Source organism: Euzebya rosea, from assembly GCF_003073135.1.
Classification (GTDB): domain Bacteria; phylum Actinomycetota; class Nitriliruptoria; order Euzebyales; family Euzebyaceae; genus Euzebya; species Euzebya rosea.
The window spans coordinates 56,094-113,197 of sequence record NZ_PGDQ01000017.1; the positions used below are offsets into that span (position 1 = coordinate 56,094).

The window sequence follows — 57,104 nt, forward strand, 5'->3', positions numbered from 1 at the left end:
ATCGCCCGCGTCTTCGCCCCTGCCCCCAGGGGACTGGGCTGCATCGGCACGATCGCCCTGGGCCTCGTCGGATCCGTCGTCGGCGGCACCCTCGCCAACCTTGCCTTCGACGGCAACCTCGAGCTGCAGGGCTCCGGGCTGGTCGGATCGGTGATCGGGGCGATCGTCCTCCTGACACTCGCCCGGCTGTTCAGCGGATCCGATCGGTGACCGCAGGCGGTACCGTCGGACCTTCCGCCCCACCCTCGAGGAGCATCCCCATGACCTGGTCCACCGCTGACATGCCCGACCAGACCGGCAGGGTCGCCGTCGTCACCGGCGCCAACGGCGGGCTCGGCCTGGCGTCGGCCACGGCGCTGGCGGGCAGGGGTGCCCACGTCGTGATGGCCGCCCGCAACCAGGAGAAGGCCCGGGCCGCCCGTGACGAGATCCTCGCCGCACACCCCCGTGCCTCCCTGGAGATCGTCGAGCTCGACCTCGGCTCGCTGGCGTCGGTGGAGCGGGCCGCGACCGAGATCGCCGCTGCCCACGACCGGATCGACATCCTGATGCTCAACGCCGGGGTCATGGCGATGCCCGAGGGCACGACCGTCGACGGGTTCGAGCGCCAGCTCGGCATCAACGTCCTCGGGCACTGGGCGCTGACGTCCCACCTGCTGCCGATCGTGGTCGGCACCCCCGGTGCCCGGGTGATCACGCTGTCCTCCATGGCCCAGCACCAGGGCAGCCCGCTGGACGTGGACAACCCGCACATGCGGGGCAACTACGACGCGTGGAAGCAGTACGGCAACACCAAGCTCGCGGCCCGACACTTCGCCCAGGGGCTGCAGGCCCGGTTCGAGGCCGAGGGCGTCGATGCGCTGGCGCTGGCCGCCCATCCCGGGCTGACCAACTCCGACCTGCAGGCGACCACCCACGAGCAGGGCGGCGGCGGGTTCCTGGGGGGCTTCTTCCACCGGCTGACCGAGGCGGTGGGCATGTCGATCGAGCGGGGCGCGCTCAGCCAGCTCCGCGCGGCCACCGACCCGGCGGCGTCCGGCGGCGACTACTACGGGCCGTTGCTCGTGGCGACCGGGCCGCCGGTCCGCAAGCCGCTGGTCCGGCCCGGCGCGGACGCCGCGATCGCGGCCCTCTGGACCGTGTGCGAACGCGAGACGGGCCTGTCGATCGACGTGGCGGCCGCCAGGACCACCTGACCGGCGGTATCGCAATCGGTCACCTGCGAGTCGGTTCACCGTCGTCACGGTTTGCTGCACGGAACGGTGCGGGAAGTCCTCGAGGACACCCCGACCGAGGAGAGCACCGTGAAGGCAGTTGTCTGGCATGGTCCGCGTGACGTCCGCGTGGACACCGTCCCCGACCCCACGATCCAGGATCCCACCGACGCCATCGTGCGCATGACCACCACCGGGCTGTGCGGCTCGGACCTGCACCTGTACGAGGTGCTGGGTCCCTACATGCGCGAGGGCGACATCATCGGCCACGAACCGATGGGCATCGTCGAGGCCGTCGGTCCGGAGGTGACCGACCTGTCTGTCGGCGACCGCGTCGTCATCCCCTTCCAGATCGCCTGCGGTCACTGCGACCAGTGCGGCCGCGGGCTGCAGACCCAGTGCGAGACGACACAGGTGACCGAGGAGGGCAGCGGTGCGGCGCTGTTCGGCTACACCAAGCTCTACGGCGCCGTCCCCGGCGCACAGGCCGAGCTGCTGCGGGTGCCGCACGCGGACTACGGTCCGATCACGGTCCCGGAGGGTCCGGCCGACGACCGCTTCGTGTACCTCTCCGACGTGCTGCCGACCGCCTGGCAGGCCGTTGAGTACGCCGACGTCCCCGACGGCGGGAGCGTGGCGGTGCTGGGCCTCGGACCGATCGGGGCCATGGCCTGCCGGATCCTCCAGCAGCGGGGTGTGGAGCAGGTCATCGGCATCGACCTGGTCGACGACCGCCTTGCCCGTGAGGCAGCCCGTGGCACCACCACGCTGGACCTGCGCGAGCACGACGACATCGCTGAGGCCGTCCGCGAGCTGACGAAGGGGCGTGGCGCGGACTCCGTCATCGACGCGGTCGGCATGGAGGCCCACGGATCGCCCGCGACCAAGCTGGCCCACCGGCTGACCCAGTTCCTGCCGAAGGCGATCGCCGAACCGTTCATGGACCACGCGGGCATCGACCGCCTGGGTGCCATGCTCCCGGCCATCGACATGGTCCGCCGCGGCGGCACCGTCTCGTTGATCGGCGTCTACGGCGGCATGGTCGACCCGCTGCCGATGATGACCATGTTCGACAAGCAGATCACCATGCGGATGGGCCAGGCCAACGTCAAGCGCTGGGTCGACGACATCATGCCGTTGCTCGACGACACCGACGTGCTGGGCGTTGACGACTTCGCCACCCACCGCCTTCCGCTGGACGAGGCACCCAAGGCCTACGCGATGTTCCAGCAGAAGACCAACGGCGCGATCAAGGTCGTCTTCCAGCCGTAGGCCCACCCACCGGAGGCCGGGGTTGCCCTGGCCTCCGTGGCCCGAACGGCCCGAGCGGAGCGGGAAACACCTGGAGCTCGCTACACGCGGACAGGGGTTGCCCTGGCCTCCGTGGCCCGAACGGCCCGAGCGGAGCGAGAAACACCTGGAGCTCGCTCCACGCGGACAGGTCGGGCGCGAAGCGCCATCGACCCACCGCGAGCGTCAGCGAGTGGTCGGGGTTGTCCTGGCCTCCGTGGCCCGAACGGCCCGAGCGGAGCAAGAGACACCTGGAGCTCGCTCCACGCGGACGTCCGCGACGAAGGAGCAGGACCACCGCGAGCGTCAGCGAGTGGTCCGCGTGGAGCTGAGGGGAATCGAACCCCTGACCTCTTCGATGCGACCGAAGCGCTCTACCAATTGAGCTACAGCCCCGTTGGGGGACGCTGGATGATAGCGGGAGTCCGATGGGTGTGCGAACCGGCCGGTCAGCCGTCCAGGAGGTCCTTGCGGTGGGCGTCGAGCGCCTCGCGCAGCCGTTCCTGGAGGTGGGCGGTGGTGAAGTCGCCGCGGGTCCGTTCGAGGATGGAACGCGCCACGTCGGTGGAACGGCGCAGGCCGCTGGTGATGCCGTCGGGGAAGTCGATCGTGACCAGCATCGAGTAGATGTCGTCCATCGTGGCCAGCAGGTCCTCGCAGCGTTCCATGCGGCCGTGGCGCAGCTGGTCGAGCAGGTACCGGCGCAGCTCGCCGACGGTCTCGGCGACCCCGTTGAGCCACGCGGTCACGTCCACGCCCAGGTCATCGGGGCCCGGCAGGTCACCGCCGCTGAGGACCGCCAGGGTGCAGGACGCCTCGGCGTACTCCTTCTCCGCGTCGTGCACGAAGCCCGCCCAGCGGATCATCGGCAGGCCGTCGGTGGCGTCGATGGCCACCCGCAGGTGCGCGGCCGCCTCGCCGACTCCCTCGCGGGCCACGTCGTTCTCGCCACGGTGGGCCGCACGGATGGCGTTGGCGCTGGCACGGATCGACGCGCGCGACGCCGTCAGCGCAGCCTCGCGGGCCTCGTGCCGTGCTTCGAGCCGGCCATGGGCCAGCGCTCCCACCTCGGGGAGGTGGTCGGCGTAGCCCATCCTCAGGCGGCGCGGCGGTCGACCCAGACGGGCGCGCCCGAACGGTGCCGCGTGGTGGAGAACCCACCCTTGGGGCGCGGCGTCCCGATGCCCTGGCCGACCTGCGCACGCACGTGGTGGCGGCGACGGGTGGCCTGCCACTCCTGCAGCTGGTGGAACCCGATCACGCCGGCGACGAACAGGCCGGCGAAGACCAGCACCACGGTCTGCAGGGACACACCGATGATCAGGGCCATCGTCGACAGCACGACCGCCGCCACGACGGCGACACGAACCGCGTCCTGACGGCGACGCTGGAGGGCAGCACGACGGCGTGCCTGACGAGCGATCGTCTCGGCGTCGTCGAGCACCATGAGCTGGCGACCGGTTGTGGACTTGGTGATGAGGGCCATGTGGGGGGTTACTCGATCACTGGATGGGAAGGAGGTGACCGGGCAGACCAACAGGCTGCCGGACTGTCAAGGCGGACACCATCGTCCGTTCGTCCGAAGGCGAACAACGATCTTCGGAACGGATGGTAGTCAATGGTCGCCCGCTGCAAGCTGATCCACCGCATGGCCCAGCACACCGACGACGACCTCGACGGACTCACGTGCCCCCTTGGGGGACCCGGGCACGTTGACGACGAGGGTGCGGTCGCGGATGCCGGCGATGCCGCGGGACAGCATGGCCATGGGGGTGATCGCCAGCGACGTGGCGCGGATGGCCTCGGCCAGGCCGGGGACCTCCCGGTCGATGACGTCGCGGGTGGCCTCGGGCGTGGTGTCCTTGGGATGCATCCCGGTGCCACCGTTGGTGATGACCACGTCGGCGTCGCGGCAGGCGTCGATGATGGCCCGGGACACCCCCTCGCGGCCGTCGGGGACGACGGTCGTGCCGAGGACGGTGATACCGGCCTCCACCAGCACTGCCTCGACTGCGGGTCCGGCGGTGTCGTCGTACACCCCGGCGCTGGCGCGGGTGGACACCGTCACGATGCGCGCCCGGACGACCCGGGCCTCCGGTGCGGACGTGCTCACGAGTCCTCACCCCGGTGCCAGTCGCCGCGGACGCCGCCGGTCTTGGACTCCAGCTGGACGTGCTCGACGACCGCGCCGCGCTCGACGGCCTTGGTCATGTCGTAGAGGGTCAAGGCCGTGGTCGAGGCTGCCACGAGGGCCTCCATCTCCACCCCGGTGCGGTCAGCGGCCGTGGCGGTGGCCGTGATGCTGCAGCGCCCCGCCTCGACGTCGACGTCCACCTCGACCTCGACCCCCGACAGCGACACGACGTGGCACAGCGGGATCAGGTCAGGGGTGCGCTTGGCCGCCATGATCCCGGCGATCCGGGCGGTGGCGATGGCGTCGCCCTTGGGCAGCCGTCCCTCGACCAGCATGCGGGCCGTCTCCGGGCGCAGCCGAAGGGCGGCGGAGGCCACTGCCACCCGGCGGGTCGTGTCCTTGTCGCCGACGTCGACCATGCGGGCGTGGCCGGCCTCGTCGAGGTGGGTCAAGCGTGGTTCGCTCATGCCATCTCCTTCAGCAGGTGGACGACGACCTGCTCACCGGCATCCAGCGACGTGCGGTCGGCGGGGACCTCGGCGAGCCCGTCGGCCAGGACCATCGACCGGAGGATGCCGCTGCCCTGCGCACCGGTGGTGCTCGCGGTCCATCCGTCGGCGGCACGTTCGAGCGTGACCCGCAGGAACGACACCTTGTGCTCGGGACTGCGAACCCCCTCGGCAAGCCGGGCAGTCAGGCGGGGACGGTTGAGGTCCTGCCGTCCCTGCAGCCGACGGATCGCCGGCCGGACGTGGACCTCGAAGCTGACGGCGGTCGACACGGGGTTGCCGGGCAGCCCGAACACGGGGACGCCGTCGATGGTCCCGAAGGCCTGCGGCATGCCGGGCTGCATCCCGACCTTGCTGAACGACACGTCACCCATGTCGGCGAGGACCTGCTTGGACAGGTCGTAGCGGCCTGCGCTGACCCCGCCGCTCGTGACCAGCAGGTCGGCCTGCGCAAGCGCACCTCGGAACGCCCGCTTCAGGCTGGCACGGTCGTCGACGGCGATGGGCTGGCGGAACGCGATGGCGCCCGCCTCGACCACCTGCGCGGCCAGCAGGTAGGAGTTGGACTCGTGGATCTGGCCGGGACGAAGCGGCTTGCCCGGTTCGATCAGTTCGTCGCCGGTCGCCAGCACCGCCACGCGGGGCCGCGGATGCACCAGCACCCGGCCCACGCCCATGGCGGCCAGCATGCCGATCTCCGCCGCACCGAGGGGCCGGCCGGCGGTCAGGACGGTCTCGCCGGCGCGCACGCTCTCGCCGGCATCGCGCACGTTCTCGCCGGCGGTCGGCGCGACGTGCAGCACGACCTCGTGCCCGTGCTCGTCGACGAGCTCGACCGGCACGATCGCATCGACACCCGCAGGCAGCGGCGCACCGGTCATGATGCGGACGGCCTGTCCGGGGCCCGGCGACGGTCGCTCGGCAGCACCGGCGGCGATCTCGCCCACGACCCGCAGCGGCTCACCGGCGGTGACGGTGGCCGCGGCCACCGCGTATCCGTCCATGGCGGAGTTGGCGAACGGCGGGATGTCGCCGGGGGCGGTGACATCCTCGGCCAGGACCGAGCCGTGGGCCTCCGAGAGCGCCGTCTGTATCGGCGTCAGCGGCGACAGGCCCGAGAGGACCCGTCGACGGTAGTCCCCCAGCGGCTCCAGCTCGGCGGGATCGACGTGGTGTCGGTGCCCCACTACTGGTCGAGACCGGCGAGGAACTCGCGCAGGAACCCGATGAACTCCGGCCCCAGGTCCTCGCGCTTGGCGGCCAGCTCGACGGTGGCGCGGAGGTAGTCGGGCTTGGCGCCGACGTCGTAGCGGATACCGTCGAACTTGATGGCCCTGATGGGCTCGTCCTGCGCCTGGGCACGCATGGCGTCGGTCAGCTGGATCTCGCCACCCCGACCGGGCTTCGTCGCCCCGATGTGGTCGAAGATGTCGGGGGTCAGGACGTACCGACCGATGATGCACAGGTTGGAGGGGGCGTTGGCCTTGCCCGGCTTCTCCACCAGGTCGGTGACCCGGTAGACGCCCTCGTTGTCGGGATCGGGTTCGGCGGCCACGACGCCGTACTTGGACAGCTCCTCGTCGCCGAACTCCATGACGGCGATGACCGACCGGCCCGTTTCGTCGCAGACATCGACCATCTGTGACAGCAGCCGCTCCTCCTCACCCAGCAGGTCGTCGCCCAGCAGCACCGCGAAGGGTTCGTCGCCGACGTGGTACCGGGCACAGCCGACCGCATGCCCCAGCCCCAGCGGCTTGCCCTGGCGCACGTAGTGGACCAGCGCCAGCTGCGTGACGGCCTGGACGGCGGCCAGCAGGTCCTCCTTGCCGGTGGCGGCGAGCTGTCGTTCCAGCTCGACCGCCTGGTCGAAGTGATCCTCGAGGGCACGCTTGCCACGTCCGGTGACCATGAGGATGTCGTCCAGTCCGGCACGGACGGCCTCCTCGACGACGTACTGGATCGCCGGCTTGTCCACCAGCGGGAGCATCTCCTTCGGCTGGGCCTTCGTGGCCGGCAGGAACCTCGTACCGAGGCCCGCGGCGGGAATGACGGCCTTGCGTGCACGCACTGTGGGTGACCTTCGCTTTCCGAGAGCTGGAGGACAACGGACCGGGGTTGCCGCTGGCATGCTACGACGGATGTCGGTGGACGCGGGGCAACACAAGATCGAGCAGCGGCTGGCCGCGAAGGAACGTCGTGCAGCCGTCCCCGCCGACCAGCGGGCGCGGGCAGCGACGACGATCGGCGCCCGGATCGACCAGCTGATCACCTCACGGCCCGGGCCGCTCGTCGCCTACGCCGCCACCGGCGACGAAGTGTCCGTCGACGCCGTCATGGAGGGCTGGCTCGCCGCCGCCCGTCCGCTCGCGCTGCCCCGGGTCGTCGGGCCCGGACGCCTCGACCTGCACCTGGTGGCCGATTTGGGCGCCGACCTGGTCGTCGGGGCCTACGGCATCCGGGAACCGCGCGAGGACCTGCCGACCCTCGATCCCGGGGCTGCCGCCACCGTGCTCGTGCCGGGGGTCTGCTTCGACCGCAGGGGGGGCCGGATCGGCTGGGGCGGCGGCTTCTACGACCGCCTGCTGCCGAGGACGGTCGCAGCGTGGCGCCTCGGGATCTGCCTCGAGGTGCAGCTGGTCGAGCGTGTGGCCGCCGACCCCCACGACGCCCCTGTCGATGCGGTCGTCACCGAGGCCGCCGTGTACCGTTGAGCGGCCGTCGACCCCTTCGAGACCTTCACCACCATGCCAACCTACGACTACGTGTGCCTGACCAACGACCACCGGTTCGAGGTCAAGCAGTCCTTCTCCGACGATGCGCTGACCGAGTGCATCGAGTGCGGCGAGCCCGTCCGCAAGGTGTTCAGCGCCGCCGGGATCGTGTTCAAGGGTTCCGGGTACTACGTGACCGACACGCGCGGCAGCGGCTCGACGTCGAGCACCACGGGCACCGCCAGCAGCGGATCGTCCGACTCGTCGTCCAAGGGCGACAGCAGCTCCTCCAAGGACAGCTCCTCGTCCAGCAGCACGGCGTCCAGCTCCTCCAGCTCCAGCTCCAGCTCGGACTGACGTCGTGGACGTCCCACGCCACGACGAGGTCACCATCGACGTCGCCGTGTTCGGTGGCTCGGGCCTGTACTCGCTGCTCGACGACGCCCGCGAGGTCGTGGTCGAGACGCCGTACGGCCCACCGTCGGCACCGGTGACGGTGGCCGAGGTCGAGGGCTGCGCCGTCGGGTTCATGCCGCGCCACGGCGTGGGCCACACGATCCCGCCGCACCGCATCGACTACCGCGCCAACCTGTGGGCGATGAAGCACCTCGGGGCGACCGACGTGATCCTGCCGTGTGCGGTCGGCAGCCTGCGAAAGGACATCGTCCCCGGGTCGTTCGTGCTGGCCGACCAGTTGGTCGACCGCACCCGTGGACGAATCGACACCTTCCACGACGGGCCCGAGGTCACCCACGTGTCCTTCGCCGAGCCCTACGACGCCGAGATGCGCGGGGTGGCGCTCGACGCCGCGCGGTCGTTGGGCATCGAGGTCCACGGTGACGGCACCCTGGTGGTCATCCAGGGCCCCCGGTTCTCCTCCAGGGCCGAGTCCCGCTGGTTCTCCGCCCAGGGCTGGGACATCGTCGGCATGACCCAGTACCCCGAGGCCCCGCTGGCCCGTGAGCTGGAGATGGCCGCGCTCAACATCTCCCTCGTGACCGACTTCGACGCCGGCCTCGAGGACGATCCCGACGTCCCGGCCGTCACCTCGGCCTCGGTGCTGGAGGTCTTCCGCGCCAACACCGAGAACCTCCGTCGGCTGCTGTTCGCGATCATCCCCGCGCTGCCGCGCTCGCCGGATCGTCCCGCCCTGCACGCGTTGCGCGACGCGCACCTCTGATCGTCCGGAGAAATCTCGTCGAGGGGGTTGACCCTCACGTGACGTGAGGCGCCACGGTGGTGTCACACGGGTCGACCGACCCGTCGTCCACCACGGAGAGGAGCGGTGATGCGGACGGTGAAGGAGCTGGCAGAGCTCGCCGGTGTCACGGTGCGCACACTGCACCACTACGACGAGATCCGCCTGCTGGTGCCACGTGCCAGGACCGAGGCGGGTTACCGGCTCTACGACCACGACGACCTGCTGCGCCTGCAGCAGATCATGTTCTGGCGCGAGCTGGGATTCACGCTGACCGACATCGCCGCCGCGCTCGACGACCCCGACTACGACCGGGTCGAGGCGCTGCGCGAACAACGGGCCGAGCTGGTCCGACGACACGACGACCTGGGGCAGATCCTCAAGGCCGTCGACCAGACCCTCGCCGAGCTCGAGGGTGGACACCGGACCGACGAGGAGGAGATGTTCGTGGCCTTCGACCACAGCCAGTACGAGGACGAAGTCGAGGAACGATGGGGCGACACCGATGCCTACCGGCAGTCACGCGAGCGCACCACGCACATGGGCAAGGCCGACTTCGACCGGATCGCCGCCGAGAACGAGGCCTTCGTCGGCCGTCTCGCCGAGGCGTTCACGGCAGGGGCCGCCCCCGACAGCGATCGCGCGATGGACCTCGCTGAACAGGCACGTCTCGCGATCGGGCAGTTCTACGACTGCTCCCACGAGATGCACGTCAACCTCGGCGACATGTACGTCGCCGACCCGCGCTTCACGGCGACCTACGACACGCACGCCGAGGGGCTGGCCGCGTGGTTCCGCGACGCGATCAGGGCCAACGCCGAGCGGGCGAGCACCGACCGGTAGGGCCAGTTGTCCACACCCGGGCGCGATTTCGTGCCCGGGTGTGTCGCGGTTCGGGAGAGGGTGGTGGCGTGCCGCTGCGATCCGGCTTCCTCTACGGCCCCCCACCGCCCCTCCCCCGCCGCCTCGATCGGTTGGCCGAGGGATGGGCCCGCCTGCCCCCGCGCGCACGGCTGATGGGATGGGTCCTGCTGGGGATCGCCCTGACCGGCCAGTGCAGCGCCTACCGCGACGGGTTGGCGGCGCGCTGGGGTGGTGCCGGCGTGGAGGTGTGGCAGGCCGTCCGGACGGTGCCCGCAGGCGAGGACGTGGCCGGCGCCCTGCGACAGGTCCGCCTGCCCCCCGTCGCCGTGCCGCCGGCCCCGGTCACCGACGTGCGTCCGGGCCTGTCGCTGACCCTTCCCCTGCTCGAGGGGGCGGTGCTCACGCACGCGCACATCTCCTCGGTCGGCCCCGCCGCGGCCCTGGCCCCGGGCGAGCGACTGCTGCCCATCCCCGTCCAGGCGACGTGGGGCATCGAGGCCGGGGCGGTCGTGGACGTGTGGGCCGTCGACCGGTCGCGGGGGCCTCCCGAGCTGCTGGCCGAGGGGCTGCGGGTCCTGGCCGTCGACGGCGACGGCAGCCGAGCGACTGCCCTCGTCGCGATGCCGGCCCGGGACGTCGGGGCGGCGACCGCGGTGATGGGCAGCGGTCAGCTGCTCCTCACGCTCGTCCCCCCTGGCGGGCCCGACACGATCGCTGACTGACCGACGTCCCGGTCGTCGTCGGGTCCGTCGCGACGACCGGGACCGGTCGGGGGTTCACGCCTCGCAGGACGCGGCGGTCTCGACGTCCGTGCACGTGTCCGTGCCGGCACCCCCGTCGGCGGTGTCCTTGCCCCTCCCCCCGTCCAGCGCGTCGTCGCCGTCGCCGCCGTCCAGGTCGTCCTTGCCGTTGCCCCCGTCGAGGCTGTCCTCGCCGTCCCCGCCGTCGAGATCGTCCTTGCCGTTGCCCCCGTCGAGGGTGTCGTCGCCGTCCCCGCCGCAGATGACGTCCTCGCCGTTGCCACCGTCGATCTCGTCGTTACCGCCCCACCCGTGGATGACGTCGTCACCGTTCGTGCCGACCAGCACGTCGTCGCCCGGCGTGCCGAGGATGGTGATCGGCAGGCCCTGGCACGTCGTCGGAGTCGGATCGGGCTCGGGTTCGGGCTCGGGGAAGGTCTGCCCCGCGTTCAGGCTGCCCGGCGAGGCGTCCGTGGGGCCTGTCCACGTGAAGTCCTCGTAGGTCGATCCGACACCCGTCAGCTGGAGCGACTCGTGGCTCTGGGTGTCGTTGGACTCCTGGATGCCGATGTCGACGCTCTGCAGTCCTGCGGCGGGCCCGGTGTCGGCGAAGAACGACCCCTCGTAGGAGAGGAACTGCACGACCTCCCCGCCCGGTCCGATGAGGGCAAGCCCGTCGGGACCGCCGTTGTCGATGAACGTCGCGGGGAAGGCCAGTGCGCCGTACCCCGACCCCTCGTCGTCGATGGTGCCGCCGAGGACGATCGTGTCGTAGACATCCCGTTGCCCCCGCTTGCCGTCGTACAGGGCGACGGTCCATCCCGTGAGGTCGGTGCCGGCTGGTCCGGCCACCTCCACGAACTCGTTGACGTCCACGCCGGCGTTGTCGTAGTGCAGCTCGTTGACGAACACCGCGGTGGCCGCGTGTACCCCCATGGGCGCCATGGCCAGCAGGACGCCGGCCGTCAGCATCAGGATCAGCCGAAGTCGCAGTGGGTGGTTGGATTCGGACATCAGGGCCTCCCCAGTCGGTGCGTGAACATGCGCCCGCCCTCGGTCCCCCGTCGGAGCCGTTCGGCGGTGTCGCCATCGACCATGACAGGCGACCCGACAGGCTGACCACGGGGTCCGGACAGAAACGCAGGACGCTTTTGCGATCCGTTGACGGCGGGACGTGGGCATCCGGACACGGCGGGGCCACCAACGTCGCCCCGTACCATGCAGCCGATGATTCCTGCGTGGCTCGAGGCCGTGATCCTCGGCATCGTCCAGGGGCTGACCGAGTTCATCCCCGTCTCCAGCTCCGGCCATCTGGTGCTGGTGCCCTACCTCATGGGCTGGGAGAAGCACAGCCTGGCGTTCGACGTGATGCTGCACGTCGGCACGCTCGGCGCGGTGCTGGTCTACTTCCGCGGTGAGCTGTCGGCCATCGTGCGTGGACTGCTCCGGCTGGACCGGAGCCCCATGGGCGAGGTGTACCGGCGTGTGGGCCTGCTGCTGGTCCCCGCGAGCGTCCCCGTGGCCGTCGTCGGCCTGGCCCTCGCCGGCCCGATCGAGGATGCGTTCGGATCCCCGTTGGTGGCCTCGCTCCTGCTGCTGGTCACCGCCACGCTGCTGCTGACCGCCGAGGCCATCCGCAGCCGTCGTGTCCGGGCCAGCGGGCTGGTCGTCGACGAGCTCGCCCCGGTACCGGCCGGCCCCGGCGCCACGGAGTCCACCCAGCGTGCATGGACCGGCAGCTGGCGCGAGGGGAAGGGCCAGGTGCTGGACCTCACCGAGGCGCCGGTCGGCCTGCCGTTGGGCGAGGACGCCAGCGACCCGACTGGTACCGACCTGTCCGGCATCACGTTGCGGCACGCGATGACCGCCGGGTTCGCCCAGTGCCTGGCAGTGCTGCCGGGGATCAGCCGCGCCGGCTCGACCATCACCGGCGGCGTCTTCGCTGGGCTGACCCGCGAGGCGGCGACCCGCTTCTCGTTCCTGCTGGCCATCCCGGCGCTGGTCGGGGCCACGATCCTGAGCCTGCCCGACCTGGCCGACGGCGGAGAAGCCCTGGCCGAGCTCGCGGGCGGCATGCTCGCCGCGTTCGTGTCGGGGTACCTGGCCATCCGGTTCCTCGTGCGCCTGGTCTCCCGCGAGCGACTGACCGGGTTCGCCTACTACTGCCTTGCCGCATCGGCCGTCGGGGTCATCGGCTGGCTGATGCTCGGCCCACCCAGCACCGTCTGACCCCCGACCGCGTCGGTTCGCCCGAGCTGCCGCAGCCGCCGACACGCACGCACATCGGTCAGGAACGTGCGCCGCAGCGCCGGGTCGGCGATCGCCCGTCCCATGTCCTTCATGAAGCCACTCCGACGCGGTTTCGAGTCCGAGGTTCCCCAACCGTCGGGGCAAAACTGGCTCAGCTCCCGCGCTCGAACAGGTAGGCGAACGGCGACCTGGTGTAGGCGACACCACGTCCCGTCTCGTGGAGCAGCTCGGGGGTGATGTCCACATCGCGCTTGGGTACCAGGTAGCTGTCCAGGGTGTCGGTGCGGACCGAGTAGGCACCGGAGCGCGAGGCAACCACACCTCCAAGGCGTAGCCGCGGGTCGAGGGAGGCCATCGCGGCGTCACCGTGGCTGGAGTTGACGAGCAGCACCCCGCCGGGTCTCAGGTACCGCGTGCAGTGCTCGGAGACGAAGCCGGCGTACAGCGAGACGAGCAGGTCGACGGAGCCGTCGGCCACATCGAGGTCGTCGGTGTAGTCGGCGTGGAGGAAGCGCACCGTGTGGCTGCCGGGGACAACCCCGTTCTCGACGAGCAGCTCCTCGACACCGGCCGCGTCGGCGAAGAACTGGTTCGCCCGCCGGTCGACGTCGACGTAGGTCACCGACGGCCACACGAACGACGGGGCGATGTCGACGTAGGACCCCGGGTACAGCACGGTGCGCGCGTCCACCGCATCGGCGACTGCGCCGAACAGCCCACGCCGATCACCGACGAGCCGATCCTGGATCTGCCACAGCCGGCGGGTTCGCTCGAGCACGGGCCGACCCTACGCCCCGCGTGGCCGATGTGGCTTCACAACGCCAGGTCCGCGGCTCGGATCAGCGGTCTGCGGTCCGTGCACCCGCCACGCGGTAGGCGGTCGGGGTCAGGCCGGTCCAGCGCTTGAACGCCCGGGTGAACGCGCTCTGGTCGGCGAAGCCCGTCAGGAAGGCCACGTCGGCGAGGGGGTGGTCGGTCGTGACCAACAGCGCCTCGGCGGCCTCGCGCCGAACCTGCGTGGCGATCGCCTGGAACGACGCGCCCTCATCGGCCAGCCGGCGGTGGAGGGTCCGTTCGCTCATCCCCAGCCGTCGCGCCACCCACGTCTTGCTCGGTTGCCCGTCGGGCAGCGCATCGGCCACCGCTCCCCGCACCTGGGACACCAGTGAACGGTCGGCCGCCCGGGCCCGCAGTTCGTCCAGCCGGGCCAGCAGGTAGGCCGAGAGTCCGGCATCCGCCAGCCGCGGCTGCTGGGCGATCACCGCGGCGGAGAGGTGGATCGCGTCGTGGGCTGCGTCGAAAGCCACGTCACACCCGAAGAAGGCCTGATGCGGCGCGACGGTCGGGGGCCTCGGGTGCCGGAAGGACACCGCGTCGGGTCGCACGTGCGCACCTGCGGCCTGTCGGAGCATCGAGACCACCGCGGCCAGCGCGCACTCGTTGGCCAGGGCTGCCCCACGCCGGTGGTGGGGACGCCCGTTGAGCTCGAAGCGCTGGCCGCCCGGCTCGTCGACGAGGGCGTACTCCAGCGTGTCGGACAGCACCAGGATGTAGCGCATCAGCCGCTGAAGGGTGGCGCCGAGTGTCTGCGCCGTCTTCATCGCCAGCCCCAGCGCGCCGAAGTCGTCGGCCTGCAGGGCCTCGGCGTAGCGGAAGGGCAGCGCGTGGTCCTCGGCACCTGCCACGCGCTCGATCAGCCCGTAGTAGGCCTCGGCGTCGACTGACTCGCCGGCCCACGACGACACGGGCGCATCGGCGTGGATCCCCACGCTGGCCAACAGGTCCTCTGGTCGCTCCGGGCCACGCCCGACCTGGACGATCCGGCGGATCACGGGGGTGCCGACCGAGCCCACCGGGGGGTTCTACCACGCCCACCATCCGGGTGTCCGGGACGGTCAAGCGGGTGGCCGGAACGGTCAAGACCGCCGTCCGGGGTGCTCCGTAGCGTCAACGACGTCCCCGCACACCCATTCCGAGAGGAGCCAGAGATGGCTGCCACCACCATCCCCACCCCCCGTCCGACGTCGCTGTCCCGCCTTGTCGGGGTCGCCTACTTCGGGATCGTCTTCACCGGCATCTTCGCCGAGTTCGTCGTCCGTGGACAGCTGGTCGTCGCCGGGGATCCGACGGCAACCGCCGCGAACATCGCAGGCTCACCCGGCCTGTTCGTCACCGGCATCGGCGCCGACGTGGTCATGATCGCCCTCGATGTGATCGTCGGCCTGGGCCTGTACCGACTGCTGAAGCCCCACGACCGCCGGCTCGCCCGAATTGCCACCGGAGCCCGCCTGATCCAGGCCGGGATCCTCGCCGCCAACATGCTGACCCTCGCACCCGCGCTCGGCCTGGCCCGGGACGCCGTGAGCACCGGCTCGTCCGCCGCCGCGGCCCAAGCGCTGCAGGCGGTGGAGGCACACGCCCTCGGATACGACATCGGGCTGATCGCCTTCGGGGTCTCGTGCCTGGCACTGGCCAAGCTGCTGGCCGACCACCACCTCGTCCCGCCGTGGCTCGCGATCGGCATGGCCGCCACGGGTGCGGTCTACCTGCTCGGGTCCTTCGCCGCCCTGTTCGCCCCCTCGTTCAACACGGCCATCGATCCCCTCTACCTCATCGCCATGGTCGTCGAGCCCGCCTTCGCCGCCCGCCTGTTCCGCCGTGGAATCCGACAGTCCCCGGCCGCGGTGCGACCCGTCGCGGTCGCCGGTTGACCCCGCACCACCGATACATCCGCACACCGAGAAGAGGAGACGATCACCATGCGCGCGATCACCCAGCACACCTACGGCACCGCCGACGTCCTCACACTCGAGGACGTCCCGACCCCCGACATCGGGGCCACTGACGTCCTCGTCAGGGTCCATGCCGCCGGCGTGGACAGAGGTATGTGGCACCTGATGACGGGACTGCCCTACCCGACCCGACTGGCGTTCGGGCTTCGCAAGCCGCGCCACCCCATCCCCGGCATGGACGTCGCAGGCATCGTCGAGGCCGTCGGTCGCGACGTGACCCGCTTCACCGAGGGCGACGCGGTCTTCGGCGTCGGGCAGGGCACGTGGGCCGACCTCGTCGCGATCGACCAGGACCGCGTCGCCGCTGTCCCGCGGGGCGTCGACATGCTGGCCGCCGGCGCCCTCGCCGTGTCCGGCTCGACCGCCCTGCAGGCCGTCGAGGACCACGGCCACGTCCAGGCCGGCGACCGCGTGCTGGTGCTCGGCGCCAGCGGCGGCGTCGGCAGCTACGCGGTGCAGGTCGCCCGTGCCCACGACGCCCACGTCACCGGCACCGCCAGCACCGGCAAGCTGGACCTCGTCCGCGACCTCGGTGCCGATCAGGTCATCGACCACCGCGTCGCCGACCCGTTGGCCGAGGCAGACCGCTACGACGTCATCATCGACACCGGCGGCAACCGCCGACTGCGCGACCTGCGACACGCCCTGCGCCCCACCGGCACCCTCGTCATCGTCGGAGGAGAAGGCGGCGGGCGCCTGATCGGTGGCCTGGACCGCCAGCTCCGGGCCGTGCTGACCTCGGCGTTCACCCGCCAGCGCCTGGTGACCTTCGTCGCCACAGAGGATGCCGACCACCTCGAACGGCTCGCCGACCTCGTCGAGGCCGGGCACGTGACACCACGAGTCGGACGGGTGTTTCCGCTGGAGGAGGCGGCGGAGGCCATGCGCCTCCTGGAGGCCGGGCAGGCCCGCGGCAAGCTGGTCCTGGCCGTCGCAGGCGCGCAGTCCGGGACCGGCTGCCCCATGACGTCCCAGTCGACCGGGAGCGTCCCGGCCTGTAGGGGTGGTTCTACTCGTCTTCGGCTGTGACCAACCTCGCGGTGTACGTCACCTCGTCGTCAATGGCGTTGGGAACCTCGGTTCCGTTGCCCAGATCCAAGGGTGGCGTTGGGTCGACGTACAGGTTGGCGGGCAGGCCGTGGCGGTTGTACCCGCCGGTGACCAACGCCCCTCTGGCGAGGTCCTGCTCGATGCGGTCGTGCATCTGCGTGACGGTCGGGACGAGATCCTGCCCTGCGTCGACGGGTTGGCCATCGATCGAGGAGATGGTGCCGCCGGTGACGATGACGTCGAACGGTCCTGTCGCCTCGGGGGGGCAGAAGCAGTCGCGCTGGAACACGAACGCGTAGTCCTGAAGGCCCAGAGCAGCCCAGGTCTCACGAGCGGCGAACAGCCGGGCGAGAGCGGTGACCGGTCGGTCCTCGGTCGGCTCCGGCCCCGATTCCGCGTCCTCGGCTGTGACGTCATCGCCCTCCGGCGACGAGGCAACGTCGGTCGAAGGAGGCGCCAGGTCGCTGGGTGACGACGCGATCGGTGTCCGCTCGTGTGGCTGCTCCGGCGCGCCGGTACACGCAGCCACCAGGGCAACGGTGGCGATGGTGACGACGCCGAGCGAGAGCCTCATGCGTCTGTCAGACGTATCGCGAGCGCGCAACGTTCCACTGGACCACTGGTCCCAGTGCTCCTGTCGGGCTACCTCGCGATCAGGTTCCTCGTCCGCTTGATGGGGTCGCGGAGGGAGTCACCTCGTAGGTCAGCCACTCGCGGTGCACGGTGAGACCCACGCGCTGGTACAGCCCGAGGGCGCCGCGGTTCTCGGCATTGACCGAGAGGCCGAGGCTGGTCGCGCCGTCGTCGCGCAGACGGCGCAGCGCCGTCAGCAGCAGCGCCCGTCCGATCCCGCGAGCCCGGTGCGCTCGCGCGACGGCGAGCTGGGACACCCAACCGGTGCCGTCGTCCCATATTCGACACATCGCCACGCCAACGAGCTCGTGACCCTCGACGGCGAGGACCTGCTGACCGGGGACGAGAAAGGCACCCGCGAACAGGCTGGACCACTCCTCGAACGGTCGGTGGTTGTGACCGGGGACCGTCGACCATCCGGCACGGACGTAGATCAGCTCGTGGACGTCTGCCGCCACTGAAGGGGTCCATGGGACCGTGGTGACGCCCTCGGCCCACGCGGGTTCCTCGAGCGCCATCGCCTGGTCCTGGTCCATCTCGAGGTCGAAGGAGGAATGGACGTGGTGCCAGCCACGCCCGTCCAGGGCCGCCACGGACCGGCGGTCGGCTGCATCGGCGTCGGCGGTGCGAATGGGGCCGTCCTCGAGCCAGCCGAGCAGGACGTCGTGGACCGTCTCGTCCTCTGCATCGGGGTCCACCAGCCAGACCGTGTTGGTTCCCCACCGCCACGCCGCGCCGAGGATGCCCCCGCCGTCGTCCTCCACGACGAGTGAGGAGGACGCCAAGTCGTCGACGTGGTCGAGCTGCTCGGCCGTCTCCACCTCACTGATGATCTCTCCACCCCCGATGGACTCCTCGTGGCGGACCTGCAGCCGCGTGAGGAGCGGGATGTCCGCGACAGTGACCGCTCGTGTGTGCATCTCTTTCATCATCGCCGCAAATGGACGGCGCCGCTGCACCGGGTGGCACGACCAGGCGCAGCCGGTGCGGCTGATTCGCGGACATCAGCAGCCACCGGGGTGATCGACTTCGTCCACGGATAGCGATGACCGCGCAAGAGGCTTTGACCTCGGCGCCCCCGGCATGATTCGAACATGCGACGCACGGTTTAGGAAGCAGGCCGGATTTTCGCCGAAACCGCAGGTCAGCGGCCTCTTTGACCCAGAGGCCGCGATCCTGCCCAATTTTCCGCCCAATTTGACCTGACACAGCGGGCACGGTCGCTTCGACAAACCGAGGTGATGAGCGTGCCACATCCGCACCAGGACGTGAAGGTTTTCGGCCTGCAGAAGCGCAAGGGAGAGGTGGGGCGCAACCGGCCGTGGATCGTCAGGTGGATGATCGACGGCCGGCATCGGTCCCGGTCGTTCCGCACGCGGTCGGAGGCCGACCGGTACCGAGGGTTGTTGCAGCGGGCCGTCCACGACGGCGAGCAGTTCGCGCCGTCGACGGGTGAGCCCGACGGGTGGGTGCTGCCGCTCGCCGGCATGGGTGTGCACGAGTGGGCACGTCGATGGCTGGCGGAGGAGTGGCCGGAGTGGGCACCGAGGACGCGGTCGTCGATGGTGGAGTCGCTCGCCCGATTCGTCACGCTCGCGGTGCGACCCGGTGCCCGGACACCGGCCGACCTCCGCCGGTACCTGCTCACGTCGTTGCGCGCGGATTCCCAGGAACGTGACAGCCGACTCGAGGGCTGGCTCGGCACCAACGCCCTCACCCTGGCCCAGCTCGACAAGGCCGTGTTGCTCGATGTGGAACGGCGAATGCGGCTGCGGCTCGACGGCAGCGGCCCGTTGTCATCCAACACCGCCACCAGGTTCAGGGTCGCAGCACACGCCTGTGTCCTGGCCGCGGTTGAGGTGGGAGCCATAGAGCAGGACCCGTGGCCCGTCCGCAGCCGGGCGCGGGCGCGGCGGAAGGCCAACCGCGGGCTCACGACCGCGCAGCGGATCCGCTCGCTCCCCTCCCCCGAGACGATGACCCGGGCGATCGAGGCGATCATCACCGACCACCCGGCGAGCGGCTGCTACCACGCCATGACGGCAACGGCCTACTACGCAGGCTTGCGTCCGTCGGAGGTCGTGATGCTCCGGGTCGGGGTACTCCAGCTGCCCAGCAAGGGTTGGGGGTCCCTCGACGTGGTCGAGGCCGACATCGGCAACGGTCAACCCGGCGAGCCCAAGACCGGCCCACGGCTGGTGCCCATCCCACCCCAGCTCGTCGAGATCCTCGCGGCATGGGTCGAACAGCTCCCCGACCGCGACCCGCGGCGTCTGCTGTTCCGCACCAGCGAGGGCAACCGGCCCAACCAGGGTAACTGGCGCCGCGCCTGGCACCGCGCGCTGGCAGCCGTCGGCGAGCAGCCGATCCGGATCTACGACTGTCGACACGCCGCAGCCACCACCTGGCTCGGCGCGGGCGTGCCCTTGGGCGAGTGCGCCCGCCGCCTCGGCCACAGCGTCGACACCCTCGTCTCCAACTACGTCGGCGCCCTCGCAGGCGACGAGCAAATGGCCAACGAACGCATCAGCAGCGTGCTATGAGATCCCGTGATGCTGGATCGGGCGGACTAGCTACGCCGATGGTTAGCGCGTCGTAGCTCCCTTCAAACCTATGTGGGGCCGAGCTGGCACGATTCCGCCGGACAAGCTTCGCCGAATGCGTACGCACGCCCAAGTTCTTGTTCGCCGCTCAAATGTTCCCTTTGGCCCTGTCTTAATCGTGGCAGTGTTATAACCCATAACCTCGGACGCCACGAAGTTGAGAGGGTGATTACGGTCGATGCTAATGAGGCAGCACGAATAACTGCTCAAGCAACCCTTGGACTAGTCCTGGTGACGGCCGCTCTCGCAGCCCTGACGTGGTGGCTCGCACGCATAACCGCGAGAAGCGCGCGAGCTACTGAAGTGTCTGCGAGGGCCACTGAGGCCGCTGCGGCCGCGGCCATTCAACAAGCGGCATTGAGCCGCGAGAGCTTGGAGGCAACGCGTCAAGCGGCTGAGGCAACCGTTTCTCAGGCGGGCATTGCCCGAGACACACTAGAGGCGTCCATAGCCCCGCTGCTGACTCCGGTCGAGATGAGAGAGGACAGCACCGGCATGGCGTTCAAGGCCGACGGCAACCCGGTGCTGCCGGTCCTCATGCGTCCCAACGGTGGACAGTTCCGAGTGGAGATGCGACTCCGCAACGTTGGTCGCGGGCCCGCTCTTATCACCGCGTGGCATGCCGTTGGCGATACGCATGCGTTCTACGGATCCTTGACTGAAACGCTCGTCGGCGAGGGGGCTGAGACGCACGCAATACTCTTACTCGACCTAGCCCCAGGGCGGCCCGAAACATATGTCCGCGGACGTGAGCGCGTGATCGCCGGCGATTTTAGGGTCCAAGTCAGCTATTGGAACTCGTCGCAGAGTCGCATCTACTCCACTCACGTCCACATTGGACCTCGCTCCATGCAGCATGGCGAGGCGCCACACGGATGGACTGTGCGCATCGAGCATAACCCGGGCGAGTCCATGCCTGTCACGCGCGATTCGATGGCGACAGGGCACATTCCCTATCCAACTCAACCGTCGGTTTGGTAGGTTGGGCCTGCGCTAGCCTTTGATCCAGGCGACCAAGAAGTTGCCAGGCATCATTCTCCCCACTCCCCATTCAGTCACTCGAGTGCTTGAGAACCCAGGACCGGCCGATGACACACTGCACAGCAGTACTGATCAATGGACCTCGGGGTCGTCGGTCCAAGGCGTGACCTTGTCGTTCGAGCCATAAAGACGGTCGAGGAGCACCTCATTCTGGTCGTCATCCCATGCGTGATCGGGAAGGGACGTGGCCCTAGCTAGGTGCTGCGCCCAGTCGCTGACCTTCTGAATCAGTTCTCGGTCACCGGAGCCGCCGGCCGCGTCCAGCAGCGGCCCTGCCAGTGCGTCGGCCAGTTCTTGGAGCGCCTCGGCCACCCGCTCCCGATGGCGCTGCTGCCGCCCGGTGAGTGGATCAGCCATGTCGTCATCGCCCTCCTGTTGCGGTTGGTGTTCGGGGAGCCTACTCCTGTGAGCGTCAGCCGACGGGGAGGCACGAAGCGAAGACGAAGGCCGGCGACCGTCTTGTCATCGATGATGGCGCTCGTATTACGGAACGTCTGGGCTGGCAGGAGGGAAGCCGACTGGTCTTCGGCGGCGAGTGGCAGCCCTCTAGAAGCCGACCAGGGCCTCGCGCTAGACGACGTCGGTGTCACGTGAAGGACGGACCTCGCATAGTCATCCACGGGCCACCAAGGACTTCAGTACGCACGTAGAGGCCGCAGGTCCCGCTTCACGACGTCAGGTACCCATACCCACCCACGGCCGTTTTGCGAGCCGCCAACGACTGGAACGAAGTCAAGGCGCTCCCGAAAAGCCAAGGACACTCGTCGAGAACATTGAACACCCCCTCTTAGCACGGCTTGCCAGTAAAGGACCGAAGGCAACCTGACAGCGCCGCCCGACCCCTCGGCCTGAGCGGGGAGGAGGTCTCATAGAGAGTAGGCCCCGGATCACCCAAGGAAGACGCCCCGTTGTCACCCCCAGCGTCTATGGTCCGGGATCCACAGCGTGGGCCAGCTAACAGGGGGTGCCTGAAATGTCCGTAGGAAAGAAGACCAAGCTTCGCGGCGGATTCAATCTTGGTGGGGAGACTGCCGAGGCGGACCCCCTGCTGAAGGATGCGTTCTTCAGTTCGGGTCAGTACGAAGCCCTATCGAGGCTAGACGACCCGCACTCGTTCATCATCGGACGGACAGGGACGGGGAAGTCGGCTTGCTTGCAACAATTGGAGATCGACAAAGCAGAACACGTCATCCGCATAAATCCCGAAGACCTTTCACTTCCATACATAACCGACTTACAGGTAGTGAAGTTCCTTCAGGCTCTCGACGTCCACCTGGACCCTCTTTGGATAGCGCTTTGGAAGCACGTATTGCTAGTGGAAATCATACGACACCGTTACAAAGTAACGAGTCCTGTGAACAAGGCAACTGTGCTTGATCAACTGCGCCGCCTCGTCTCGCGCGACACAGCGAAGGCTGCGGCCCTTGACTATCTGAATGACTTCGAGGGGAAATTCTGGTGCGAGACTGACGAGCGCGTACGAGAAATAACAGATAATTTTACGAAGAAGATAACGGTTGCCGGATCGGCGTCCGGCAAGCTCCCTGGATTGGTTGCTAGCGACTTCAATGCCGCCTACGCCCGTGAACAGTCTGGGGACGTCAAGGCGCAGCTAGCCGAGCGGTTCCAACGAATAGTAAATGAAACGCAGTTGGCTCGGCTCAATATGATGATCAAGGTCCTCGACGAAGACATTCTACCATCCAAGCAGGACTACGTCTATGTAGTCATTGACGACCTCGATAGCCAGTGGGTTGATGACGAGATAGCTAACGACCTCATTCGGTGTCTGTTCAGGACGGTCCTACAACTCAAGCGTGTTTCCAACTTGAAGGTCCTTGTAGCCCTTAGAACGAACATCTTGGAGGACCTGGACTTTGGACAGAAGTCCGGCCAAGAAGAGAAGATTCGCGCCCAAATGCTGGAAATGAGGTGGAGTCGGGCCGAACTCAAAGACATGTTGGCACAGCGCGTACCCGTCGCTGCGACACGGCATGAGTTGGATATCGAGTCCATATCCAAGCTGTTGCCGCACACCAACCGGACACGGGGCAGTGCGCTTGACTACATCATCGACCGCACCTTGCTACGTCCGCGAGACGCGATAGCATACCTCAACGAATGTCTCGCCATTGCCGCCGGGAAGAGCCGACTCGCTTGGAAAGATATCACCAATGCCGAGAGTGCTTACAGCAAGAATCGGCTTTTGGCATTGCGGGACGAGTGGAAGGGCAACTATCCCGGCATTGAGGATGTGGTTATGCAGTTTAGAGGCGCACCGCCCCGCATGACGCGCGACGACCTGAACTCGGTGCTTGAGAAGATCGCACTCCTGCCGGCCGACCCCAGCTTCAGCGGTGTAGTATGGGTAACTGAACTCTCGTCATCTGTGTGGCTGTATGATGTTTCTTGGGAAGAAATGTACCACCCGATCCTCCGCCTCCTCTATCGCTTGGGCTTTCTCGGGTGCTCAGGCAAGTCGTCGTCCAAACCTACGTTCTACTCAGATGATGAAATGGCCCTTGATTCGGAAACCGGGCTAGCCAAGTGTGAATACTTTTATGTTCATCGAACTTATCAGGCGGCCCTAGAAATGTAACTGTTCGGTGTCCTAGCGAGAAGCCACCGCGAATATCCTTCCTCCACCAGATGCTGCGAGATGAGCGCCAAGTGATCCCGATCTATCGCAGTATCGCTGCCCTTCTCGATCGAGCGTGAAATGAGGTCGGGGCGCTTGGGCTCTGAATCGCGATAGTCGCAGCCGTCTAAGACTGCGAACCTCCAAGCCGGCCGAGTGGTGACGATACGGCCTGGGTGCGGTTGCGCTCGACTTGGGGGGCTTCGCACTCCGGGACGCCACACTGGTGAACGACAAGGTGTGCCTGCCGGTGAGACCGTCGCCGTCCGCCCGGCTGCCGTGTTCCCTGACGGCGACCTGGAGCCGCGGGGGCTACAGTCACGGTGTTATTGGACACATCGTACGTGTTGAGAAAGACGAATTGGGCTGAAGCAGCACCGGACACGCCTATGCTTGACGGCAAGACGCAAAGGCGCCCATTCGCATGAGATTAAGGCCAGTGCTATGTCTGTGGGGCCGGTGCCTCATGCCTGTACGACCATTTGCAGCACATTGTTCCGGACGAGGGCGGAGGGGTGATCCACGAACTGACTCGCGACCGCAACTGCCTCTGCGCGATCAACGGTAGGGCCACCCAGCCCAACAGCCACTCCCAGGGGCACCCGGGCGCCCGGATCTAGCAACGCCTGTTGCAGGCCAGCCTGCACAAGCGGGTCAGCTCGGGTCGGTTCACGAACCGCTAACTTTGCCAGTGCGGCCGCGCCGGCCGCGCGGACGTCCGCAAATGGGTCACCAAGCATCATGATAAGCGCCGAGACATGAGGCGTATCTGGCTGCAGCATGATCAGCCTCGCCGCATCCATACGGTCATGCCTTGAACCGTTCATTAGCTTCCCAAGGATATTTGCGAACTCCACTTGATCAACGCTTCCGAGCGCAGCCCCTAGGTACCGGTCGGCGCCCGCCAACGGCCGCCCGTACATCACGTCGATCGTCGATGTCTGCCCGATAGCCGGGAGGATCCTTGTCAGCTCCTGACGAACCGCCTGTGGAAGTTCGTCTACTAGATTACCCAGCGCGAGACAGCCACTGCGCTTATGCTCTCCCGCCACCTGGGGGTGTTCGAGCAGGCCCATGAGCGCCTCCCATTGTGCAGCTTCTGGAAAGGCAGCAGCAACAACCACGAAAGTCCGAACGGGGTCGTGCACGAACACTGAGTACGAACCCTTCTCGGCGTCGTTCACCATCCGCTGCAGCGTCGTCGCCTCGCGTTCTATTACGGCCACCGCTGCGTCTCGGTTCAACCGGTTGACGTCACTGATGGCGGCAAGAGCGTACGAGTCGCCCTTGCGTGCCCGTTCAAGGAGTACACGCAGGACGTCCGGGTCATCAATCAAGAACCCGAGCATCTGGGCGGATAGAAGCTCACTCGTCTGCCGGTCGGCTGCGGCCCGCACCTCGGAACGCTCGCTAGCGTCTAAATTGTGGGGATCCAGTCGGGTCAACACTCGAGCCCACCCTTGTGCCTCCGAGTCTTCACTGATCTGCGGTAGCTCGGCGATGAAGCGCAGTACGTCGCGTTGAGCGTCGTGCCCGCCTGCGAGCACGACCCCCGCGAGTGAGTCCAGCAGTGCGGGCACCACGCGGAACGTAGGATTCGTCCGCTGAGCGAACGGTTCAGGATCCGATAGCACCTCAAGGCAAAAATGGGAGGCGTCGAGAGCATCTTCTCGGAGCAGAAGATCACCGCCGTGCTCCCACAGCCGAATATTTGCGAGCGCCGTCGTGTGCGTCCAAGAATTGCGGCGGATAGCCGCTACAGCGTCTCGCAGAGGTAGCAGCGGCCCAATCGACCACAACCTTTGAGCTGCAAGTATGGTGTTTGGTGCATCCCCGCTGCGTCGTAGCTCATCGACGCCTGACTGCAACAGCCTATGGTCTTGTCGGCCGTGCGCCACCATAATCGTGTTACGTGCAAGCACACTGCCTGTAGCGCGCCATGCTGCTTGCTCACCAGCTAGATGGGCCCCGAGGAGAGCCGCATAGAGACGATTGTTGACGACGTCTTCGACCTCAAACCTTCGCGTCTGCTCGTCCGCCCATCTGCGAAAGACTCGCGTCTCCGCCTCCGAGAGAGCGGACGAGGTGGCCTGAGTGCGCCACCAAGACACCGCTGTGTCCGTCGATTCGATCATCTGCTGCAGCTTCCGATCGGCCCAAGGCGCGGTTTGAAAGAGCAGCCACCCGGAGGCTCCCCTGAGGGCTGACGCTGTCAGGTCATCTTCGTCCCCGACTAGCATAACTTGAGCGGCCACTGCATCATTGCGTGCGTCGGCGACAGCCCCGGTGTCCGCCCGGATACGTGCTCGCTGCATCAACAGCCATGCCTGGTCCGTCGGATTGGCATTGTCGGCTTCGATCTGTTCCGTTAGGACTTTAATAGCGTGGTCGTACTCCTCGCCATCATGTAGTTCACACGCCTGAAGTACCCGTGCAGCTACTTGGGCGGCGGCGTTTGGGGCGCTGTCGATCAACCCTCCGACAGCGGACTCATTGCCCAATACGTATCGTGCCAAGGCTGCGGCGAAGCGCCACCTCCAGTCTTTGTGGTCGTTTGCCTCATTGAGTTTGGGCACGGATGCGTGTTGCTCACCGAATCCTTCGAAGCGAGACACGGAACCGCGCGCAAGAATGGCCAATCCCTCTTCCGGTTCAATCTCCCTGGACGTCCCAGTGTTCGGGTGCGGTGCCACCAACCGGGGTGCGATCATCGCGTGGCGCAGACGGCGAGATGGTGCAATGTTTCTGACGCCGGCCGACCAGGCCGTGCCCTCAAGTGGTATTGGAACCCTTTGGTTGGCCGCGACTTCCATCAGCGCTTCAAGATGCTCCACGTCAACTGTTTGGTCGGCGGGGACGAGGATCTTGACGCCCTTGCCCGTCGAGGAGACGGCATCCGCGGTGACGTGGACCCAGTACGAGATTCGACTGCCCAAGTCATTCAGTACGACCAGGTGGGGCAGACCGTGTTTCACCCAGTCGTCGAAGTGACTCGCATCTGCTTCGTAATACTCCCACCCGACGACAGCACCAGATTCGTCCGTCACGGGCCTATCGAAAGCGGTCGGTCCGGCCTTGACTTGTGCGCCAACGAGGAGTCCGCGTTCGAATCTTCTTGCGTCCCGCGCCAGGATGAAGAGATCAGTGCCCAAGTCGTGGAGCGTGTTGGGAACGGGGCCCCAACCAATCCGCTCGAAATTGCCCATCACGTCGCTAAGACCGGCAGTGCCGGTGGCTTCTTGCTTAGGCGCCCTCATCTCAACCAGTCTCCCCATGCTTTCTCGGCTCGATCCAGTGCCGGCCCAGTCCCTCGTCGTGGCACACCAAGCCCGTCCGGTCGCCAGTTGTATCAGCGGACCAGAGCCCGAGGTGGGGTTCAGTACTCCCCCAAACCGGACGGCGGCTATATGCGGTCGCGTTTCGGCCGAACTGCTCTTCGTGCGGCTGCACCGGGGACTTACGAGCGGATAGGCACGTCCTTCACCTTCGGGTCATCGACCGAACGAGGGGCCACTATTCGGTGTCCGCAATGCCGGGCGCAGGTGCTGGGCGCCAGCAGGCTGCATCGGCGTGGACAGCCGGAGGGCGCTTCGAACGGCTTTGATGTCCAGGATGCCGCGACGTTGCCTTTCAAGGGGTCGATCATCGGTGATGTCGTGGACGTTGCGGAAGGCGGCGATGGTCCGTACGCCGCGCCTCCATGTGGCGAGGGCGTTCGGGTCGGTCCGTGGTGGCGGCGCGATCTGGTGGGTCCAGGCCTGTCCCTCGCGGCGGGCGGTGGCCGCGAGACGGTCGGCGGTCGCCTCGAGCATGGCTGCGCGGTCGTTGAGGATCTCGGCAAGGGCGGCGTCGTTGCTGCGGGCGCGGGGGAGGACGCCGGCAACGAGGTCGGCGTGTCCTCGGCTGTGCCGAACATCCGGGTCGAGGGCCGCGATGGCCTCGTACTCCGCGGCGAGTTGCCGGAAGCTGGTCGCCTGGTCCTGTCCGCCGCGCATGGTGGCGTGTGCCGACCGGTCCTGGTCAGTGTGCGCCAGGATGTCGCGGAGGACCCCCAGCGCGTCTCTACGATCATCCGTGTGAGCCTCGCCGGCTGGGCTGTCGGTGGTGACGTGGGCGGTGTTGGCGCGACGGCCACGGGTCATGGCGACGTAGAGCTGCTCTAGGCTCGTGGTCGGGGTGATGATGGTGTGGGCGGTGTCGACGGTCCGTCCCTGTGCCTGGTGAATCGTCGTCGCGTAGCCGAGCTGGACGTGCGACGCGACGTAGCTGGCGGGCAACACCACCGTGGGGCCGCCGGCTGGTGGGGTTGCGGTGAGGCTGCCGTCAGGATGGACCGCGCCGACGGTCCATCGGTCGCCGTTGCGGACCCAGCGCGTCCCGGCGGTCAGCCTCCGGTCGTTCTTCCGGCTGATGATGCGATCGCCGATCGAGCAGGCGGTCCCGTCCCCCAGCTCGACCTCCGGACCGCCCGCCGCTGTGATCCGCTCGACCTGACGCGCCGCGCGGGCAACGCGGTTGAGCTCGGCGACGAGCTCGCGGGTCGGGGCGATCAGCAGCGACTCGTTGCCGTCCTGGAGGTCTCGCCACCAGGCAGCGTGGGCGGCCTTGACCATCTCCTCTGTTGCGCCGCTGCGAATGCGGTCGTGGGCGAGGTAGCCGTCGAGGGCGGTGGGGTTGCCGTCGCGGAGTCGCAGGGTTGCATCCGCCTCCCACCTCTCGGTGAACCGGCGCACGTCCGCCAGCGACGGATGATCGGGCCGGCTGGTGGTGAGGAGGTGGAAGGCACCCCCGGCGTCGACCGCGGCCAGCTGGGCGGCATCACCGACCAGCAGCACCTTCGCGTCGGCCTCCCTTGCTTGGCCCGCGATCCGGTCGAGGGTGTGGGTGCCGGCGAGTGACGCTTCGTCCACGATCACCAGCTGCCCGGCCCGCAAGGTGTTGCGGTCGTGGAGCCACTTGGCGGTGTTCTCCGCCGCGACGCCCAGCCCCTCGGCGAGCACGTCTGCGGCCGCAGCCGAGGGGGCGAGGGCGATCACGCTCCCCACCCCGTGCTGGGCTTCCCAGATACGTCGGAGGGCGGCGAGGGCCGTGGTCTTGCCCGTCCCTGCCGGCCCGACGAGCAGATCGACCCGACGGCCCGAGGTCGCGACATCGACGACCGCCGCGGCCTGATCAACCCCGAGGGTCCGCCCGGCCCCGTCCCCCAGCACAGCGCCGGCCTCGGCGACGGCCGCGGCAACGGTCGGTCCGTCGGTTGTGGCCGCGTGCTCGAGCAGCCGACCCTCGGCATCGAGGAGCGCCTGTGAGGTGTAGCGGGTCGCGTTGCGTGGCCGGAGCTGGCTGGTCCCGTCGGCACGTCGCATCTGCTCGGGCACCGGGGCGATCTCCGGCGCATCCAGCGACACTGACATGGCCTCCGCTGCCGCGACGACCGCTGCCACCACGTCTTCGCGCGCCCGTGCGGTGGGGAACCGTTGGGTGCGGAGCCGGCGGGAGGCTTCGGCGTGGAGGTTCCAGTGTGTCCAGGTCGCTCGACGCTCACCGACGGACTCGACCACCCGGGCAGCCAGCTGCTCCACACCGACCGGCCCGACGACATGCTCCACCGGCCGCTGGCGGCTCGAGCGGTCGAGCAGCCGCCAGGTCCACTCCCCCGGATCCTCCTGGAGCAGGGTGCGGGCCCGATGCCTCCATCCCTCGGTCAGGTCCGACAGGGACGAGAGGACCTTGTCGGGTCGTGTTGCGAGGGTTGCGGCCTGCCGCAACAGGATCATCACCCGTGCCGAGGGCCGCCGTCCGTGGGCCGCCAGGTAGTCGCCGACCAGCCGGTCCTTCTCGACCTCGATCGCCGAGGTCCGTGAGGAGAAGGCCGCAAGCAACTCCTCGGGGACCCCGATGATCTCCATGGCAGGGGTCCGGTCGTCGCCGCGGTCCCGGAGCTCCCAGCCGACCCCCAGCGTCGTGGTGAGGTGGTCGGCCAGGACCGCGTTGTAGTGCTCCGACAGCGCCACCGTCGCAGCGTGGATCGGCCGGGAGTCCAACGCCCGCCACCGCCCATCACCGGTGGTACGGACCTTGTTGGAGATGACGACGTGCGTGTGCAGCTGCGGATCGCCGGCACGCGAGTCGTAGTGGTCGAACGCCGCGGCGATGATCCCGCTGACCTCGACCTGGCGGACGCCGTCGGTACCGATGCGGGTTGCGGCGACCTCCCGTTCCACCAGGTCGAGCACGTCGACGATGGCGCGGTGGTGGGCCTCCCAGATCCGCCGTTGCACCGACACCGGCGACACGCCCCACAGGACGCTGACCGACTTGGGGACGGAGAACGTCAGGTCGAATCCCGCCACCGCCCGGCGCCCGGAGCCCTCGCGGTACTGCGGATACGCCCGGCCCAGGGCCGCCCCTGTGCGGGGGTGACGGCCCTCCCCGAACAGCAGCCGAAGCTCGTCATCGCCAACCCGCGTCCCCACGCGTGGGCCGCCCTCGAGTGCGCGCAGTCCCGTGCCGAGCCACCGGCCGGGCGGTGTCCCCGCTGCGGTGTAGTAGGACATGCCCGCACCCAGGTCACCCCTGGCGACGGAGTCCAGGAGGTACCGGTAGCCCGACCCCGCCGACATCTTCCGCATCGACATCGTCACCCTCGACCACCCCACCCGATCGGGTCCGGCACCGGGAATGCCAGACGTGTGATCGGTCTGACGAGCACCGGGGGTGGTCTGTGTCAGGAACTTTCAGGAGGGGCCGCGAGGAAGGTCGATGACACAGGACGAGCGGTCGGTTCGTCGGACGAGTGCACGCACTGAGTCCTCCGAAGGGAACGCTGTGAACTCGTCAACCCTCCTCGATGTCGATCAGGCCGCACACCGCCTGGGCGTGACCGTCCGATGGATCCGTCGCGCCGTCGCACAGCGTCGGATCCCGTTCGTGAAGGTCGGCCACTACGTCCGGTTCGTGCCCGAGGAGCTGGACGCCTTCATCGAGCGCAACCGGGTGGAGCAGGCCCACTTCGGGGCGGCGCCGTCCCCTCGCTGAGGGGCCCCGGAGGGGTCCTGGAGGGGGTTTCTGCCCAATCTCTGCCCAATTTTGGCGGCAAATCGCGGTAATCAGCGGCCAATGGCGGTGATCGACTTCCTCCACGGAAGGCGTATAATGCCTGCTCAAGAGGCTTTTGACCTCGGCGCCCCCGGCATGATTCGAACATGCGACGCACGGTTTAGGAAACCGACGCTCTATCCCCTGAGCTACGGGGGCTGGTCCGGAAGATGCTACGACGCCGACGGCCCGTGGCCACAGTCGGCCTCGGACGCCCGACCCCGTAGCGTGGAGCGCATGCGTCGCCCTGCCCCCTTCGTCGCCCTGCTCGTCCTGCTCGCCATCGCCGCCACGGGGTGTGCGGAGCCCGCCGAGGAGCTGGCCCCGACGCCGCTGGCACAGCCGGTGGAGGTGACTGACGCCCCGACCGAGACGGCCTCGGCGGCCCCGCCCTCGACCCCGGCTGTCGCCACCCCGGACATCGAGGAATCGGCGGCCACCGAGGAACCCGACGACGACGGGCTTGCACGGCCGCTCGCCCCTCCCTCCCCCGCGGCAAGCAGCGACCGGCCGGACCTGCCCGACCCCGACGCCATCCCCGCCGGCACCCAGGAGGCGATCGTGACGTGGATCATCGACGGGGACACCATCGACGTGGAGGTCACCGAACCCGGCGACGTGCCGTTCGGTGACCAGCGGATCCGCCTGCTGGAGATCGACACGCCGGAGCGCGACGAGGAGTGCTACGAGACGGCCACGGACCTGCTGGCCGAGCTGATCCCGGTCGGCTCGAGGGTGTACCTGGAGCGCGACACCGAGGACGTCGACCCCAACGGCCGGTACCTCCGCTACGTCTGGAGCGAGGCGGAGGGGCTGGTGAACCTCGACATGGTCGCCGAGGGCATGGCCGCTGCCTTCGTCTTTCCCCTCAACCGCCTGCACGAGGTCGAAGTGGAGACCGCCGAGGCCAACGCACAGGACCTGGGCCTCGGGATCTGGGGCAGCTACTGCGACGGTCGCCCCTGACCCGGTTCCGGCCATCTCGGTTTCAGCACGCCCTGAAAAGGGTTGCACGGGCGACTAAAAGGCGCGACGATCAGCCGAGACACCCCAAGCGAGCCGAACGATCCAGGAGGGCCACCCGTGGCACGAGTCACTCTGCAAGGCGTCAACAAGGTCTACCCAGACGGCTATCCGGCCATCAAGGACCTGGACCTCGACATCGAGGACGGCGAGTTCGTCATCCTCGTCGGGCCGTCCGGCTGCGGTAAGTCCACCGCCCTCCGCATGGTCGCCGGCCTGGAGTCGATCACCTCCGGTGAGCTGAAGATCGGCGACCGCGTCGTCAACGACCTGTCGCCGAAGGAACGCGACATCGCGATGGTCTTCCAGAGCTACGCGCTGTACCCGCACATGACGGTGGCCGAGAACATGGGCTTCGCGCTGAAGCTCAGCAAGGTCCCCGGCGACGAGATCGACAAGCGGGTCAAGGAAGCCGCCGACGTGCTCGGCCTCACCGAGTACCTGCACCGCAAGCCCAAGGCGCTCTCGGGTGGTCAGCGGCAGCGCGTGGCCATGGGCCGTGCGATCGTCCGGTCCCCCAAGGCCTTCCTGATGGACGAGCCGCTGTCCAACCTCGACGCGAAGCTTCGTGTGCAGATGCGTGCGGAGATCTCCGCCCTGCAGAACCGCCTGGGCGTCACCACCCTCTACGTCACCCACGACCAGGTCGAGGCCATGACGATGGGTGACCGGGTTGCCGTGCTCAAGCGCGGTGTCCTGCAGCAGGCCGCGGCCCCGCAGACCCTCTACGACAGCCCCGACAACCTGTTCGTCGCCGGCTTCATCGGCTCGCCGTCGATGAACATCGCCCAGGCCGAGATCGTGCACGCCGACGGCCGGTTCTGGGTGCAGCTCGAGGAGGACCAGAAGCTGCTGATCCACGAGGCCGCGCTGGACATCTACCCGAAGGTGCGCGACTACGCGGGCAAGCGGGTGGCGGTCGGCATGCGGCCCGAGCACTTCGTCCCGGCAAGCGGCGAGAGCAACCCCGACCAGATCTGGTCACGGCTGGAGGTCGAGCTCGTCGAGATGCTCGGCTCGGAGATGCTGGTCCACCTGAAGTCCCACGCCAGCCCCGTGGTCAGCGAGGACATGCGCGAGGCCGTCGACGACGACGAGGCGTTCGCCGCCATGCAGGAGCAGGCGCGCACCGGTGGGCTGTCGCTGGTTGCCCGCTTCGAGCCGGGCAAGCCGCCGGCCGTCGGCTCGAGCCTCGACATCATGTTCAAGACCGAGCTCATGCACTTCTTCGACCTGGAGTCGGGCCTGGCCCTGCGCTGACCCGACCGGACACGACGACGGCCCGCCCCCGAGAGGGACGGGCCGTTGCGCTGTCCGGGTGCGACAGGGACGCCGTCAGTCCTGGCCGAAGTCGCCGTGGCGTCCCTCACCGGCGGCGAAGCGCCGCATGCCCTCCTCCGCCTCGCCGGACATGAGCACGGTGCGGCCGAGCAGGTACTCGCGCATGTGCCACCGCTCGTCGTCGAGGTCCCACTGCTCGATGGCGATCCGACGGTCCGACCGCATGGTCCGCTGCGGGAACTCCAGCAGGCTCCTCGCGAGCTCCATCGCCGCGTCGAGGGCCTGGCCGTCGGGGACGACCCGGTTGGCCAGCCCCATCATCATGGCCTCCTCGGCGTCGACGGGTCGGCCGGTGAGGATCATGTCCATGGCGTGGGAGTGGCCGATCAGGCGGGGCAGGCGGACCGCGCCGAGGTCGACCAGCGGCACGCCGAACCGACGGCAGAAGACGCCGAAGACGGCTGACTCGGCTGCGACCCGCAGGTCGGCCCAGAGGGCGAGCTCGAGGCCACCGGCGACGGCGTAGCCCTCGATCGCGGCGATGACCGGCTTGTCCAGCCGCATGCGGGTGCAGCCCAGCGGCCCGGGGGCGGGCGGGGCCTGCATCCTCAGCGCCCGCTCGGGGTCGGACATGGCCAGCAGGTCGGCCCCGGAGGAGAAGTGGCCGCCCGCGCCGGTCAGGATCGCCACCGACCGGTCGTCGTCGGAGTCGAAGGTGCGGAAGGCCTTGCGCAGCCCCTCGGCGGTCGGCCCGTCCACGGCGTTGCGAACGTCGGGACGGTCGATCGTGACGATCGTGATCGGGCCATCGTGTTCCACGGAGATCATGGCTCGACAGCCTCGCAGACGACGGGCCGGTGGGTGGCATTCACCGACCCGTCGCGAGGGGCTACTGGGCTTCCAGCGCCCGGAGCACGTCGGTCCTCGCGGCCTTGCGGGCCGGGACGATCGCGGCCAGCACGCCGGCCAGCGCGGCCATGACGACCGCCTGGGACAGCCGGCCGCCGGGGACGACGAACTGGCTGATGCCCAGGTCGGACAGGGCCTTGACGACCATCCAGCCGAACAGCGACCCGACGACCAGGCCGAGCCCCGCGCCGAGCACGGCGATCAGGACCGACTCCCACCGCACCATCGTGCGGATCTGGGGGCGGGTCGCACCGACGGCGCGGAGCAACCCGAGCTCGCGGGTGCGTTCCAGCACCGACAGCCCGAGGGTGTTCACGATGCCGAACAGGGCGATGATGATCGACAGGCCGAGCAGCGCGGTCAGCAGGCCCAGCAGCTGGTCGATCTGGTCGGCGATGGACTGCTTGACCTCGTCGAGGTCCTGCAGCTGCACGGTCGGGAACGGCGCGAGCGCCTGCTCCAGCGCCGGGCGGGCGTCGGCGACGCTGACGTCGTCGGCCAGCTTCACGTAGATCGACGCGATGCCGTCCCCGGCGAAGTTGGCCGTGTAGGTGTCCTCACCGATAAGCCAGTCGGCGTCGATGTTGGCGCCGTCGAAGATGCCCTCGACGGTCACCTGCTGGGCCCCGGTCGCCGCGAACGTGACGTCGAGGGTGTCCCCCAGCGCAAGGCCGGCGGACTCGGCGGTGTCCTCGCTGACGACGATGCCGCCGTCCAGCTGGTCCCACCCTCCCTCGAGGAAGTCGATCGACAGGACCCCGCCGATCGCGTCGGGGTCGACGCCGCCGAGGAACTTCACCCCGTCGTCGTACAGGAACTCGCCGAAGCGCAGCGGCGTGGCGACCGCGACCTCGTCGAGCGCACCAAGGGTGTCGACGGTGTCGGTCGGCAGCGCCGAGGCGCCAGGGGCGCCCTGGCTGCTGGGGTTGACCTGGTACTCCGCGAGGAACGCCTGGTCGATCCCGACGATCGCGGACTCCTGGATGGACGCCCCCATGATCATGGTGAAGCTGACCAGCGCCAGGCCGATCATCAGCGCCGACGCCGTCGCCGCCGTCCGACGGGGTGACCGCAGGGCGTTCTCCTTCGCCAGCTGACCGGGGACCCCACGGGACGCCGCGATGGGTGTGCCGAGCAGGGCCACGATCGGCATGGTCACCAGCGGTGACAGCAGGGCGGCGCCGATGAGCGTGACGACCGCACCGGCGCCGACGGCGCTGATGCCGGCACCGGAGAACAGGCCGAGGGCGAGGATCCCCACGCCGACGGCGAACACCAGGCCGCCGAGGACGTAGCGAATGATCCCCTCCCGGCGCGCGGGCGGGGCGGCGACGGCCTGCAGGGCCGCCACCGGCGGGACACGGGTGGACCGCACGGCCGGCGCGAGGGCGGCGACCATGGTCACGCCGACACCGACGACGAAGGACACCACGACGGTGCGCAGCGCGAACACGGTGTCGCCCTGCGGCAGGTCGATCCCGAACGCGCCGAGCACGCCCTGCAGCGCCTGGGCGACGCCGAGGCCGAGCAGCAGGCCGACGACGGATCCCAGCAGCCCGACGGCGAGGGCCTCCAGCAGCACCGAGGTGACGACCTGGCCACGGCTGGCACCGACGGCACGCAGCAGGGCCAGCTCGCGGGTGCGCTGCGCCACGATGATGGTGAAGGTGTTGGCGATCAGGAACGCGCCGACGAACAACGACACGCCGGCGAAGACCAGCAACGCGGTGGTGAAGAAGCCGAGGCCCTCGTTGATCTCCGCGGTGACGGACTGGGCCAGCTCGTCGCCGGTCAGGACCTCTAGGCCATCGCCGAGCGCCGCACGGACGTCGACGACCAGCTGGTCGACGTCGACCCCGTCCTCGGCGGCGGCGTAGATCTCGGTGTAGCCGTCGGCGCCGTACAGCTCCAGCGCCCGGCCGGGCTCGAACATGGTGAGGGTGGCGCCGCCCAGGTTGTCGACCTCGCCGAAGCCGATGATGCCGGCCACGGTGTAGGTCTCGACGGGCCCGTCGACGACGATCTGCACGGGGTCGCCGACCGACAGGCCCTGTGCCTCGGCGGTGGCGGCGTCGATGGCGACCTCGTCGGGGGCGGACGGGAAGGTGCCGTCGCGCAGCGTGGCGTTGGTCAGCTCCTCGTCGGCAGGGGCGTTGATGCCGATGGTGGGCGGGCCCTGTCCGCCGACGGGGTTGCCCTCGTCGTCGATGATGACGGCGAAGCCGCCCACTTCGCCGGACACGGCGCGGACCCCGTCGACCGCGGCGAGCGCGTCGAGGGTCTCGGGGGTGACGGGCGGCCGGTCGGTCTCGGCCAGGGCGCTGGTGAACTGGGCCTCGCCGCGGACGGCCACGTCGATGCCGGCGGTGGTCGAGGAGAACAGGTCGTCGAACGCGGCACGCATGGTGTCGGTCAGGACGTAGGTGCCGGCGATGAACGCGACGCCGAGGACGATGGACAGGGTGGTCGACAGCAGCCGCATCTTGTGCGCCAGGATCGACTTCCAGACAGTGCGAAGCATTGGGTACCTCCGGGAACGAGGGGACGAGGGCGGGCGGCTAGCCCAGCGCCTTCATCCGGTCCAGCACGGTCTCGGCCGTGGGTGCGCGCAGCTCGTCGACGACGTGACCGTCGGCGAGGAACACCACCCGGTCGGCGTAGCCGGCGGCGACGGGGTCGTGGGTGACCATGACGATGGTCTGCTCGTGGTCGTCGACGGAGCGACGCAGGAAACCGAGCACCTCCGCGCCGCTGGCGGAGTCGAGGTTGCCGGTGGGTTCGTCGGCGAAGACGATGTCGGGCCGGCCGACGAGCGCACGGGCCACGGCGACGCGCTGCTGCTGGCCACCCGACAGCTCGGCGGGCCGGTGGGTCAGGCGGTCCCCGAGGCCGACGGTGGACACGACCCGGTCGAACCACTCCTGGTCGGGGGCACGACCGGCGAGGCGCAGCGGCAGCTCCATGTTCTCTTTGGCGTTCAGCTGCGGCAGCAGGTTGAAGGCCTGGAAGACGAAGCCGATCCGGTCGCGCCGCAGGATCGTCAGCTGCTTGTCGTTGAGGCTCGTGACGTCGGTGTCGCCGAGGAACACCTGTCCGGCGGTCGGCCGGTCCAGGGCCGCGAGGCAGTGCATCAGGGTGGACTTGCCCGACCCCGACGGGCCCATGACGGCGGTGAACTCCCCGACCGGGAAGTCCACCGACACCCCGTCGAGGGCACGGACGGCGGTGGAGCCGCTGCCGTACACCTTCTCCAACCCAACCGCACGTGCGGCGAGCGGACGGGTGACGGGCGGGGTCGCGGCGGACGCGGAGGTGCTGGCGGGGTTCATCGAAGATCCTTGGTCGGGGAACGGCGGAAAGGAGGAGGGCACGGGACGAGGTGCCTCGTCGGAGGATGTGGTCTCCCGTGGCGTCAGGGTCAAGCTATGGATCCCGACCGGCCGTGTCGTCCTGCTGCGCCCTGATCCCGGGGTCATCCGGAGGGATGACCCGACAGGGTCATCCCCTAGTCACCCGGCACGACGAGGCGGTGTTCGTAGGCGTAGACGACCGCTTGGACCCGGTCGCGCAGGCCGAGCTTGGAGAGGACCCGTCCGACGTGGGTCTTGACGGTGGTCTCGGAGACGACCAGGTGGGCGGCGATCTCGGCGTTGGACAGGCCCTTGGCCATCAGCTCCAGCACCTCCTGCTCGCGGGCGGTCAGCCGGGCCGCGTCGCCGGTGGGTTCGGCCACCCGGGGGCGCTGCGCGAACTCGGTGATCAGCCGCTTGGTGACGGCCGGCGCGATCAGGGCGTCGCCGGCCGCGCAGACGCGGATGGCGTTGATCAGGTCCTCGGGCGGGGCGTCCTTCAGCAGGAACCCGCAGGCGCCGGCCCGCAGCGCGCCGTAGACGTACTCGTCGAGGTCGAAGGTCGTCAGGACCAGCACGTTGACCGGGTCGGCGACCTCGGGGCCGGCCAGCCGCCGGGTCGCCTCGACGCCGTCCATCCGGGGCATCCGGATGTCCATCAGCACCACGTCGGGTCGCAGCCGACGGGCCTGCTCGACCGCCTCGACCCCGTCGCCGGCCTCGCCGACGACCTCCACGTCGTCCTCCGCGTCGAGGATCATCCGGAAGCCGGCACGCATCAGGGCCTGGTCGTCGACCAGCAGGACGCGGATCATGCGGCGTCCTCTCCGCCGAGCTCGACGGGCGTCGTCACGGGCAGGGTGGCCGCCACCCTGAATCCCCCGCCGGGGCGGGGGCCTGCCTCGAGCGTCCCGTCGACGAGTCCGGCGCGTTCCCGCATGCCGACCAACCCGTACCCGCCGCCGACGGTGTCCAGCTGCCGGGCCGCGCCGCCGTCGTCGAGCACCTCGACCTCGATGCGACCGTCGAGGACACGGACGTCGACGATGACCCGCTCGGGGTCGGCGTGCTTCAGCACGTTGGTGAGCGCCTCCTGCACGATCCGGTACGCCGACAGTCCCACGGGACCCTCCAGTGCCGCCCCCTCGGGCATGCGGAGGTCGACGGGCACGCCCGCGTCGACGAACTCGGCGACGAGGTCGGGGATGTCGGACAGGGTCGGCTGCGGGGTCGTGGGGACGCCGTCGTCGTCGCGACGGAGCAGCCCGAGCATCCGTCGCAGGTCGGCAAGCGACTGCCGTCCGGTGTCGGCGATCACGCCCAGCGCGTCCTCGGCGGCCTCGGGACGGGTTCGGACCAGCCGCTTGGCGCCCGTCGCCTGCACGACCATGACGCTGGTGGAGTGGGCCAGGACGTCGTGCATCTCGCGGGCGATCCGCGTCCGTTCGGTGCGGATGGCCAGCCGGGCCCGCTCCTCGCGCTCCAGCTCCAGCTGGTGGGCGCGCCGGGCGAGCTCGCCGGCCTGCTCGCGGTGTGCCCGGATCAGTCGACCGAGGACGGCGACGCCGAGCACGATGAGGGTGTTGCTGTACAGCACGTAGAGCTGACCGGTGGAGAGCACCAGCGAGGTCGTGATCGCAAGGAAGATCGCCGTCGACACGACGGTGTCGGCCAGCGTCGACCACGCGGCGACGGTGTAGAGCGCCACGATCGGGGCCAGCGGCTGGATGGGGATGCCCACCGCCCCTGCGGCGCCGGCCCCGAACCCGGTCAGGATCATCGTCAGGCCGGGGTTGCTCCGACGGAAGACCAGCGGCAGGGCGACCAGCACCACGACCACCGCGGCCACCGGTGTGCTGACCTCGCCGAAGGGGCCGTCGGTCCGTTCGCTCAGCAGCACGGCGGCCAGGTCGGCCTCGCTGACGGCGATGGCCAGCACCAGGTCCTGCAGCCATGGTGGCGTCCGGCGTGCCCGATCCGTCCACCGGGCCAGGCGTTCGCTCGTGGAAACCGACATCGCCGTCACGCTACCGACGGTCGTGTCCGCTGTCGTCCTTCCCGGTCAGGATCACGACGTCATCCTCGGGGACGACACGCGGCAGAGGACCTCACGGGACGACGGGGGGCCGTTCCGGCACACGTGGGTACATTGCCGGGCGTGAGTCATGTGGTCCTGCACGTCTGGCGGGTGCCGGCGCCCGCCGTGCCCCTGGCCCTGTTCCGCATGGCCGTCGACCGGCTGCGGCTGGCCGGCACACCGGGGCTGCGGTTCCGGAAGCTGCTGGGCACCGGACACGGACGCAGCTTCGCCAGCGCCGACGCCGACCCGCGGACGTGGGCCCTGCTGACGGTGTGGGACGACGAGCGGGCCTCGCTGGCCTTCGAGGCCCACCCGACCCCCCGGGGCTGGCGTCGCATCGCGGCCGAGGAGTGGCGTGGTGACATGACCCCGCTGCGCACTCACGGCAGGTGGAGCGGTGCCGACCCGTTCGTGGTGGACCGCGGGCTGGCCACCACGTGGACCGGACCGGTCGCCGCCATAACCCGTGCCCGGATCCGCCCCTCGCGCTGGCGGACCTTCTGGTCAGCCGTCCCGCCGGTCGTCGCCGACCTCGACGCCCACGACGGCCCGTCGGTCAGGCTCGGCATCGGCGAGGCCCCGGTCGGGGTCCAGGGCACCTTCACGGTGTGGCCCTCGACTGCCGCGATGACGGACTTCGCCTACCGTCGGGGTGCGCACCGCGCCGCCATCGACGACACCGAACGGCTGGGCTGGTACGCCGAGGAGCTGTTCGCCCGCCTCGCCCTCACCGACGAGCGCGGCACCCTCTTCGGGGTCGACCGCACCGCCCGGCAGTCCGCCGAGGCGTCGCCGACGAACGGACCTGTGATGCCGCCACCCGCCAGCCCGACCAGTCCCAGCCCGACCAGTCCCAGCCCGACCAGCGTCAGCCCGGACCGAACGGCAACCGACCATGCGTGACGTCGTCGTGGTCGGCGCCGGCCACAACGCCCTCGTCGCCGCCTGTTACCTGGCCCGAGAGGGCCTGGACGTGGAGGTCGTCGAACGACGCGACGTCGTCGGCGGTGCGGTCTCGACGGTCGACCGGTTCGACGGGTACCGCATGGACGTCGGCTCGTCGGCCCACATCATGGTGCGGCACACCGGCATCATCGAGGACCTGGAGCTCGGCGACTGCGGGCTGTCCTACATCGACATGGACCCATGGGGGTTCGCCCCCGTCGCCGAGGACCCGTCGGGGCAGGGCCCGCCGGTCGACGCGCTCGTGTTCCACATCAGCCCGGACGACACCTGCCAGTCGATCGCCCGGATCTGCGGCGACCGTGACGCCGAGGCCTACGCCGCGTTCGCCGCCGACTGGGGCGAGCGCAACACCCGCATCTTCGAGTTGTTCCAGGACGCCCCGACGATGGCCAACGTCGGCCGCCACATGATGGGCGTCGGCCGGGCCACGGGACTCGACGGGCTGGAGCTGTCGCGGCAGTTCCTGACCTCCGGCGACGCGCTGCTGGACGCCCACTTCACCGACGAACGCCTGAAGACGGCGCTGGCGTGGCTCGGCGCCCAGTCCGGCCCCCCGACCCACGAGCCCGCCACCGCCGACCTGGTCGGCTGGAACATGGTGATGCACCGCCTGGCGCCGGGACGGGCGGTCGGCGGGTCCGGGTCGTTGTCGGTCGCCCTGGCCGAACGGCTGCGCCGGCTGGGCGGCACGATCCGCCTCGGTGACGGGGCCGGCCGGATCGTCGTCCGGGACGGCCGGGCACGCGGCGTGATCACCGAGTCGGGCGAGCGCATCGCCGCCCGCACCGTCGTGGCCGGCTGCCACGTGCTGACCACCATCGGCCTGGTCGGCGACGACGAGCTGCCCGACGGGTTCGGCCATCGAGCGCGCTCGACCATCCGCACCGGCAACGGCATCGGCATGGTCGTGCGGCTGGGCACCAACGCGCTGCCGTCCTACCCGGGCTCGCTGGGTGGGGCGGAGCACCACGCCCTGCAGCTGCTCGCCCCAACCCGCACGTTCCTGCGCGACGCCCACGGCGACTACGTGGCCGGGCGTCCACCGGAACGACCAGCAGCCCTCGCGATGGCCTTCAGCGCCATCGACCCGACGATCGCCCCACCCGGCAAGCACAACGTCACGGTCTGGGGCCAGTGGCATCCCTTCGAGCTCGCCGACGGCGGCAGCTGGGACGACATCAAGGAACGGGAGGGACAGAAGCTGATCGACGCCGTCGACGCGATGGCCCCCGGGTTCGCCGCCAGCGTCGAGCACGCCTACGTGCAGACGCCGCTGGACCTGTCCCGCGAGCTGAACCTGGTCAACGGGCAGGTCATGCACGTGGAGATGTCGTTGGACCAGATGTTCTCCTGGCGCCCCCTCCCCGAGCTGTCCGGGTACCGGATGCCCGCCGACGGGCTGTACCTGACCGGCGCGTCGACCCACCCGGGTGGAGGGGTGTTCGGCGCCAGCGGCCGGACCGCGGCCGGGGTCGTCCTCGCCGACCTCGCCAGGGCGCAGCGACCGTGGAACCGGCTGCGGGCCGCCGTGCGAGCCCGGACGACGCCGTGACCGTGCTCGACGGGCTGCGCCGCCACCCCGTCCCGGCCGCGCTGGGCGCTGCCGCGGTGCTCCTGCAGATCCTCTACCCGCTCGTGCAGGGCCCGGGGCGCGACCGCCTGACCGTCGTGACCGTCGTGGTGTTCTCCGCGGCGTCGCTGTCGCACGCCGTCGTGGCCCGCGGATGGCGGGCGGCCGCTCGGCTGGCCGCGGTCTTCGTCGGCGGTGGCCTGCTCGTCGAGGTCGTCGGGGTGGCCACCGGCTGGCCGTTCGGGGACTACGCCTACAGCGACCGGCTGGGCTGGCAGGTCGCCGACGTCCCGGTGGTGATCCCGTTCGCGTGGATGATGCTGGGGTATCCGGCGCTGGTCGTGGCCCGTCGGATCACCGCCCGTCCCGGCCCGGGCATCCTCCTCGGCGGGGTGGCGCTGGCCTCGTGGGACCTGTTCCTGGACCCGCAGATGGTCGCGGAGGGCTACTGGACCTGGTTCGGTGACGGCCCCCACCTGGTCGACGGCATCCCGGTGAGCAACTACGCGGCATGGCTGGCCATCGCCCTCCTGATGGCCGCGCTCGCGTGGGGGGCCACCGGCACGTGGGACGACCGCGACGACGCGGTGCCCCTCGGGCTGTACCTGTGGACGTGGGCGGGCAGCACGCTGGCCCATGCCGCCTTCTTCGGCCTGCCGGTCTCGGCCCTCTACGGTGGGGCCGGTATGGGTGCAGTCGTCGCTGTCCTGTGGTGGTCGCAACGCGACCACACCGAGGTCGTGGGCGAAGTGGAGCGAGTCGGATCGTGACCGATCGTTGGACCCCCCTCGACGGGGCCGTGGCTGTCGGTGGGGTGGCAGCCGCAGGCCTGGCCGCGCACTCGGTCCTCAACTGGCGGCTGCTCCGCAAGCCACCGGCGACCCCGACCCCGGAGGAGCATCGTCCGTCGGTGTCGGTGCTGATCCCGGCACGCGACGAGGCGGACCGGCTGGGTCCGACCCTCGAGGCGGTGCTGTCACAGGAGGGTGTGGACCTGGAGGTGCTGGTCCTCGACGACGGGTCGACCGACGACACGGCGGTCGTGGCCCGCGGGGTGGCCGACGGCGATCGCCGGTTCCGCCTGCTCAACGGACGGGCGGTGCCCGACGGGTGGCTGGGCAAGCCGTTCGCCTGCTGGCAGCTGGCCGAGGCCGCCAGGGGTGAGGTGCTGGTCTTCGTGGACGCCGACGTGACGTTGCGGCCCGGCGCGCTGGCCGCCTGCGTGGACATGCTCCACCAGGGCGAGATGGACCTGCTCAGCCCCTACCCCCGCCAGGTCGCCCACGGTGTGGCCGAGCGGCTCGTCCAGCCGCTGCTGCAGTGGTCGTGGCTGACGTTCCTCCCCCTCCGGCTCGCCGAGCGCAGCGCGTCACCGTCGATGACCGCCGGCAACGGCCAGCTCATCGTGGCCCGCGCCGACTGCTACCGGGCAGCCGGCGGCCACCAGCAGGTGCGAGCCGAGGTGATCGAGGACGTCGAGCTGGCGCGGGCGTTCAAGCGGGCCGGCCTGCGGGTCGGCATGGCCGACGGCACCGACCTGGCGACCTGCCGGATGTACCACGGCTGGGCGGAGCTCCGGGAGGGGTACAGCAAGTCGCTGTGGAAGGCGTTCGGCAGCCGCGGGGGCGCCACGTTCGCCATCGGCATGCTGGCCCTCCTGTACGTCGTCCCGCCGCTGGGCATGCTCCTCGGCATCGGGCTGCGCCGACGGCGGCTGGCCCTGCTCGGGGCCGCCGGGTACCTGTCCGCCGTCGCCGGACGCGCCCACGTCGCCCACCGGACCCGATCCCCCGTCGTCGACGCGCTCGCCCACCCGGCGTCGATCGGGATGCTCGCCTGGCTCGTGCGGGAGTCGTGGCGCCGCAAGGCGCTCGGCGCGCTCAGCTGGAAGGGCCGACCGGTCACGTGAGCGCCTCGTCCCCGCGCCGGGCCGTCGTCGTCGGGGCGGGCGTCGGCGGGCTGGCCACCGCCGCTCGCCTTGCTGCGGCGGGTCTGTCGGTGACGGTGGTGGAGCAGGCCGACACCGTCGGCGGCAAGCTCGGCCTGCGATCGGTCGACGGGTACCGCTTCGACACCGGCCCGTCGCTGGTCACCCTGCCGTGGACGCTCGCCGCGACGCTGGAGGCGACCGGCGTGGCGCTGGAGGACGTGCTGGACCTGCAGCGGCTGGACCCAATCGCCCGCTACCGGTTCGGTGACGGCTCCTGGCTGGACGCCGACGCCGACGAGGCCCGCTTCGTGCGACGGCTGGAGGCGGAGGTCCACCCGGGTGCCGGTGTGCAGTGGACGGCCCTGATGGACCGTGCCCACGCGATGTGGGACGCCTCGGCCGACCGCGTGCTCCAGCAGCCGCTGGACGGCGTCACCGACCTGCTCCGACTGGCAGCCACCCCCCGCGACATCGCCACGATCGCGCCGCACCGATCGCTGCGGTCGCTCGGCCGGGAACACCTCTCCGACCCGCGGCTCCGGCAGCTGCTCGACCGCTACGCCACCTACTCGGGGTCCGACCCACGGAAGGCACCGGCCGTCCTCGCCACCGTGGCGTGGGCCGAGCGGGAGTGGGGCGGCTGGTACGTCCGCGGTGGCCTCCGGAGGATCGGCGAGGTGCTGGCCGACCGGGTGCGGGCGTGCGGCGGATCGATCCGGACCGGAACACGCGTGACCGGCGTCCGCGTGGACCCCGGTCCGTCCGGTGGCCGCGTGCGTGGCGTCACCCTCGAGGGTGGAGAGGTGCTGGACGCCGACGTCGTGGTGCTCAACGCCGACGCCGGGCAGGTCGTGGCACGGCTGCTGCCCGATCGGCTGACCGGTGGGCTGCGCCGACGGCTGCGGGTGGCGCCCCGGTCGTTGGGGGGGTTCGTGATGCTGCTCGGGATCGTCGAGGACGACGCGGGGCTGGCCCACGAGCGGCTGGCCCACCACACCGTGCTGTTCGCCGAACGGTACGACGAGGAGTTCGACGCCCTCTTCGGTCGTCGTCCCCGGTACGCCGACCGGCCGACGGTGTACGTGGCCGTCGCCGACGACTCGGCGGTTGCCCCGGCGGGCCACCGGGCCGTGTTCGTGCTGGTCAACGCCCCCCGCACCGATCAGGTCGCGACCCCGCCGCCGGGCTACGGCGACAGGATCCTGGCGCTGATGGCCGAGCGCGGCGTCGACCTCCGGGACCGCATCGTGCTGCGCGAGGAACGCTCCCCCGCCGACCTCGAGCGCGACACGCTGACCCCCGGCGGCGCCATCTACGGCACCTCCTCCAACGGGCCGCTCGCGGCGTTCCTGCGGCCGCCCAACCACGGGCCGGCCGAGGGCCTGTACCTGGTCGGCGGATCCTCCCACCCCGGCGGCGGCCTGCCGCTCGTGCTGATGAGCGCCCGCATCGTCGCCGAGTCCGTCCTGACCCCGGGCTGAGGCCGGGCAGGACACGACCTACGGCGCCAGGGTCGAGCTGTCCCCGCCGAGGGCGAGCAGGTCGCGGCGGACGGCGACGACCACCTGTCCGAGCCCGATCAGGCTGACGACGGCCAGGATGCTGATGGAGACGTTGGCGATGAACGTGTCGAGGGACAGGAACACGCCGCCCCAGTGCACGGCGATCGAGCAGCAGATGACCCGCAGGGCACGCTCGCCGATCGTGACGGTGCCGATCTCGCTGCCCCCGGCGTTGCGTCCGCGGGCCCGGACGTACTCCAGCATGAAGAACGCCACGCCGGCCGTCAGCACGATCCACGCCTCGCCACCGACGATCCAGACGGCGATCAGGTACAGCACGTCGTTGAGGCGGTCCACGGCGGAGTCCAGCACGTAGCCCCACTTCGTGGTCCGCTCCGTCGCGACGGCCACCGCGCCGTCGAGGGTGTCGCCGAGCCCGCTGAAGACGATCAGCCAGCCGGCGAGCATCTGCCAGCGGCCACCGTGGGTGGCGACGACGATGGCAGCCAGCGCGATCCAGGTGGAGGTGAACGTCAGCACGTCCGGCTGCACGCCGCGGCGTGCCAACGGCCGTGCCACCGCGTAGCCCATCGCCAGCCAGCCGCGCAGCCACGGGTTGGCCCGCGGGTCGACGCCGCCGTGCAGGGGCTGCCACTTGTCGAAGTAGCCCTCCCGGTCGGGCACGGCCACCGCGGGCCGCTCGGCCGTGACGACGGCGGCCACGACCAACGCGACGAGCGCCGCCGCCAGGAGGATGAATCCGATCATGGGACCGAGCGTAGTCCCCCTCCCCGACCCGCCCACGACGGCGCCACGGGCCCCGCTGCCACCTTGGTCGCACGGATGGCCGGCTGGTAGAACCTGACTCAGGTCACCCGCCCCGCAGGGACCGTCCCCTCCACAGGAGCTCACGCATGCGCCTCGGCCTCAACCTCGGCTACTCAGGATCCTCGATCGACAACGCGCTGCCCCTCGTGCAGCACGCCGACGAGGTCGGCATCGACTCCGTGTGGGCCGCCGAGGCCTACGGCTCCGACGCCGTGACCGTGCTGTCCTACATCGCGGCGAGGACCGAGAACATCAAGCTGGGGTCGGCCATCCTGCAGATGCCGGGCCGGACCCCGGCCAACACCGCCATGACGGCGATGACGCTGGATGCGCTCAGCCACGGTCGCATGCTGCTCGGGCTCGGGCTGTCGGGCCCCCAGGTCGTGGAGGGCTGGCACGGCGTGCCCTACGGCAAGCCGCTGACGCGCACCCGCGAGTACGTCGAGATCGTCCGCACGATCATCAAGCGCGAGGAAGCCCTGGAGTACACGGGCGAGGAGTACCAGATCCCCTACGTCGGCGAGGGAGCGACGGGGCTCGGCAAGCCGCTGAAGAGCATCCTCCACCCGGTCCGCAACGAGATCCCGATCTACCTGGCCTCCATCGGCCCGAAGAACATCCAGCTGACCGCCGAGATCGCCGACGGCTGGCTGCCGATCTTCTACTCCCCCGAGCGCGAGGACATCTTCAACGAGAACCTCGACGCGGGGTTCGACGCCGTCGGCCGCGACGGCAGCGACTTCGACATCGCCCCGACCTGCTACGTCGCGATGGGCGACGACGTCGACGCCTGCCGCGACATGCTGCGGCCGATGTTCGCCCTCTACATCGGTGGCATGGGCGCCAAGGGCAAGAACTTCTACTTCAACCTGGCCTGCCGCTACGGCTTCGAGGAGGCCGCGACACAGATCCAGGACCTGTACCTGGAGGGCAAGAAGGCCGAGGCCACCGCGTTGGTCCCCGACGCCCTGGTCGACGAGTGCGCGCTGGTCGGTCCCATGGACCGGATCGTCGACCGGCTGGAGGCGTGGAAGGAATCCCGCGTCGGCACGCTGATCCTCGGCACGATGCAGCCCGAGGTCCTCGAACCCCTGGTGAACGCGCTCTAGCTGGCCGATCGGCGGTCAGCCCGGCGCGTCAGCCGTCGCGGTGGCCGCCGGTCGCCGCGTCGACGAACCGCAGGATCTCGCGGGTCAGCGCGTCGGCACCCAGCCGGTCCCCCGCCGCGAGCGCCACACGGAGTGCCTCGCGGATCGCGCCCATGACCATCGGCCCGGCGATCGTCGGGTCGATGTTGTCCGGCACCTCGCCGAGGTCCTGTCCGCGGGCGATGTTGGCGGCCACGATGGCGGCCTGCATCGCCTGCCGCTCGACCATCACCGCAGCCACCTCGGGCTCGCGGGCCAGCCCACCGAGTGCCACGGGGGCCAACGGCTCGGCGTAGTGGAAGGCGACCATCAGCTCGATGCGCCGCTGCTCGCGCTTGCGCCACGTCGGCGCCTCGATCTGGGCCATCAGGACCGCTTCGTCCTGGCGGTCGAAGAAGTCGTTGACCACGGCGGCGGCCAGGGCGCCCTTGTTCTGGAAGTAGCGGTACGTCAGCCCGATGGAGGTGCCGGCACGCCTGGCCACGGCGGCAACCTCGAGGTTGCCGCCTGCCTCGACGAGCTCGGCCTGGGCCGCGTCGAGCAGCTTCTTCCGCGTCTGCGCGCCCTTGCCGGACATCGGTGTCTCCGCCATCATCGGCCACCGTAGGCAGCCGGAAGGGGGGAGTAAAGGACAGCCAACCGCCCGATCATCGGACAGCGTCCCCGGAGGGACGTTCACGGGGGATGCTGATGACGAAGTCGGCGCCCGGGTCCGCAGGGCGGTAGTCGACCCGACCCCCGTGGGCCTCGACGAGCTCCCACACGATCGCAAGGCCCAGCCCGACGCTGTCGGGATCCCCGCTGCCGGCGAAGTCCTGGAAGAGGTTGTCGACCTGCGGGGGATCCAGGCCGCGGCCGTGGTCGCGGACGCTGATCCGCACGTGGTCCTCGTCGGCCTCGGTCGACAGGTGCACCGGGGGACGCCCGTACTTCAGCGCGTTGGTGACGAGGTTCCACACGACGCGTTCCAGCCGGGGACCGTCGGCCTCGACGACCAGGCCGGGCGCACCGAGGAGCACGACCTCGTCGCCGGCGTCCTCCACGACCGACCGGAGGATGTCGTCGATCGAGACGTCGGCGAGCTTGAGCTCCAGCGCATCGGAGTCCAGCCGCGCCGCGTCCAGCAGGTCGTCGGCAAGCCGGTTCAGGCGGTTGGCCTGCCGTTCGACGGACTCAAGCATCGCGTCGACCCGTTCGGGGGCGACCTGTTCGCGACGACCACGCAGGATCCGGGCGACCCCCTTGACGGTGGTCAGCGGCGACCGCAGGTCATGGGCCACGGTGGCGACGAACCGGGTCCGGAGCGCCTCGAGCCGCTCGAGCCGTCGGTTGCTCGCCTCCTGGTGGCGGATCAGGTCCCGGGTGGCCAGCGACACCGCCGAGGACTCGGCCAGGGACATCAGGGCACCCTCGGCGAGGGCGCTCGGGCGGGGGCCGGTCACCTCGACGGCCACGACGTACTCCGCGGGCCGCTCTGGAAGCCGGATCGGCAGGGTCAGCCGGTTGGGTTGCCGGCCGGTCCCCTGCTGCCAGGTCAACCGGTGGAGTGTGGCGCTGACCCCTCCCTCCTCGTCGGTGAGCAGCGGTGGCCCGCCGCCGTCGCGGTCGACCGACAGCACGTCGGGCAGCTGCACCTCCTCCCAGCCGGTCAGGGTGTGGCGATGGACCGTGGCGCGCCTGCCGCCAAGGGCCTCGTTCACGTGGCGGGCAAGCGCCCCGAGGATGGCGTCCTCGTCGCGCTTGGCGACGATGTCCTGCGAGGCCTCGGCCATGCGCTGGTACAGCCGTCGCTCGACGTCCAGCTCACGGGCGAGGGACCCGGCGAAGCCGCCGACCACGAGCAGGACCAGCAGCCGACCCAGGATCACCGGGCCGGGTTCGCCCCCATCGACGAGCAGCTCCAGCAGCCCGTTGGCCAGTCCTGCACCGAGCGCCACGGCCAGGGCGCCCCGGACCCGGTAGCGCAGCGCCGCCGCGAGCACGACGAGGACGAGCAGGACCCACAGCTCGTCGTTGCCCTGCAGCAGGCCGGCGAGGACCAGGCCGAGGGTCGCCAGCAGGTCGACGGCCATCAGGACGGCGCTGACCTGTCGCCACGCCGCGGCGGTGTTCAGCCGCCGGTCGGCGACGGCGACGCCCAGTCCGACGGCCGCGAGGAGCGCGATGATGGCCACGGTCGGGGCAGCAGCGACCGGGCCGCCGACAAGGATCTGCCCGGCAGCCAGGGCAGCGGCTGACCATCGCACCCAGGCGATGGTCCACTCGCGTCGGCGAAGGGTTTCCAGAGCACCCACGGCCCCGACAGCGTAACCCAGCGTGGCTCCCGTCCCGGAAACCCCGCACCGGCCGTCTGGGACGCCACCTGCAGGGTGTCTAGGCTGTCGGCTAGCTCACCGACGTCCTCGCCGCCGCGACGAGGCTCGACATCATCGCCAGGAGACCCCATGGATCGCCCCCGCAGCACCGACGTGACCGACGGCCCCACCAAGGCGCCCGCACGAGCGATGCTCCGCGCCGTCGGCATGACCGAAGCGGACTTCGACAAGCCCCAGGTGGGCGTGGCGTCGTCGTGGAACGAGGTCACCCCGTGCAACATGCCGCTGAGTCGGCTGGCCAAGGGGTCCAAGGTCGGCGTCCGCGACAACGGCGGGTTCCCGATCGAGTTCAACACCGTCGCGGTCTCCGACGGCATCGCGATGGGCCACGAGGGCATGCGGACCTCGCTGGTCTCCCGCGAGGTCATCGCTGACTCCGTCGAGACCGTCATGCACGCCGAGCGCCTCGACGGCATGGTCACTTGGGCCGGCTGCGACAAGTCGATCCCCGGCATGGCCATGGCGGCTGCACGCATGGACCTCGCCGCGGTCTGCATGTACGGCGGCACGATCATGCCGGGCGAGCTGGACGGCCAGAAGATCGACATCAAGGACGTCTTCGAGGCCGTCGGCGCCCACGCGGCCGGGACGATCACCGACGAGCGCCTGCACGCCATCGAGTCCAACGCCTGCCCGGGCGAGGGGTCCTGCGGCGGCATGTACACGGCCAACACGATGGCCAGCGCCCTGGAGGCGATGGGCCTGTCGCTGCCGGGTTCGGCCTCGCCGCCCGCCATCGACCCGCGTCGGGCCGCCTTCGCCGAGCAGGCCGGCGCCGCCGTGATGGGGCTGCTGGAGAAGGGCATCCGTGCCCGTCAGATCATCACCAAGGCCTCCATCGAGAACGCCATCGCCGTGGTCATGGCGGTCGGCGGGTCCACCAACGCGGTCCTGCACCTCCTGGCGATCGCCCACGAGGCGAGGGTCGAGCTGTCCCTCGACGACTTCGACCGGATCGGCCGCAAGGTCCCCCACATCGTGGACTCCAAGCCGCACGGCCGGTTCCTGATGAGCGAGATCGACGCGGCCGGCGGCATCCCGGTGGTCATGTCGATGCTGCTTGAGCGCGGCCTGATCGACGGGTCGTGCATGACGGTGACCGGCAGGACCGTCGAGGAGAACCTCAACGACCTGACCGACACCCCGGCCGCCGACGGCGACGTCATCCGCGACCTGGACCACCCGATCAACGCCGATGGCGGCCTGGCCGTCCTGCGCGGGTCGCTGGCCCCGATGGGCGCCATCGTCAAGATCGCCGGCGTCGACGAGATGGTCTTCGAGGGCACCGCCCGGGTGTTCGACGGCGAGCAGGCTGCCATGGAGTACGTCCTGGACGGCCGTCTGGTCCCCGGCGACTTCATGGTCATCCGCTACGAGGGCCCCAAGGGCGGTCCCGGCATGCGCGAGATGCTGGCCGTCACCGCGGCAGTCAAGGGCGCCGGACGCGGCGGCGACGTTGCGCTGGTCACCGACGGCCGGTTCTCCGGAGCCACCCACGGCCTGTCGGTCGGCCACTGCGCCCCCGAGGCCGTCGACGGCGGCCCCATCGGGCTGGTCCAGGACGGCGACACCATCCGGCTGGACATCTCCGCCCGCACGATGGACCTGCTGGTGGACGAGGCGACGCTGGAGGCCCGCCGCGCGACGGTGAAGCACCCCGAACCCCGCTACACCACCGGCGTCCTGGCCAAGTACGCCAAGCTGGTCAGCGGCGCGGAGCTGGGCGCGGTCACCGGCTGATCGAGCCGACAGGATCGATCGCCGCGCACGGTTGGGATCGGGGTCGGGGCGTCCACTAGCCTCGGCCCCCACCACCCCCGTCCCACAGGAGCCACCATGTCCGCCACCGTCCGTCCCCGTCGCACCTGCCTTGCGGTCCCGGGATCCAGCACCAAGATGCTGGCGAAGGCCGCCGGCATGGCCGTCGACGAGGTCTTCCTCGACCTCGAGGACTCCGTGGCCGTCGGCGAGAAGGCCCAGGCGCGCAAGAACGTGATCCAGGCGCTGGAGGAGCAGGACTTCGGCGACAAGACCGTCGTGGTCCGCGTCAACGCCGTGGACACCCACTTCTGCTACCGCGACCTCGTCGAGGTCGTCGAGGCGGCCGGCCAGCACATCGACTGCATCATGGTCCCCAAGGTCCAGGAGCCGGGCCAGCTGGAGTTCGTCGACCACATGCTGCGCATGATCGAGCAGCAGGTCGGCATCGAGCACCGCATCGGCCTCGAGGCCCAGATCGAGGACGCCGAGGGCCTGACCAACATCGACGACATCGCCATCTGCTCCGAGCGCCTCGAGACGCTGATCCTGGGCCCCGGCGACATGTCGGCGGCGCTCGGCATGCCGTCCACCACCCTGGGCGAGCGGTCCGACACCTACCCCGGTGACATCTGGCACCACGTGCTGATGCGCATCCTCGTCGCCGCCCGCGCCGCTGGCCTGCAGGCCATCGACGGGCCGTACGCCAGGATCAAGGACGACGCCGGCCTGCGCGAGGTCGCCGGCATGGCCAAGGCGATGGGCTACGACGGCAAGTGGGTCCTGCACCCCGCCCAGGTCGACATCGTCAACGACGTCTTCTCCCCCACCCAGGAGGAGTTCGACCACGCCACCGACCTGCTGGCCGCCTACGAGAAGGCCACCGGCGCCGACGCGCGTGGTGCGGTCATGTTCGGCGACGTCATGATCGACGAGGCCAGCCGCAAGATGGCCGAGGTCATCGCCGGACGCGGCCAGGCCGCCGGCATGACCCACAGCTGAGCCCGACTCCACGCCCGCCGTTGTGCAGCTCGGCCGGGATCCCGGCCGACGTGCACGAGCCGTCCGACGAGTTGTTCACCTCGGCCGACCACCCGGCCGAAGTGAACAATTCGTGCGGGGGTGGGCTGCGGGGCCGCTCCGGACTGCGGCCCGCCCCGACTGGTCAGCCGAAGGAGATGTAGACGTCGGTCCCGCCGTTGTCGTCCTCGGGGACCAGGTCGTCGAAGACCGCGAAGGCCACGAGGCCGTTGTCGGCCACGACGACGCTGTGGTCCGCCGAGCAGGTCGAGTTGGTGTTGTGGGTGCCGTCCGCGGCAACGTCGATGCGCCGGACCTGCAGCGGCATCGGCGTGACCCGGTAGACGCCGCAGCCGTCCGCGGGGGCGATGCCCTCCGGGGCCGTGGTCGCCACGTAGGCGATCGTGGCCCCGTTGTCGGCGATGTCGGCCCTCGACGCGGCGTCGAGGTGGGTCGTGCCGTCGCCGGTGTGGCTGACCAGGATGGTCTGCTGGCCGGCGCGATCACGCAGGAACACGTCACCCTGGGTGCTGCCCATCCCCGCGAGGTCGGTCGACCGGCTGGCGAACACCACCAGCGCACCCTGGCTGCTGGTGGCGACTCGGTCGGCCTGGACGATGTTGTTGCTGCCCTGCGTCCCCTGGCTGTCGACGCTGACCAGGCGCACGTCGGTCTGGCCCAAGGCGCGGTCCCACGTGACGGCGTAGGCGTCGGCGAAGGTCGTGGCGTCCGCAGCCACCAGGTCGCGTCGGGAGGAGACGAACACGATCGTCGACCCGTCGGTCGACAGGTCGAGGGACGTGACGTCGCCGTTGAGGAACGGCTCGCCCTGCTCGGTGCGGACGACGTCGACGGAACCGGCCGCTCGGTCGTGCACGAAGACCTGGATGGAGTCAGCGCCGGTCGGCCCGACGCCACGGGCCTGGTACACGACGAGGCTGCCGTCACCCGACAGGTCGAAGTGGCCGATCTGGCTCGTGGGCGAACCCTGCGCGTCGACGCCGACCAGGGTGGTCTCCTGCCGCTGCCGGTCGCGCAGGTACAGCGAGAACTGGCCGCCGACGGCGCCGCTGCTGTCCAGCCCCGGATCCTCCGACAGGAACAGGACGTACCGGCCGTCGGCGCTGATGCGTGGCCGCGTGGACTCCAGGGCCAGCACGGAGCCGGTCGCTGGTGACCCGTCCGGAGCCACGTCGACGAGCTCGAGGTCCTGTCCCCTGACCCACACGTGCGGGGTACCGGCGCCGACCTGGCCAGACGGGTCCCCCTGGGAGACGAAGACCACGGCGCTGCCGTCAGCGGCCACGTCGGGGTGGCTGCCGCTGACGGCAGTCCCGTCGGGGCCGGCGGACAACAACGTCAGCGTCGAGGTCGGGGCGCCGAAGGTGTAGGTCGCCCGTTCGGTCTGGACCAGCCCGTCGCCCCGGTCGATCGTGACGACGATGTCGCACGTCGGCCCGTCCGGCTGGCTGGTCAGCTCCACGCTGCCGTCGTCGGGAAGCGGGAAGGGGGTCTCGATCGGGCAGGATCCGCCGGAGACGGTCGCCGAGGCGGTGCCGACGTCGACCACGACGGCCGAACCCGGCGAGACGGTGGACCCGGTCGGCGGGGTGAACGTGACCGGGACGCGCGGCGGCAGGCCGAGCTCGACACGTCCCTCCTCGCAGATGTCGCTGTCGATGACGCACGTCAGCCGGATGGCGGTGCCGTCCTGGGCGAACGCCGAGCCACCGGAGCCGCCGGAGAGGAAGGCCTCGGTCTCGGGCGGCAGGGCCTCACCGGTCGCGAGGACGATCGGCGCGTCGAAGTGGGCGGAGTGGGCCGCGGCGGCGAAGCCACCCGCCCACGCGTCGGCGGCCTGCCCGTCGACGAGCGTCACGCGGTCGACGTCGGCCGCGGACTCCGCACCGAGCTCCTTGGCGACCTCGACGCCGGTCCCGAAACGGGTGGGACCGGCGATGCGGTCCACCTGCCCGACCATGGTGCGAACGGCGTCCTCGGTGGCCTGGCTGATCGCGGCCGTGCCACCCATGATCAGCACCCGGTCGAACCCAGCGGTGGCCATGTAGTCAGCGGTGGCCGGGGTCAGCCGGTCGGTCTCGGTGAGCAGGATCGGCCAGCCGTTCTCCGCGGCCATGCCGCCGGCGGCCAGGGAGTCGGCGAACCCCTGCGTCGGGTCCCCCGCATCGGGTGAGGGGAACGCCCGGGCCAGGATGGCGGTGGACGTGTCGGGGCCGTCCTCGGCGATGGCGATCGCCGTCTCGAAGCGGGACGCACCCTGGCGACGGTCCACGGTGTAGCCGGCGGCGGACAGCTGGTCGGCCACCGCGGGTTGCACGGCGTTCTCGCCGCCGAGCAGGGTCACGCGTGCCGGTCCCATGCGTGCCAGCTCGTCGAGCACCAGGTCGGGCACGGGCCCGGCCGGCGGGACGAGCAGGAGGGGACTGTCGCCCTGCAGCACCCCGGAGGTCATGGAGTCCACGAAGACGTCGTCCCGGCCGATCAGCACCCGGGTCGGCGCGAGCGGCGTGGACTGCGACAACGCCACGGCGACCTCGACGTTGCTGAGCGCCTCCCCCTCCTTGACGACGTAGAGGGTGTCCGACAGCTCGGTTGCCCCGTCTGCCACCACGGGCAACGCGAGGAGGAGCAGCAGGCACGACACGAGGACGATCCGGAGGAGCTGCATGGCGTTCATCGTCGGCAACCCTATGGGATGGGCATCGTCGTCAGCCCCGCTGTCGCCCTTTCGTCATCCGGGTGGGACGGGTCATGCCCACGCCGCGGCGCGGTGGTCCTCCAGCTGCTCGTGCAGGTCCAGGACTCGCTCGACGTAGCCGGCAGAGGTGTCGCTGACGCCGTCGCGCATCACGCCGGTCCAGCCCTGGTGGTAGGCCGCCAGGGCGTGGGCGACGTCACCGTCGGCCCGGTCCAGCAGGTGGGCCAGGTAGGCCGCGCCACCGCGGACGTTGTCCTGCACGTCCAGCGGGTCCAGGTCGTGGCCGACCAGCTCCTCGGCGTGGACGACGGTTGCCGGCATCAGCTGCATGATCCCGACGGCGCCGGCATCGGACCGGACGGTGGGGCGGAAGGACGACTCGACCCAGGCGACCGCACGCACCAGCGACCCGTCGATCCCGTGTTCCTGCGCCGCCGCGTCGAGGGCGACGGCAACCGCACCCTCGGTGATCGCGGCCGGATGCACGGCCGGACGGTGGGCGAGTGGGACCGCGGGCTCCGCCTCGTCCATCTGCGCGGCGTCGGCAACGGCGGAACCGCCGAAGGAGACGTCGGAAGCAGCGCCGATGCTCCCGAGGGGGCCGGCGAGCAGCCACAGGACGGCAAGCGCCGCTGCGGCACCGACGATGGCGGTGCCGTTGATCCGAGCGGTGGGTGTGGTGATGGTCGTCATGTGATGAGAGGGGTGTCCGCGGCCAGCCCAACGCCAGCCTGTCGGCCCTTGGACCCGGGACTCCCCTCGAAGTTGCGCGGATCCGTCCCGGACACCCTTCCCCGAGGCCTCGGCACCCACACCTCGTCCCCCTAGACTCTGCGGGCACATGCCCCGACAGCCACAGCTCACGAGCCGACTGCAGCGATTCGGCACCACGATCTTCACCGAGATGTCGGCCCTTTCGCTGCGCCACGACGCGGTCAACCTCGGACAGGGGTTCCCCGACTTCGATGCCCCATCAGCCCTTACCGAGGCCGCACAGCGGGCGATCGGGGAGGGCCGCAACCAGTACGCACCGGGCAACGGCATCCCGTCCCTTCGCCGTGCCGTCGCCGGCCATGCGGCCCGTCATCACGGCCTGGACTACGACCCCGACACCGAGGTCACGATCACCACCGGTGCGACCGAGGCGATCTTCTGCACCCTCAACGCCCTCTGCGACGTCGGCGACGAAGTGGTGCTGCTGGAGCCGTTCTACGACGTCCACCGCGTGGCGACGTCGATGGCCGGGGCGGTCGCTCGGGGGGTTCCCCTGCGGGCCGCCGAGGACGGGGGATGGCGGCTGGACGAGGACGACCTGCGCGCGGCCACGAGCCGCGCCACCCGCGTCATCGTCATCAACGCCCCCATGAACCCGCTCGGCAAGACCTTCACGCTCGAGGAGCTGGGCGCCGTCGTCCGCGTCGCCGAGGAGGTCGGCGCCGTGATCCTCAGCGACGAGGTGTACGAGCACCTCGTCTTCGACGGGACCCATCGGTCGGTGTGTCATGTCCCGGGCGGCAAGGACCGGACCGTCCGGATCTCCTCGGCGGCCAAGACCTTCTCGGTCACCGGGTGGAAGGTCGGCTGGGCCTGCGCCCCGCCGCCGCTCACCGAAGCCATCCGCGCCGCCAAGCAGTGGACGACCTTCACCTCCGGCACCCCGTTCCAGCACGCGGTCGCGGAGGCCCTCGACTGGGACGACGCCTACTTCGAGCCGATGGCCGCTGACTACCGACGGCGACGCGACCTGCTGTGCGAGGCCCTGGACGACATCGGCTTCGGGGTGACCGTGCCCGACGGAACCTTCTTCGTCGCGTGCGACATCCGTCCGCTCGGCTTCGAGGACGACCTCGACCTGTGCCGACGCATGCCGACGGAGATCGGCG

General features: G+C 70.0%; 49 protein-coding genes and 3 tRNA genes (2 of these 52 cut by a window edge). 25 read left to right on the forward strand and 27 right to left on the reverse strand.

What is annotated here, in order from left to right:
- From CUC05_RS20090 to CUC05_RS20100, 3 genes are all read left to right on the forward strand, one after another.
- A protein-coding gene (locus CUC05_RS20090; protein ID WP_108667975.1) for a GlsB/YeaQ/YmgE family stress response membrane protein crosses the window boundary here: on the forward strand, positions 1-210 show its 3' portion. It extends 45 nt beyond the left edge of the window; 210 of the gene's 255 nt are visible here — the last part of the coding sequence; its start codon lies off the left edge, out of view; the stop codon is at positions 208-210.
- 50 nt (positions 211-260) lie between these two features.
- Complete coding sequence (locus CUC05_RS20095) at positions 261-1,196, forward strand: oxidoreductase (RefSeq protein ID WP_108667922.1); 936 nt, start codon at positions 261-263, stop codon at positions 1,194-1,196.
- 108 nt (positions 1,197-1,304) lie between these two features.
- The gene (locus tag CUC05_RS20100) at positions 1,305-2,486 is read left to right on the forward strand and encodes a zinc-dependent alcohol dehydrogenase (RefSeq protein ID WP_108667976.1); all 1,182 of its coding nucleotides are present in this window, start codon (positions 1,305-1,307) and stop codon (positions 2,484-2,486) included.
- A 341-nt stretch (positions 2,487-2,827) separates the two neighbouring features.
- Here CUC05_RS20100 and CUC05_RS20105 read toward each other — a convergent pair.
- The 7 genes from CUC05_RS20105 to galU all read right to left on the reverse strand — a co-directional run bounded on the left by CUC05_RS20105 (position 2,828) and on the right by galU (position 7,275).
- Positions 2,828-2,900 (reverse strand) — tRNA-Ala (locus CUC05_RS20105).
- A 53-nt stretch (positions 2,901-2,953) separates the two neighbouring features.
- On the reverse strand, positions 2,954-3,598 hold the full coding sequence (locus CUC05_RS20110) for a translin family protein (RefSeq protein ID WP_108667923.1): 645 nt from the start codon (positions 3,596-3,598) through the stop codon (positions 2,954-2,956).
- Positions 3,599-3,600: 2 nt separating this feature from the next.
- Positions 3,601-3,990 (reverse strand): hypothetical protein, encoded by a 390-nt coding sequence (locus tag CUC05_RS20115; RefSeq protein WP_108667924.1) that lies wholly within the window; start codon positions 3,988-3,990, stop codon positions 3,601-3,603.
- Between the two features lie 129 nt (positions 3,991-4,119).
- Positions 4,120-4,617 (reverse strand): MogA/MoaB family molybdenum cofactor biosynthesis protein, encoded by a 498-nt coding sequence (locus CUC05_RS20120; RefSeq protein WP_108667925.1) that lies wholly within the window; start codon positions 4,615-4,617, stop codon positions 4,120-4,122.
- Entirely contained in the window at positions 4,614-5,105 is a 492-nt protein-coding gene (gene moaC, locus CUC05_RS20125) for a cyclic pyranopterin monophosphate synthase MoaC (RefSeq protein WP_108667926.1), read from the reverse strand. The genes CUC05_RS20120 and moaC overlap by 4 nt, the downstream gene beginning before the upstream one ends.
- Positions 5,102-6,334, reverse strand: a complete 1,233-nt coding sequence (locus CUC05_RS20130) for a molybdopterin molybdotransferase MoeA (RefSeq protein WP_205712454.1) — start codon at positions 6,332-6,334, stop codon at positions 5,102-5,104. The genes moaC and CUC05_RS20130 overlap by 4 nt, the downstream gene beginning before the upstream one ends.
- The gene (galU, locus tag CUC05_RS20135; RefSeq protein ID WP_108667978.1) at positions 6,334-7,275 is read right to left on the reverse strand and encodes a UTP--glucose-1-phosphate uridylyltransferase GalU; all 942 of its coding nucleotides are present in this window, start codon (positions 7,273-7,275) and stop codon (positions 6,334-6,336) included. The genes CUC05_RS20130 and galU overlap by 1 nt, the downstream gene beginning before the upstream one ends.
- Before the next feature lie 10 nt (positions 7,276-7,285).
- Here galU and CUC05_RS20140 point away from each other — a divergent pair, with 10 nt between their 5' ends.
- The 5 genes from CUC05_RS20140 (at position 7,286) to CUC05_RS20160 (ending at position 10,642) form a co-directional block, all read left to right on the forward strand.
- Positions 7,286-7,858 (forward strand): 5-formyltetrahydrofolate cyclo-ligase, encoded by a 573-nt coding sequence (locus CUC05_RS20140; protein ID WP_157965806.1) that lies wholly within the window; start codon positions 7,286-7,288, stop codon positions 7,856-7,858.
- A gap of 33 nt (positions 7,859-7,891) precedes the next feature.
- The gene (locus CUC05_RS20145; RefSeq protein ID WP_108667927.1) at positions 7,892-8,215 is read left to right on the forward strand and encodes an FmdB family zinc ribbon protein; all 324 of its coding nucleotides are present in this window, start codon (positions 7,892-7,894) and stop codon (positions 8,213-8,215) included.
- Between the two features lie 4 nt (positions 8,216-8,219).
- The gene (locus CUC05_RS20150; protein ID WP_205712455.1) at positions 8,220-9,038 is read left to right on the forward strand and encodes an S-methyl-5'-thioadenosine phosphorylase; all 819 of its coding nucleotides are present in this window, start codon (positions 8,220-8,222) and stop codon (positions 9,036-9,038) included.
- Positions 9,039-9,146: 108 nt separating this feature from the next.
- Positions 9,147-9,899, forward strand: coding sequence for a MerR family transcriptional regulator (locus tag CUC05_RS20155; protein WP_205712456.1), 753 nt, complete (start codon positions 9,147-9,149; stop codon positions 9,897-9,899).
- Between the two features lie 68 nt (positions 9,900-9,967).
- The gene (locus tag CUC05_RS20160; RefSeq protein WP_157965807.1) at positions 9,968-10,642 is read left to right on the forward strand and encodes a CpaB family protein; all 675 of its coding nucleotides are present in this window, start codon (positions 9,968-9,970) and stop codon (positions 10,640-10,642) included.
- A gap of 54 nt (positions 10,643-10,696) precedes the next feature.
- Here CUC05_RS20160 and CUC05_RS20165 read toward each other — a convergent pair whose 3' ends face one another.
- On the reverse strand, positions 10,697-11,674 hold the full coding sequence (locus tag CUC05_RS20165; RefSeq protein WP_108667930.1) for a lamin tail domain-containing protein: 978 nt from the start codon (positions 11,672-11,674) through the stop codon (positions 10,697-10,699).
- Between the two features lie 213 nt (positions 11,675-11,887).
- On the opposite strand from CUC05_RS20165, the gene CUC05_RS20170 reads away from it, so the two are divergent.
- Positions 11,888-12,889, forward strand: coding sequence for an undecaprenyl-diphosphate phosphatase (locus CUC05_RS20170; RefSeq protein ID WP_157965808.1), 1,002 nt, complete (start codon positions 11,888-11,890; stop codon positions 12,887-12,889).
- A 172-nt stretch (positions 12,890-13,061) separates the two neighbouring features.
- Here CUC05_RS20170 and CUC05_RS20175 read toward each other — a convergent pair whose 3' ends face one another.
- Positions 13,062-13,688, reverse strand: a complete 627-nt coding sequence (locus tag CUC05_RS20175) for a class I SAM-dependent methyltransferase (RefSeq protein WP_108667932.1) — start codon at positions 13,686-13,688, stop codon at positions 13,062-13,064.
- A gap of 61 nt (positions 13,689-13,749) precedes the next feature.
- On the reverse strand, positions 13,750-14,763 hold the full coding sequence (locus tag CUC05_RS20180; protein ID WP_108667933.1) for an AraC family transcriptional regulator ligand-binding domain-containing protein: 1,014 nt from the start codon (positions 14,761-14,763) through the stop codon (positions 13,750-13,752).
- A 135-nt stretch (positions 14,764-14,898) separates the two neighbouring features.
- On the opposite strand from CUC05_RS20180, the gene CUC05_RS20185 reads away from it, so the two are divergent.
- Positions 14,899-15,621 carry a DUF4386 domain-containing protein gene (locus CUC05_RS20185; RefSeq protein ID WP_108667934.1) on the forward strand — a complete coding sequence of 241 codons (723 nt, stop codon included), beginning with the start codon at positions 14,899-14,901 and terminating at the stop codon, positions 15,619-15,621.
- Positions 15,622-15,669: 48 nt separating this feature from the next.
- Positions 15,670-16,731, forward strand: coding sequence for an NAD(P)-dependent alcohol dehydrogenase (locus CUC05_RS20190; RefSeq protein ID WP_108667935.1), 1,062 nt, complete (start codon positions 15,670-15,672; stop codon positions 16,729-16,731).
- Here CUC05_RS20190 and CUC05_RS20195 read toward each other — a convergent pair.
- The 3 genes from CUC05_RS20195 to CUC05_RS24925 all read right to left on the reverse strand — a co-directional run bounded on the left by CUC05_RS20195 (position 16,712) and on the right by CUC05_RS24925 (position 18,554).
- Positions 16,712-17,356 (reverse strand): DUF6174 domain-containing protein, encoded by a 645-nt coding sequence (locus CUC05_RS20195; protein ID WP_157965809.1) that lies wholly within the window; start codon positions 17,354-17,356, stop codon positions 16,712-16,714. The two genes, CUC05_RS20190 and CUC05_RS20195, sit on opposite strands and share 20 nt — an antisense overlap.
- Positions 17,357-17,405: 49 nt before the next feature.
- Positions 17,406-18,305, reverse strand: coding sequence for a GNAT family N-acetyltransferase (locus tag CUC05_RS20200; RefSeq protein WP_157965810.1), 900 nt, complete (start codon positions 18,303-18,305; stop codon positions 17,406-17,408).
- Between the two features lie 153 nt (positions 18,306-18,458).
- Positions 18,459-18,554: transfer RNA gene (locus CUC05_RS24925), tRNA-OTHER, on the reverse strand.
- 99 nt (positions 18,555-18,653) lie between these two features.
- Between CUC05_RS24925 and CUC05_RS20205 the strand changes: the two genes are divergently transcribed.
- Positions 18,654-19,928 carry a tyrosine-type recombinase/integrase gene (locus tag CUC05_RS20205; RefSeq protein WP_157965811.1) on the forward strand — a complete coding sequence of 425 codons (1,275 nt, stop codon included), beginning with the start codon at positions 18,654-18,656 and terminating at the stop codon, positions 19,926-19,928.
- Between the two features lie 1,173 nt (positions 19,929-21,101).
- Here CUC05_RS20205 and CUC05_RS20210 read toward each other — a convergent pair.
- Positions 21,102-21,386 (reverse strand): hypothetical protein, encoded by a 285-nt coding sequence (locus CUC05_RS20210; protein ID WP_108667939.1) that lies wholly within the window; start codon positions 21,384-21,386, stop codon positions 21,102-21,104.
- A 616-nt stretch (positions 21,387-22,002) separates the two neighbouring features.
- On the opposite strand from CUC05_RS20210, the gene CUC05_RS24930 reads away from it, so the two are divergent.
- Positions 22,003-23,628 carry a P-loop ATPase, Sll1717 family gene (locus tag CUC05_RS24930; RefSeq protein ID WP_157965812.1) on the forward strand — a complete coding sequence of 542 codons (1,626 nt, stop codon included), beginning with the start codon at positions 22,003-22,005 and terminating at the stop codon, positions 23,626-23,628.
- A 503-nt stretch (positions 23,629-24,131) separates the two neighbouring features.
- Here the strand turns inward: CUC05_RS24930 and CUC05_RS20220 are convergent.
- Together CUC05_RS20220 and mobF are read right to left on the reverse strand one after the other, a co-directional pair.
- Positions 24,132-26,942, reverse strand: a complete 2,811-nt coding sequence (locus CUC05_RS20220) for a DUF4365 domain-containing protein (RefSeq protein WP_108667941.1) — start codon at positions 26,940-26,942, stop codon at positions 24,132-24,134.
- A 216-nt stretch (positions 26,943-27,158) separates the two neighbouring features.
- Positions 27,159-30,296: a MobF family relaxase gene (gene mobF, locus CUC05_RS20225; protein WP_205712457.1), complete on the reverse strand. Its 3,138-nt coding sequence runs from the start codon at positions 30,294-30,296 to the stop codon at positions 27,159-27,161.
- Positions 30,297-30,492: 196 nt separating this feature from the next.
- On the opposite strand from mobF, the gene CUC05_RS20230 reads away from it, so the two are divergent.
- A complete protein-coding gene (locus CUC05_RS20230; RefSeq protein ID WP_205712458.1) occupies positions 30,493-30,702 on the forward strand; it encodes a helix-turn-helix domain-containing protein in 210 nt (69 codons plus the stop codon).
- 146 nt (positions 30,703-30,848) lie between these two features.
- On the opposite strand, the gene CUC05_RS20235 is transcribed toward CUC05_RS20230, so the two are convergent.
- A tRNA-Arg gene (locus CUC05_RS20235) sits at positions 30,849-30,921 on the reverse strand.
- Between the two features lie 78 nt (positions 30,922-30,999).
- Between CUC05_RS20235 and CUC05_RS20240 the strand changes: the two genes are divergently transcribed.
- Complete coding sequence (locus tag CUC05_RS20240; RefSeq protein WP_108667944.1) at positions 31,000-31,728, forward strand: thermonuclease family protein; 729 nt, start codon at positions 31,000-31,002, stop codon at positions 31,726-31,728.
- Positions 31,729-31,845: 117 nt separating this feature from the next.
- The gene (locus CUC05_RS20245; protein WP_108667945.1) at positions 31,846-33,045 is read left to right on the forward strand and encodes an ABC transporter ATP-binding protein; all 1,200 of its coding nucleotides are present in this window, start codon (positions 31,846-31,848) and stop codon (positions 33,043-33,045) included.
- 75 nt (positions 33,046-33,120) lie between these two features.
- Here the strand turns inward: CUC05_RS20245 and CUC05_RS20250 are convergent, their stop codons facing one another.
- The 5 genes from CUC05_RS20250 to CUC05_RS20270 form a co-directional block, all read right to left on the reverse strand.
- Complete coding sequence (locus tag CUC05_RS20250) at positions 33,121-33,894, reverse strand: crotonase/enoyl-CoA hydratase family protein (RefSeq protein WP_108667946.1); 774 nt, start codon at positions 33,892-33,894, stop codon at positions 33,121-33,123.
- Between the two features lie 61 nt (positions 33,895-33,955).
- Positions 33,956-36,496 carry an ABC transporter permease gene (locus CUC05_RS20255; RefSeq protein WP_108667947.1) on the reverse strand — a complete coding sequence of 847 codons (2,541 nt, stop codon included), beginning with the start codon at positions 36,494-36,496 and terminating at the stop codon, positions 33,956-33,958.
- A gap of 37 nt (positions 36,497-36,533) precedes the next feature.
- On the reverse strand, positions 36,534-37,304 hold the full coding sequence (locus CUC05_RS20260; protein ID WP_108667948.1) for an ABC transporter ATP-binding protein: 771 nt from the start codon (positions 37,302-37,304) through the stop codon (positions 36,534-36,536).
- Between the two features lie 176 nt (positions 37,305-37,480).
- Positions 37,481-38,140 carry a response regulator gene (locus CUC05_RS20265; RefSeq protein ID WP_108667949.1) on the reverse strand — a complete coding sequence of 220 codons (660 nt, stop codon included), beginning with the start codon at positions 38,138-38,140 and terminating at the stop codon, positions 37,481-37,483.
- Entirely contained in the window at positions 38,137-39,342 is a 1,206-nt protein-coding gene (locus CUC05_RS20270; protein WP_108667950.1) for a sensor histidine kinase, read from the reverse strand. Before CUC05_RS20270 ends, CUC05_RS20265 begins: the two co-directional genes overlap by 4 nt.
- Positions 39,343-39,483: 141 nt before the next feature.
- Here CUC05_RS20270 and CUC05_RS20275 point away from each other — a divergent pair, with 141 nt between their 5' ends.
- From CUC05_RS20275 to CUC05_RS20295, 5 genes are read left to right on the forward strand one after another with little or no spacing between them, the layout of a single operon-like run.
- A complete protein-coding gene (locus tag CUC05_RS20275; RefSeq protein WP_205712459.1) occupies positions 39,484-40,308 on the forward strand; it encodes a hypothetical protein in 825 nt (274 codons plus the stop codon).
- On the forward strand, positions 40,301-41,923 hold the full coding sequence (locus CUC05_RS20280; protein ID WP_108667951.1) for a phytoene desaturase family protein: 1,623 nt from the start codon (positions 40,301-40,303) through the stop codon (positions 41,921-41,923). The genes CUC05_RS20275 and CUC05_RS20280 overlap by 8 nt, the downstream gene beginning before the upstream one ends.
- The gene (locus CUC05_RS25450; RefSeq protein ID WP_205712460.1) at positions 41,920-42,711 is read left to right on the forward strand and encodes a carotenoid biosynthesis protein; all 792 of its coding nucleotides are present in this window, start codon (positions 41,920-41,922) and stop codon (positions 42,709-42,711) included. The genes CUC05_RS20280 and CUC05_RS25450 overlap by 4 nt, the downstream gene beginning before the upstream one ends.
- Positions 42,708-43,850, forward strand: a complete 1,143-nt coding sequence (locus tag CUC05_RS20290; protein ID WP_108667952.1) for a glycosyltransferase family 2 protein — start codon at positions 42,708-42,710, stop codon at positions 43,848-43,850. Before CUC05_RS25450 ends, CUC05_RS20290 begins: the two co-directional genes overlap by 4 nt.
- Positions 43,847-45,352 carry a phytoene desaturase family protein gene (locus tag CUC05_RS20295; RefSeq protein WP_108667953.1) on the forward strand — a complete coding sequence of 502 codons (1,506 nt, stop codon included), beginning with the start codon at positions 43,847-43,849 and terminating at the stop codon, positions 45,350-45,352. Before CUC05_RS20290 ends, CUC05_RS20295 begins: the two co-directional genes overlap by 4 nt.
- Before the next feature lie 18 nt (positions 45,353-45,370).
- Here CUC05_RS20295 and CUC05_RS20300 read toward each other — a convergent pair whose 3' ends face one another.
- A complete protein-coding gene (locus tag CUC05_RS20300) occupies positions 45,371-46,141 on the reverse strand; it encodes a CDP-alcohol phosphatidyltransferase family protein (protein WP_108667954.1) in 771 nt (256 codons plus the stop codon).
- 146 nt (positions 46,142-46,287) lie between these two features.
- Between CUC05_RS20300 and CUC05_RS20305 the strand changes: the two genes are divergently transcribed.
- Positions 46,288-47,310, forward strand: coding sequence for an LLM class F420-dependent oxidoreductase (locus tag CUC05_RS20305; RefSeq protein ID WP_108667955.1), 1,023 nt, complete (start codon positions 46,288-46,290; stop codon positions 47,308-47,310).
- A 28-nt stretch (positions 47,311-47,338) separates the two neighbouring features.
- Here CUC05_RS20305 and CUC05_RS20310 read toward each other — a convergent pair whose 3' ends face one another.
- The gene (locus tag CUC05_RS20310) at positions 47,339-47,941 is read right to left on the reverse strand and encodes a TetR/AcrR family transcriptional regulator (protein ID WP_157965814.1); all 603 of its coding nucleotides are present in this window, start codon (positions 47,939-47,941) and stop codon (positions 47,339-47,341) included.
- A 55-nt stretch (positions 47,942-47,996) separates the two neighbouring features.
- Complete coding sequence (locus tag CUC05_RS20315; protein ID WP_157965815.1) at positions 47,997-49,643, reverse strand: sensor histidine kinase; 1,647 nt, start codon at positions 49,641-49,643, stop codon at positions 47,997-47,999.
- Between the two features lie 150 nt (positions 49,644-49,793).
- On the opposite strand from CUC05_RS20315, the gene ilvD reads away from it, so the two are divergent.
- Both ilvD and CUC05_RS20325 read left to right on the forward strand, forming a co-directional pair.
- Complete coding sequence (gene ilvD, locus CUC05_RS20320; RefSeq protein ID WP_108667958.1) at positions 49,794-51,464, forward strand: dihydroxy-acid dehydratase; 1,671 nt, start codon at positions 49,794-49,796, stop codon at positions 51,462-51,464.
- Between the two features lie 96 nt (positions 51,465-51,560).
- On the forward strand, positions 51,561-52,484 hold the full coding sequence (locus CUC05_RS20325) for an HpcH/HpaI aldolase/citrate lyase family protein (protein ID WP_108667959.1): 924 nt from the start codon (positions 51,561-51,563) through the stop codon (positions 52,482-52,484).
- A gap of 163 nt (positions 52,485-52,647) precedes the next feature.
- Here CUC05_RS20325 and CUC05_RS20330 read toward each other — a convergent pair whose 3' ends face one another.
- Together CUC05_RS20330 and CUC05_RS20335 are read right to left on the reverse strand one after the other, a co-directional pair.
- Positions 52,648-55,200 carry a cell wall-binding repeat-containing protein gene (locus tag CUC05_RS20330; RefSeq protein WP_108667960.1) on the reverse strand — a complete coding sequence of 851 codons (2,553 nt, stop codon included), beginning with the start codon at positions 55,198-55,200 and terminating at the stop codon, positions 52,648-52,650.
- Between the two features lie 72 nt (positions 55,201-55,272).
- Entirely contained in the window at positions 55,273-55,914 is a 642-nt protein-coding gene (locus tag CUC05_RS20335; RefSeq protein WP_157965816.1) for a lytic transglycosylase domain-containing protein, read from the reverse strand.
- A 148-nt stretch (positions 55,915-56,062) separates the two neighbouring features.
- On the opposite strand from CUC05_RS20335, the gene CUC05_RS20340 reads away from it, so the two are divergent.
- Positions 56,063-57,104 carry the 5' portion of an aminotransferase class I/II-fold pyridoxal phosphate-dependent enzyme gene (locus tag CUC05_RS20340; protein ID WP_108667962.1) on the forward strand. 155 nt of this gene lie beyond the right edge of the window, so the window shows 1,042 of its 1,197 coding nt (coding positions 1-1,042); it begins with the start codon at positions 56,063-56,065; its stop codon lies beyond the right edge, outside the window.

What these genes read in the sequence shown, in the direction of transcription:
- CUC05_RS20095 (WP_108667922.1), top strand. Translation starts at nt 261, where the DNA reads ATGACCTGGTCCACCGCTGACATGCCCGACCAGACCGGCAGGGTCGCC.
- CUC05_RS20110 (WP_108667923.1), bottom strand. Translation starts at nt 3,598, where the DNA reads ATGGGCTACGCCGACCACCTCCCCGAGGTGGGAGCGCTGGCCCATGGC.
- CUC05_RS20115 (WP_108667924.1), bottom strand. Translation starts at nt 3,990, where the DNA reads ATGGCCCTCATCACCAAGTCCACAACCGGTCGCCAGCTCATGGTGCTC.
- moaC (WP_108667926.1), bottom strand. Translation starts at nt 5,105, where the DNA reads ATGAGCGAACCACGCTTGACCCACCTCGACGAGGCCGGCCACGCCCGC.
- galU (WP_108667978.1), bottom strand. Translation starts at nt 7,275, where the DNA reads ATGCCAGCGGCAACCCCGGTCCGTTGTCCTCCAGCTCTCGGAAAGCGA.
- CUC05_RS20140 (WP_157965806.1), top strand. Translation starts at nt 7,286, where the DNA reads ATGTCGGTGGACGCGGGGCAACACAAGATCGAGCAGCGGCTGGCCGCG.
- CUC05_RS20145 (WP_108667927.1), top strand. Translation starts at nt 7,892, where the DNA reads ATGCCAACCTACGACTACGTGTGCCTGACCAACGACCACCGGTTCGAG.
- CUC05_RS20155 (WP_205712456.1), top strand. Translation starts at nt 9,147, where the DNA reads ATGCGGACGGTGAAGGAGCTGGCAGAGCTCGCCGGTGTCACGGTGCGC.
- CUC05_RS20165 (WP_108667930.1), bottom strand. Translation starts at nt 11,674, where the DNA reads ATGTCCGAATCCAACCACCCACTGCGACTTCGGCTGATCCTGATGCTG.
- CUC05_RS20170 (WP_157965808.1), top strand. Translation starts at nt 11,888, where the DNA reads ATGATTCCTGCGTGGCTCGAGGCCGTGATCCTCGGCATCGTCCAGGGG.
- CUC05_RS20185 (WP_108667934.1), top strand. Translation starts at nt 14,899, where the DNA reads ATGGCTGCCACCACCATCCCCACCCCCCGTCCGACGTCGCTGTCCCGC.
- CUC05_RS20190 (WP_108667935.1), top strand. Translation starts at nt 15,670, where the DNA reads ATGCGCGCGATCACCCAGCACACCTACGGCACCGCCGACGTCCTCACA.
- CUC05_RS20200 (WP_157965810.1), bottom strand. Translation starts at nt 18,305, where the DNA reads ATGCACACACGAGCGGTCACTGTCGCGGACATCCCGCTCCTCACGCGG.
- CUC05_RS20210 (WP_108667939.1), bottom strand. Translation starts at nt 21,386, where the DNA reads ATGGCTGATCCACTCACCGGGCGGCAGCAGCGCCATCGGGAGCGGGTG.
- CUC05_RS24930 (WP_157965812.1), top strand. Translation starts at nt 22,003, where the DNA reads ATGTCCGTAGGAAAGAAGACCAAGCTTCGCGGCGGATTCAATCTTGGT.
- CUC05_RS20220 (WP_108667941.1), bottom strand. Translation starts at nt 26,942, where the DNA reads ATGGGGAGACTGGTTGAGATGAGGGCGCCTAAGCAAGAAGCCACCGGC.
- mobF (WP_205712457.1), bottom strand. Translation starts at nt 30,296, where the DNA reads ATGCGGAAGATGTCGGCGGGGTCGGGCTACCGGTACCTCCTGGACTCC.
- CUC05_RS20240 (WP_108667944.1), top strand. Translation starts at nt 31,000, where the DNA reads ATGCGTCGCCCTGCCCCCTTCGTCGCCCTGCTCGTCCTGCTCGCCATC.
- CUC05_RS20250 (WP_108667946.1), bottom strand. Translation starts at nt 33,894, where the DNA reads ATGATCTCCGTGGAACACGATGGCCCGATCACGATCGTCACGATCGAC.
- CUC05_RS20255 (WP_108667947.1), bottom strand. Translation starts at nt 36,496, where the DNA reads ATGCTTCGCACTGTCTGGAAGTCGATCCTGGCGCACAAGATGCGGCTG.
- CUC05_RS20260 (WP_108667948.1), bottom strand. Translation starts at nt 37,304, where the DNA reads ATGAACCCCGCCAGCACCTCCGCGTCCGCCGCGACCCCGCCCGTCACC.
- CUC05_RS20265 (WP_108667949.1), bottom strand. Translation starts at nt 38,140, where the DNA reads ATGATCCGCGTCCTGCTGGTCGACGACCAGGCCCTGATGCGTGCCGGC.
- CUC05_RS20270 (WP_108667950.1), bottom strand. Translation starts at nt 39,342, where the DNA reads ATGTCGGTTTCCACGAGCGAACGCCTGGCCCGGTGGACGGATCGGGCA.
- CUC05_RS20280 (WP_108667951.1), top strand. Translation starts at nt 40,301, where the DNA reads ATGCGTGACGTCGTCGTGGTCGGCGCCGGCCACAACGCCCTCGTCGCC.
- CUC05_RS20300 (WP_108667954.1), bottom strand. Translation starts at nt 46,141, where the DNA reads ATGATCGGATTCATCCTCCTGGCGGCGGCGCTCGTCGCGTTGGTCGTG.
- CUC05_RS20305 (WP_108667955.1), top strand. Translation starts at nt 46,288, where the DNA reads ATGCGCCTCGGCCTCAACCTCGGCTACTCAGGATCCTCGATCGACAAC.
- CUC05_RS20310 (WP_157965814.1), bottom strand. Translation starts at nt 47,941, where the DNA reads ATGGCGGAGACACCGATGTCCGGCAAGGGCGCGCAGACGCGGAAGAAG.
- ilvD (WP_108667958.1), top strand. Translation starts at nt 49,794, where the DNA reads ATGGATCGCCCCCGCAGCACCGACGTGACCGACGGCCCCACCAAGGCG.
- CUC05_RS20325 (WP_108667959.1), top strand. Translation starts at nt 51,561, where the DNA reads ATGTCCGCCACCGTCCGTCCCCGTCGCACCTGCCTTGCGGTCCCGGGA.
- CUC05_RS20330 (WP_108667960.1), bottom strand. Translation starts at nt 55,200, where the DNA reads ATGAACGCCATGCAGCTCCTCCGGATCGTCCTCGTGTCGTGCCTGCTG.
- CUC05_RS20335 (WP_157965816.1), bottom strand. Translation starts at nt 55,914, where the DNA reads ATGACGACCATCACCACACCCACCGCTCGGATCAACGGCACCGCCATC.